At 54.8% G+C, this 57,671-nt stretch carries 53 protein-coding genes and 2 tRNA genes (2 of these 55 running past the window's edge); 36 read left to right on the forward strand and 19 right to left on the reverse strand.

Going from position 1 to position 57,671, the window contains the following annotated elements; translation table 11 throughout:
- The 3 genes from D7Z26_RS19945 to D7Z26_RS19955 all read left to right on the forward strand — a co-directional run.
- Positions 1-2,321 carry the 3' portion of an efflux RND transporter permease subunit gene (locus D7Z26_RS19945; RefSeq protein ID WP_120978769.1) on the forward strand. It extends 751 nt beyond the left edge of the window, so only the last 2,321 of its 3,072 coding nucleotides appear in the window; its start codon lies beyond the left edge, outside the window; the stop codon is at positions 2,319-2,321.
- 37 nt (positions 2,322-2,358) lie between these two features.
- Positions 2,359-3,258 (forward strand): TetR/AcrR family transcriptional regulator, encoded by a 900-nt coding sequence (locus tag D7Z26_RS19950; RefSeq protein ID WP_120978770.1) that lies wholly within the window; start codon positions 2,359-2,361, stop codon positions 3,256-3,258.
- 126 nt (positions 3,259-3,384) lie between these two features.
- On the forward strand, positions 3,385-4,014 hold the full coding sequence (locus D7Z26_RS19955; protein WP_120978771.1) for a DUF4878 domain-containing protein: 630 nt from the start codon (positions 3,385-3,387) through the stop codon (positions 4,012-4,014).
- Positions 4,015-4,654: 640 nt separating this feature from the next.
- Here the strand turns inward: D7Z26_RS19955 and D7Z26_RS19960 are convergent.
- Complete coding sequence (locus D7Z26_RS19960; RefSeq protein ID WP_120978772.1) at positions 4,655-5,008, reverse strand: hypothetical protein; 354 nt, start codon at positions 5,006-5,008, stop codon at positions 4,655-4,657.
- Between the two features lie 121 nt (positions 5,009-5,129).
- Here D7Z26_RS19960 and D7Z26_RS19965 point away from each other — a divergent pair, with 121 nt between their 5' ends.
- The gene (locus tag D7Z26_RS19965; RefSeq protein WP_120978773.1) at positions 5,130-5,738 is read left to right on the forward strand and encodes a hypothetical protein; all 609 of its coding nucleotides are present in this window, start codon (positions 5,130-5,132) and stop codon (positions 5,736-5,738) included.
- Between the two features lie 62 nt (positions 5,739-5,800).
- Here D7Z26_RS19965 and D7Z26_RS19970 read toward each other — a convergent pair whose 3' ends face one another.
- A complete protein-coding gene (locus tag D7Z26_RS19970; protein ID WP_120978774.1) occupies positions 5,801-6,796 on the reverse strand; it encodes an aldo/keto reductase in 996 nt (331 codons plus the stop codon).
- A 25-nt stretch (positions 6,797-6,821) separates the two neighbouring features.
- On the reverse strand, positions 6,822-7,697 hold the full coding sequence (locus tag D7Z26_RS19975) for an aldose epimerase family protein (protein ID WP_120978775.1): 876 nt from the start codon (positions 7,695-7,697) through the stop codon (positions 6,822-6,824).
- Positions 7,698-7,827: 130 nt separating this feature from the next.
- Here D7Z26_RS19975 and fdhD point away from each other — a divergent pair, with 130 nt between their 5' ends.
- From fdhD to D7Z26_RS19990, 3 genes are all read left to right on the forward strand, one after another.
- Entirely contained in the window at positions 7,828-8,631 is an 804-nt protein-coding gene (fdhD, locus tag D7Z26_RS19980) for a formate dehydrogenase accessory sulfurtransferase FdhD (RefSeq protein WP_120978776.1), read from the forward strand.
- Between the two features lie 5 nt (positions 8,632-8,636).
- Positions 8,637-10,979, forward strand: a complete 2,343-nt coding sequence (locus D7Z26_RS19985; protein WP_120978777.1) for an FdhF/YdeP family oxidoreductase — start codon at positions 8,637-8,639, stop codon at positions 10,977-10,979.
- Positions 10,980-11,248: 269 nt separating this feature from the next.
- Positions 11,249-12,286, forward strand: a complete 1,038-nt coding sequence (locus D7Z26_RS19990; protein ID WP_233567075.1) for a phosphodiester glycosidase family protein — start codon at positions 11,249-11,251, stop codon at positions 12,284-12,286.
- Positions 12,287-12,367: 81 nt separating this feature from the next.
- Here D7Z26_RS19990 and D7Z26_RS19995 read toward each other — a convergent pair whose 3' ends face one another.
- Positions 12,368-12,976: a DUF3298 and DUF4163 domain-containing protein gene (locus D7Z26_RS19995; RefSeq protein WP_120978778.1), complete on the reverse strand. Its 609-nt coding sequence runs from the start codon at positions 12,974-12,976 to the stop codon at positions 12,368-12,370.
- A 156-nt stretch (positions 12,977-13,132) separates the two neighbouring features.
- Here D7Z26_RS19995 and D7Z26_RS20000 point away from each other — a divergent pair, with 156 nt between their 5' ends.
- A complete protein-coding gene (locus D7Z26_RS20000) occupies positions 13,133-14,566 on the forward strand; it encodes an ATP-binding protein (RefSeq protein ID WP_158602383.1) in 1,434 nt (477 codons plus the stop codon).
- Between the two features lies 1 nt (position 14,567).
- Here D7Z26_RS20000 and D7Z26_RS20005 read toward each other — a convergent pair whose 3' ends face one another.
- Positions 14,568-15,230: a response regulator transcription factor gene (locus D7Z26_RS20005; RefSeq protein WP_120978780.1), complete on the reverse strand. Its 663-nt coding sequence runs from the start codon at positions 15,228-15,230 to the stop codon at positions 14,568-14,570.
- Between the two features lie 191 nt (positions 15,231-15,421).
- On the opposite strand from D7Z26_RS20005, the gene D7Z26_RS20010 reads away from it, so the two are divergent.
- The 4 genes from D7Z26_RS20010 (at position 15,422) to D7Z26_RS20025 (ending at position 17,698) form a co-directional block, all read left to right on the forward strand.
- Complete coding sequence (locus D7Z26_RS20010) at positions 15,422-16,588, forward strand: HD-GYP domain-containing protein (RefSeq protein ID WP_120978781.1); 1,167 nt, start codon at positions 15,422-15,424, stop codon at positions 16,586-16,588.
- Between the two features lie 85 nt (positions 16,589-16,673).
- A tRNA-Thr gene (locus D7Z26_RS20015) sits at positions 16,674-16,749 on the forward strand.
- A 158-nt stretch (positions 16,750-16,907) separates the two neighbouring features.
- Entirely contained in the window at positions 16,908-17,528 is a 621-nt protein-coding gene (locus D7Z26_RS20020) for a glycoside hydrolase family 73 protein (protein WP_158602384.1), read from the forward strand.
- 94 nt (positions 17,529-17,622) lie between these two features.
- Positions 17,623-17,698: transfer RNA gene (locus tag D7Z26_RS20025), tRNA-Thr, on the forward strand.
- Between the two features lie 111 nt (positions 17,699-17,809).
- Here the strand turns inward: D7Z26_RS20025 and sda are convergent.
- Positions 17,810-17,983, reverse strand: coding sequence for a sporulation histidine kinase inhibitor Sda (gene sda, locus D7Z26_RS20030; protein WP_120978783.1), 174 nt, complete (start codon positions 17,981-17,983; stop codon positions 17,810-17,812).
- 215 nt (positions 17,984-18,198) lie between these two features.
- Between sda and D7Z26_RS20035 the strand changes: the two genes are divergently transcribed.
- Positions 18,199-18,876 (forward strand): PsbP-related protein, encoded by a 678-nt coding sequence (locus D7Z26_RS20035; protein ID WP_120978784.1) that lies wholly within the window; start codon positions 18,199-18,201, stop codon positions 18,874-18,876.
- 188 nt (positions 18,877-19,064) lie between these two features.
- Positions 19,065-19,865: a tyrosinase family protein gene (locus D7Z26_RS20040; RefSeq protein WP_120978785.1), complete on the forward strand. Its 801-nt coding sequence runs from the start codon at positions 19,065-19,067 to the stop codon at positions 19,863-19,865.
- Here D7Z26_RS20040 and D7Z26_RS20045 read toward each other — a convergent pair.
- Positions 19,852-20,487, reverse strand: a complete 636-nt coding sequence (locus D7Z26_RS20045) for an NUDIX hydrolase (RefSeq protein WP_120978786.1) — start codon at positions 20,485-20,487, stop codon at positions 19,852-19,854. The genes D7Z26_RS20040 and D7Z26_RS20045 overlap by 14 nt on opposite strands.
- 9 nt (positions 20,488-20,496) lie before the next feature.
- Entirely contained in the window at positions 20,497-21,018 is a 522-nt protein-coding gene (gene mscL, locus D7Z26_RS20050; protein WP_120978787.1) for a large conductance mechanosensitive channel protein MscL, read from the reverse strand.
- 108 nt (positions 21,019-21,126) lie between these two features.
- Here mscL and D7Z26_RS20055 point away from each other — a divergent pair, with 108 nt between their 5' ends.
- Entirely contained in the window at positions 21,127-22,893 is a 1,767-nt protein-coding gene (locus tag D7Z26_RS20055; RefSeq protein WP_120978788.1) for an ATP-binding protein, read from the forward strand.
- Here D7Z26_RS20055 and D7Z26_RS20060 read toward each other — a convergent pair.
- Positions 22,860-23,780 (reverse strand): diacylglycerol/lipid kinase family protein, encoded by a 921-nt coding sequence (locus D7Z26_RS20060; RefSeq protein WP_233567066.1) that lies wholly within the window; start codon positions 23,778-23,780, stop codon positions 22,860-22,862. The genes D7Z26_RS20055 and D7Z26_RS20060 overlap by 34 nt on opposite strands.
- Before the next feature lie 154 nt (positions 23,781-23,934).
- Here D7Z26_RS20060 and D7Z26_RS20065 point away from each other — a divergent pair, with 154 nt between their 5' ends.
- From D7Z26_RS20065 to D7Z26_RS20075, 3 genes are all read left to right on the forward strand, one after another.
- Entirely contained in the window at positions 23,935-24,903 is a 969-nt protein-coding gene (locus D7Z26_RS20065; RefSeq protein ID WP_120978789.1) for a 2-hydroxyacid dehydrogenase, read from the forward strand.
- A gap of 185 nt (positions 24,904-25,088) precedes the next feature.
- On the forward strand, positions 25,089-26,192 hold the full coding sequence (locus tag D7Z26_RS20070; RefSeq protein WP_120978790.1) for a DNA alkylation repair protein: 1,104 nt from the start codon (positions 25,089-25,091) through the stop codon (positions 26,190-26,192).
- Positions 26,189-27,232, forward strand: a complete 1,044-nt coding sequence (locus tag D7Z26_RS20075) for an FUSC family protein (protein WP_120978791.1) — start codon at positions 26,189-26,191, stop codon at positions 27,230-27,232. The genes D7Z26_RS20070 and D7Z26_RS20075 overlap by 4 nt, the downstream gene beginning before the upstream one ends.
- 867 nt (positions 27,233-28,099) lie before the next feature.
- On the opposite strand, the gene D7Z26_RS20080 is transcribed toward D7Z26_RS20075, so the two are convergent.
- From D7Z26_RS20080 to D7Z26_RS28165, 7 genes are all read right to left on the reverse strand, one after another.
- A complete protein-coding gene (locus D7Z26_RS20080) occupies positions 28,100-28,384 on the reverse strand; it encodes a transposase (RefSeq protein ID WP_120978792.1) in 285 nt (94 codons plus the stop codon).
- Between the two features lie 13 nt (positions 28,385-28,397).
- Positions 28,398-28,541: a hypothetical protein gene (locus D7Z26_RS27540; protein WP_199731743.1), complete on the reverse strand. Its 144-nt coding sequence runs from the start codon at positions 28,539-28,541 to the stop codon at positions 28,398-28,400.
- A gap of 209 nt (positions 28,542-28,750) precedes the next feature.
- The gene (locus D7Z26_RS20085) at positions 28,751-29,380 is read right to left on the reverse strand and encodes a TVP38/TMEM64 family protein (protein ID WP_120978793.1); all 630 of its coding nucleotides are present in this window, start codon (positions 29,378-29,380) and stop codon (positions 28,751-28,753) included.
- Between the two features lie 54 nt (positions 29,381-29,434).
- Positions 29,435-30,649, reverse strand: a complete 1,215-nt coding sequence (locus D7Z26_RS20090; RefSeq protein WP_120978794.1) for an MFS transporter — start codon at positions 30,647-30,649, stop codon at positions 29,435-29,437.
- A 33-nt stretch (positions 30,650-30,682) separates the two neighbouring features.
- The gene (locus D7Z26_RS20095) at positions 30,683-31,855 is read right to left on the reverse strand and encodes an MGDG synthase family glycosyltransferase (protein ID WP_120978795.1); all 1,173 of its coding nucleotides are present in this window, start codon (positions 31,853-31,855) and stop codon (positions 30,683-30,685) included.
- Between the two features lie 106 nt (positions 31,856-31,961).
- Complete coding sequence (gene ilvA / locus D7Z26_RS20100) at positions 31,962-33,227, reverse strand: threonine ammonia-lyase IlvA (RefSeq protein ID WP_120978796.1); 1,266 nt, start codon at positions 33,225-33,227, stop codon at positions 31,962-31,964.
- 128 nt (positions 33,228-33,355) lie between these two features.
- A complete protein-coding gene (locus tag D7Z26_RS28165; protein ID WP_120978797.1) occupies positions 33,356-33,541 on the reverse strand; it encodes a hypothetical protein in 186 nt (61 codons plus the stop codon).
- Between the two features lie 85 nt (positions 33,542-33,626).
- On the opposite strand from D7Z26_RS28165, the gene D7Z26_RS20110 reads away from it, so the two are divergent.
- Together D7Z26_RS20110 and D7Z26_RS20115 are read left to right on the forward strand one after the other, a co-directional pair.
- Entirely contained in the window at positions 33,627-34,196 is a 570-nt protein-coding gene (locus D7Z26_RS20110; protein WP_120978798.1) for a hypothetical protein, read from the forward strand.
- A 171-nt stretch (positions 34,197-34,367) separates the two neighbouring features.
- Complete coding sequence (locus D7Z26_RS20115; RefSeq protein WP_120978799.1) at positions 34,368-35,570, forward strand: stalk domain-containing protein; 1,203 nt, start codon at positions 34,368-34,370, stop codon at positions 35,568-35,570.
- Positions 35,571-35,693: 123 nt separating this feature from the next.
- Here the strand turns inward: D7Z26_RS20115 and D7Z26_RS20120 are convergent, their stop codons facing one another.
- Together D7Z26_RS20120 and D7Z26_RS20125 are read right to left on the reverse strand one after the other, a co-directional pair.
- A complete protein-coding gene (locus D7Z26_RS20120; protein WP_120978854.1) occupies positions 35,694-36,707 on the reverse strand; it encodes an electron transfer flavoprotein subunit alpha/FixB family protein in 1,014 nt (337 codons plus the stop codon).
- An 88-nt stretch (positions 36,708-36,795) separates the two neighbouring features.
- Complete coding sequence (locus tag D7Z26_RS20125; RefSeq protein ID WP_120978800.1) at positions 36,796-37,584, reverse strand: electron transfer flavoprotein subunit beta/FixA family protein; 789 nt, start codon at positions 37,582-37,584, stop codon at positions 36,796-36,798.
- Here D7Z26_RS20125 and D7Z26_RS20130 point away from each other — a divergent pair.
- The 9 genes from D7Z26_RS20130 (at position 37,562) to map (ending at position 49,920) form a co-directional block, all read left to right on the forward strand.
- Positions 37,562-38,191, forward strand: a complete 630-nt coding sequence (locus tag D7Z26_RS20130; RefSeq protein WP_147423877.1) for a hypothetical protein — start codon at positions 37,562-37,564, stop codon at positions 38,189-38,191. The genes D7Z26_RS20125 and D7Z26_RS20130 overlap by 23 nt on opposite strands.
- A 173-nt stretch (positions 38,192-38,364) precedes the next feature.
- Positions 38,365-40,404, forward strand: coding sequence for a (Fe-S)-binding protein (locus D7Z26_RS20135; protein ID WP_120978802.1), 2,040 nt, complete (start codon positions 38,365-38,367; stop codon positions 40,402-40,404).
- A gap of 72 nt (positions 40,405-40,476) precedes the next feature.
- Positions 40,477-42,822 carry a 3-hydroxyacyl-CoA dehydrogenase/enoyl-CoA hydratase family protein gene (locus D7Z26_RS20140; RefSeq protein WP_407643534.1) on the forward strand — a complete coding sequence of 782 codons (2,346 nt, stop codon included), beginning with the start codon at positions 40,477-40,479 and terminating at the stop codon, positions 42,820-42,822.
- Positions 42,823-42,846: 24 nt separating this feature from the next.
- Entirely contained in the window at positions 42,847-44,034 is a 1,188-nt protein-coding gene (locus D7Z26_RS20145; RefSeq protein WP_120978804.1) for a thiolase family protein, read from the forward strand.
- A gap of 29 nt (positions 44,035-44,063) precedes the next feature.
- Positions 44,064-45,857 carry an acyl-CoA dehydrogenase family protein gene (locus D7Z26_RS20150; RefSeq protein ID WP_120978805.1) on the forward strand — a complete coding sequence of 598 codons (1,794 nt, stop codon included), beginning with the start codon at positions 44,064-44,066 and terminating at the stop codon, positions 45,855-45,857.
- Positions 45,858-45,887: 30 nt separating this feature from the next.
- Complete coding sequence (locus tag D7Z26_RS20155; protein ID WP_120978855.1) at positions 45,888-47,567, forward strand: long-chain-fatty-acid--CoA ligase; 1,680 nt, start codon at positions 45,888-45,890, stop codon at positions 47,565-47,567.
- Positions 47,568-47,803: 236 nt separating this feature from the next.
- Positions 47,804-48,628, forward strand: a complete 825-nt coding sequence (locus D7Z26_RS20160) for an FHA domain-containing protein (RefSeq protein WP_120978806.1) — start codon at positions 47,804-47,806, stop codon at positions 48,626-48,628.
- 239 nt (positions 48,629-48,867) lie between these two features.
- Positions 48,868-49,056, forward strand: a complete 189-nt coding sequence (locus D7Z26_RS20165; RefSeq protein ID WP_120978807.1) for a hypothetical protein — start codon at positions 48,868-48,870, stop codon at positions 49,054-49,056.
- 111 nt (positions 49,057-49,167) lie between these two features.
- Positions 49,168-49,920, forward strand: coding sequence for a type I methionyl aminopeptidase (map, locus tag D7Z26_RS20170; RefSeq protein ID WP_233567067.1), 753 nt, complete (start codon positions 49,168-49,170; stop codon positions 49,918-49,920).
- A 24-nt stretch (positions 49,921-49,944) separates the two neighbouring features.
- Here the strand turns inward: map and D7Z26_RS20175 are convergent, their stop codons facing one another.
- Positions 49,945-50,679, reverse strand: coding sequence for a YhcN/YlaJ family sporulation lipoprotein (locus D7Z26_RS20175; protein ID WP_120978808.1), 735 nt, complete (start codon positions 50,677-50,679; stop codon positions 49,945-49,947).
- A gap of 407 nt (positions 50,680-51,086) precedes the next feature.
- Here D7Z26_RS20175 and coxB point away from each other — a divergent pair, with 407 nt between their 5' ends.
- The 7 genes from coxB to D7Z26_RS20210 all read left to right on the forward strand — a co-directional run.
- The gene (gene coxB / locus D7Z26_RS20180) at positions 51,087-52,118 is read left to right on the forward strand and encodes a cytochrome c oxidase subunit II (RefSeq protein WP_120978809.1); all 1,032 of its coding nucleotides are present in this window, start codon (positions 51,087-51,089) and stop codon (positions 52,116-52,118) included.
- 81 nt (positions 52,119-52,199) lie between these two features.
- Positions 52,200-53,999: a cytochrome c oxidase subunit I gene (gene ctaD, locus D7Z26_RS20185; protein ID WP_120978857.1), complete on the forward strand. Its 1,800-nt coding sequence runs from the start codon at positions 52,200-52,202 to the stop codon at positions 53,997-53,999.
- Complete coding sequence (locus D7Z26_RS20190) at positions 53,996-54,616, forward strand: cytochrome (ubi)quinol oxidase subunit III (RefSeq protein WP_120978810.1); 621 nt, start codon at positions 53,996-53,998, stop codon at positions 54,614-54,616. The genes ctaD and D7Z26_RS20190 overlap by 4 nt, the downstream gene beginning before the upstream one ends.
- A 1-nt stretch (position 54,617) precedes the next feature.
- Positions 54,618-54,941 (forward strand): cytochrome C oxidase subunit IV family protein, encoded by a 324-nt coding sequence (locus tag D7Z26_RS20195; RefSeq protein WP_120978811.1) that lies wholly within the window; start codon positions 54,618-54,620, stop codon positions 54,939-54,941.
- Positions 54,942-55,059: 118 nt separating this feature from the next.
- Positions 55,060-55,977: a cytochrome c oxidase assembly factor CtaG gene (gene ctaG, locus D7Z26_RS20200; RefSeq protein WP_120978812.1), complete on the forward strand. Its 918-nt coding sequence runs from the start codon at positions 55,060-55,062 to the stop codon at positions 55,975-55,977.
- A 97-nt stretch (positions 55,978-56,074) separates the two neighbouring features.
- Entirely contained in the window at positions 56,075-56,536 is a 462-nt protein-coding gene (locus D7Z26_RS20205; protein ID WP_120978813.1) for a DUF420 domain-containing protein, read from the forward strand.
- 93 nt (positions 56,537-56,629) lie between these two features.
- Positions 56,630-57,671, forward strand: the 5' portion of a protein-coding gene (locus D7Z26_RS20210) for an MFS transporter (RefSeq protein ID WP_120978814.1). The gene runs 131 nt beyond the window's last position; only the first 1,042 of its 1,173 coding nucleotides appear in the window; its start codon is at positions 56,630-56,632; the stop codon falls past the right edge of the window.

A 57,671-nucleotide genomic window follows, 5' to 3' on the forward strand; every position in this document is an offset into this window, starting at 1 on the left:
CGGCGAATGCGGGCGGCGGATTGACGACGGTTAAGCTAAGCGAAGTCGCGGATATCCGAATGTCCGGTAAAGCTGAATCGATTTCCCGCACGAACGGCGCGGAATCGATCGGGATTCAGATCGTCAAATCCAACGACGCGAATACGGTCGACGTCGTTAACGGCGTTAAAAACGAAGTGGCCAAGCTTAAAGAAAAGTTCACGGATCTGAAGCTCGACGTCATGCTCGATCAGGGCAAGCCGATCGAGAAGTCCGTCGAGACGATGTTAAGCAAGGCATTGTTCGGAGCGTTGTTCGCGGTAATCGTCATTCTTCTTTTCTTGCGGAATATCAGAACGACGTTGATCTCGATCGTATCGATTCCATTGTCGCTCGTAATCGCGGTACTGTTCCTGAAGCAATTCAATATTACGCTGAACATCATGACGCTCGGAGCCATGACCGTCGCCATCGGACGGGTCGTGGACGATTCGATCGTCGTAATCGAGAACATCTATCGTCGAATGTCCTTGGCGAACGAGAAGCTGAAGGGCAGGGAACTCGTGCTGGAAGCGACGCGGGAAATGTTCCTTCCGATTATGTCCTCCACGATCGTAACGATCGCGGTATTCCTTCCGCTCGGTCTCGTAAGCGGTATGGTCGGGCAGATCTTCCTGCCGTTCGCGTTAACGATCGTGTTTGCTTTGTTGGCTTCCTTGGTCGTGGCCGTAACGGTCGTTCCGATGCTAGCTCATCAAATGTTCAAGCGCGGAATTAAGGCTGGCAAAGGACATGACCATGACGAGAAGCCGGGACGTCTCGCCAGAGGTTATCGCGGTCTGCTTACCTCGGCTTTGAATCACAAGATCATAACGCTTGTGATCGCATTCGCGCTTCTGATCGGCAGCTTATTCTTAGTTCCGTTGATCGGAGCGAGCTTCTTGCCGGAACAAGAGGACAAATACGCGATGGTTACTTATACGCCGGAGCCGGGAGATCGCGTAGAAGACGTCGAACAACTGGCGCTCGTCGCCGAGAAGTACATTCGCGAGCAGCCGGATGTCGAGAGCTTGCAATATTCCATCGGCGGATCGAACCCGCTTCAACCGGGACCGTCGAAATCGGGATTGTTCTATATGCAGTATAAGAGCGACACGAAAAACTTCGCGGATAAGAAGGAAGCGTTGATCGAAGGCTTGCGCAAGGCCGTTCCGACGGGACAGTGGGCGGAGATGAACCAAGGCGGAGGTTTGGGCGGAAGCAGCTTCAGTCTGAGCGTGTTCGGAGAGAGCTTGGAGGATATCACGCCGGTCGTCAATCAGATCGCAGATCTGATGAAAGCCGATTCTTCGTTCGAGAAGGTCGATACGAGCCTCTCGAAGACGTACGAGCAATACACGTTCGTCGCCGACCAAGCGAAGCTGAGCCAATACGGATTGACCGCCGGACAAATCGCGATGGCGTTGAGCCCGCAGCGGGTAAGACCGGTGCTGACGAACGTCGTCGAGAACGGCAAATCTTACGAGGTGTACGTGGACGTTCCTACGGCCCAATTCAGCAATGTCGAGGAGCTTCTGGACGTGAAACTGCAATCCCCGCTTGGGATTAGCGTGCCGATTCGCGATGTTGCCCAAGTGGAGCAAGGGACCTCGCCGAACTCGATAGCGAGGCAGAACGGCAAGATGGTCGTTAACGTTACCGCGAAAGTCACGACATCCGACGTGGCGAAGGCATCCAACGACCTGAAAGCGAAAGTCGATACGATCCAGAAGCCAGCGACGGTCGAAGTGAAATTCGGAGGGGTCACGGAGCAGATCAACGAAACGTTTACGCAGCTCGGTCTAGCCATGCTGGCCGCGATCGCGATCGTTTACTTGGTTCTCGTCTTGGCCTTCGGCGGCGGACTCGCGCCGTTCGCGATCATGTTCTCATTGCCGTTCGCGATTATCGGCGGACTCGTAGCCTTGTATGTAACGGGAGAGACGCTCAGCGTATCCGCTTTAATGGGGGCGCTCATGTTGATCGGAATCGTCGTCACGAACGCGATCGTGCTCATCGACCGCGTTATTCACAAGGAAAAAGAAGGATTGTCTACGCGGGAAGCGTTGCTCGAGGCGGGAAGCACCCGACTTCGTCCGATCCTGATGACCGCACTCGCGACGATCGGCGCCCTTCTGCCACTGGCTTTCGGCTTCGAGAGCGCGGGTATTATATCCAAAGGGCTGGGAGTAACGGTTATCGGAGGATTGATCAGCTCGACGCTTCTTACCTTACTCATCGTGCCGATCATTTACGAACTCCTGATGAAATTGAAACGGAAGTCGAAGAAGGCGGAAGCCTAGTCGGTTAAATCAATGGCATAGGGAGCGAAACCGGAGGATGCAGGACAAGCGGGAACGAATTCTAGACGCAGCGATTCATTGTTTCGCGCGTAAAGGGTTTAGCGCGACTTCCATTCAGGAAATCGTCGACGAGCTCGGGATGGCCAAAGGCTCGATTTATTTTTACTTCAAGTCCAAGGACGAGTTGATCATATCGGCCATCCAGCATTACGGGGATATTCTCTTCGACCGCAGCTCGGGGCTTCCGGAAGAAGCGGGGCTCCCTCCTCGGGAGAAGCTCGTTCTGCAACTGGGAAGGCAGTTTCGTTTTATACGGGAGCACTTAGATTTTATGCGGATGATGTTCAGCGAGCCGCTAACCGGCATGCACCCGCAAATTCGAGAGCTTATGCTGCGTCTTCGAGCGCGAGGCAAGCTGTGGAACGCGTCTCACTTATCCGCGATTTATGGATCTTCGATCGAGCATCGCCTAGGGGATGCCGTAGCTTTGTTCTCGGGAATAGTGGGCAAGTATCTCGAGGCGCTTCTGTTCGAAGAGCGAAGCTTTGATGAAGAGCGGCTTTGTCGATATCTCGTTCGGCGGTTGGATGATATGGTTGCCGGAATGGAAAGGGACGACGAAGCCGCGATCCTTCACTTGGAAGAGTTCGGGTTACTGCGCAAAGTCGCCGGTCTGGATCCGAACGAGGACAAAGAGGAAACCCGGCTGCTGCAGCGGATGATGGACGAGACGGTAAACTCTCCGGGAGAACGCGATGAACGAACCCAAGCGGATTTGCTTAGCGCGCTGGGGCTGCTTAAGGAAGAGTCGGAGCGGTCTTCATTGAGAAATCCGTTCTTGGCCAGGGCCATGCTGGCGCTGCTGAAACAGCATGCGCTGGCGGGTTGGCAGGTGCCTTTGGAACAAATCGAGCATCGTTTAGATCGTCTAGAGTAAGGCGTCGTTTTCATTTGGCATAATATGCTAAAAAGTTTCTAAAGTTTGAGCATGACGCCCCAATTCGATACCTAAGTTGTGTATAGTTATTAGGAAAAATGACACAGCTTGGGGGAAGTTTGGGAGATGTATTGTACGAATTGCGGAGAGAGGCTAATCGCTGCTGCGGTATCCTGTCCGAGTTGCGGTAGCGAGGTTAGGCAGATTCCGAAAATTAAGGAAGATGAAGTTGCCGCAACGGCCCTATCACCGAATGCTTTCGAGGCTGCGACCGCGGTGCAACAACCGCAGGCATATCGTCCTACGGTGAACCCCGGGGGCTTGTCCGATGCGACCAAAAAGTTGATCCTTGTGGTCGCGGCGGCGATCGTGGCGATATTTTTAATTATCGAGTTCTCGGGAGGCGGTGGCGGAGGAAGTCAATCGACTCCCGAGAAGACGTTCAAGGGATTCATGAGCGCCGTCAAGAAGGAAGATGCCAAGAAGATGATCTCCTACATGTCGGTATCGTCGATGGGCTTCACCGATGGAGAGAACACGGATTCCATCGTTCAGATGCTGGAGAGAGGATTCGCTGACGGGGAGATGGATCTCCGCGATTATCGGATTACGAAGGTCGAGACGATGGGAGATCAAGCTACGATCGACTACGTGCTAGATTACATGGAAAACGGCAAGAAGCAAACGGACGAAGATTCGGTCGTACTCGCCAAAGTCGACGGCAAATGGTACATTAGCGGCGGCCTCGGTTTCTAGATCCACGGCAATCGCTTAAAGCAACAGCAATGACCGCCCTGTGTTAGCCTCAATAGGCAACGGGGCGGTCTTTTGCTCGTTCGGGCGGTCTTCTCGGAGTCGGTTAGCCCATCCCCATTCCGCTATCAGCCACAGCGCAGTTGCTCGATTCGCATGAGTAGGGTTCTCCCAGATCGCTAAATGTCTCGTAGTTACTCGATTCGTAGAAGTAAGGTTCTCCCAGACCACTAATTAGTTCGCAGTTGCTCGATTCGTCATAGCAAGGTTCTCCCAGACCGCTAAATGGTTCGCAGTTGCTCGATTCGCCGAAGTAAGGTTCTCCCAGACCACTAAATGTCTCGTAGTTACTCGATTCGACGGAGTAAGGTTCCCTAAGACCACTAATTGGCTCGCAGTTGCTTGATTCGACGGAGTAAGGTTCTCCCAGACCACTAATTGGCTCGCAGTTGTTCGATTCGCCGGAGTAAGGTTCCCTAAGACCACTAATTGGCTCGCAGTTGCTCGAATCGCCGGAGTAAGTTTCTCCCAGATCACTAAATGGCTCGCAGTTGCTCGAATCGCTGGAGTAAGGTACCCCCCAGACCACTAAATGGCTCGCAGTTGCTCGAATCGCCGGAGTAAGGTCCCCTCAGACCACTAATTAGTTCGCAGTTGTTCGATTGATCATTCTCGTCACGACATTCGCCGCAATATTGCCCAATCCGCCGAAATAACGGAAGCTCGTTCCGCTATTAGTCTCCTCATCGCCCAACTCGCCGAAATAACGGAAGCTCATTCCGCTAATAGCCTCCTCATCGCCCGATTCACCGAAATAACGGAAGCTCGTTCCGCTATTAGTCTCCTCATCGCCCGATTCACCGCAATAACGGAAGCTCGTTCCGCTATTAGTCTCCTCATCGCCCGATTCACCACAATAACGGTAGCTCGTTCCGCTATTAGTCTCCTCATCGCCCGATTCACCGAAATAACGGAAGCTCGTTCCGCTATTAATCACGCCGCAGCCTACTCCCGTTGTTGATGCTGATAACGCCGAATTGCGTTCCGCCCTCTGTCCTAAAAGGAGCTCAAATGATATAGTTAGAGAAAAGATTTCATGAGTTGGGGGATATTGGCGGATGGACGAGACAGCGACGACAAAGGAATTCGAAACGCAAAAGCAAACCGCGAGCGCTTCGGAGTCGAAGTGGGATTCGCACCCGTTCCCGCATTTGCAATCGGAACCGAACTCGTTTCCGCAGCCGGAATCGGACCCTTTTGCCGGTTTGCCTAAGGCCAGAACAATAACGTTGCCGGGCTGGGCAAAGGTGCTAATCCTCCTGTTGATGGCCGTTGGCGCGATTCTCTTTTTCTTGCTTAAGAATATGGATTTCGGGGGTGCCCAATCGACGCCGGAGAAAACGGTTAAGGGTTTCTTCCAAGCGGTTAAGGATAAAGATCCCGAAAAAATGATCTTATCTATCGACATCAGACCCGAAAAACTGCCCGAAGGGGTTAATAAAGAGGTTTTGTTGAGGGAATGGAAGAAGGCGCTCGAGCAAGAGAGCTCACTCCTTATCAGTTATGAGATATTGAGCTCGACAATCGACGGGGATTCCGCGATCGTCCAGTATAGAGTCGTGTTAGGACAACGTCTGGATGACGAGCAAGCAGATCCGCCGACAGTAGAGCAGGCTTACAATCTCAATAAAGTGGATCAAAAGTGGTATATTGAACTCTATAAGTGAAGATAATCATGTTGGAAAGCCCCGATAACTACGCCTATCGTAGCTTTCGGGGCTTCTTTTTGTTATCGCTTCAAGGCGACGCGTGCGGACAATTCGCTTAGCTCGCCAAGCTCGGAATCGGTCAATCGGAAGCTCATCGCCCGGACGTTCTCCATCGCATGATGCAGTTTGGATGCGCCGGGAATGGAGAAGACAGTTTCGCCGTGCGCATGGATCGCCCAATTTAAGGCGACCTGCGTCGCGGACGCGCCGTAATTTGCGGCGATCCGCTCTAGCAAGTCGATTAACGGCTGGGTTTGCCGCAAGCCTGCTGGCTTGAAGCCCTTCATTAGACGGCGAGGCCCCGGAGATTTGCGGATTAAATCCGGATCGGCGTGGAACTTACCGCTAAGGATGCCTTGCTCCAGCGGAGAGTATGCGATGATCGCGATCCCGAGCTCCCGAGCTGTCTCCAGAACGCCGTTGCTCTCGATTCGGCGGTCGAGCATGCTGAACTTCATCTGATTGGAAGCCAGTCTCAGGCCGTGCTCGCGAAGAACTCGGTCGGCCTCCCGCATTCGCTTGGCGTTGAAGTTGCTGACGCCGACGTAGCGAATCTTGCCTTGCTCGGCGAGCTTAGCCATCTGCCTCATCTCGCTCGCCACGGAAGAGAACGAGAAGGGCTGATGGATCATATAGAGATCTATCGGATAGCCGCCCAGCCTGCGGAGCCGCTCATCGATCGTTCGCGGAAGGTTGCCCGCAGTCCGGAATGCCGGCCACCATTTGGTCGCGATATGCGCTCCCGAGGCAAGCTCCCCTGCCGCGCGCAACGATTCCCCGAGAATCTGCTCGGACTCTCCTCCGCCATAAACTTCGGCCGTGTCGAACCAGTTGATGCCGCCTTCCAGGCTCACTCTGACGATATCCTTAACGAGAGTTCCGTCCAGCTTCGGCCAGAAGCCCCCGACAAGGCCGCGGGCTTGGCTGAATTGCCAGCAACCTAGGCCGAGCGGAGATAGCTGCAGTTCCGTCGTGCCGAATTTTCGTAAAGAGGGCCTTACAAGCGTCGTCGACATTCGATGTTCCTCCAATAGGTACCGATTAACCTTCCAATCCGATGCTCATAGACAATTCGAGAGTGTCCCCGGGGGATACGAGGAGCAGCCCTTCTTTGCTGTTTAACGCTTCGTTCAGCGCCGTCCATGGCTCCACGCAGACGAACGGTTTGCCTGCGACGGACCAGAGTACGACATACCGGAACTTATCGCTGTAAGTCAGACGAACGTTACGGTCATGCGAGAGCGGGAACGCGATTTCCGGCTTCGACGCATCGAGCAAAGCTGCGGATTCGACCATGGTTTCCAGATTTAACGTGCCATCGAACGCTTTTTCCGATTTATCGTTGTAGTCCAGTATTCGCGTAGCATCCGTATCGTAAGTCAGGTTCTTGCTTTCCGTAGCGAAGTAAGGATGGAATCCCGCAACCATCGGCATGTCCGACGAAGAACGATTGACGTACTGTTGCTCGATCGAGAGCACGCCATCCCGAAGGCGATAAGTGAACCTCAATTCGAATTCAAACGGGAACGCGACTAAGGTGTCCGAGTTACTGGCCAGAGCAAGCGTCACAAATGCGGAACCGTCCGTGCCCGTATCAATGACTTCCCAGGGGAGGATGCGCGCCACGCCGTGATTTTTCATTCGATAAGTTTGGCCGTTCCATTCGTATTGTCCTTCGACGAGCTGTCCCGCGATCGGGAATAGAACGGGAATGCCTCCGCGTATGTTGGCGTCCGGATTCAAAAATGTTTCCCTATCCAAATATAAAGTTTCGACGCCATGCAAGCGGCAACCGATGACGATTCCGCCGCGTTCCGGGCATACGATAACCGTGGAGTCCGTGTCGCGATCCACTAGCTCGATTAGCGGGTAACCGTCGATCCTTTCGATAATGCCGTAATTTTCTTTTGGGCTCAAGTGGCATCCTCCTGTTGTCGTTTAGTGTCATTTTTCTGCGTTATCTCCATTATACCAATATTTGTTGAACCGCCAAACGCCAACCGATATAGTGGAAGAGTAAGCTCCGGAATCGGAAGGAGAGGGCGCGATGGAAAGTCTTTCGAAAAAGAGCAGGCTCATTACCCGGTACGAAAAAGGAGTCGTCACCACGTCCGAGGACGAAGTGGTCGTGGAGTGGCCGATCACGATCGTGCTTAACGGAGAGGAATTCGCAACACTGGTATGTTCTCCCGAGCATATCGAAGAGTTGGCTGTCGGATATTTAGCCTCGGAAGGGGTGCTAGCCGATTATGCCGACTTGAAGGATATGAGCTACGACGATCGGTCGGGAATGGTATACGCGGACATCGAGGGCGTTGACCCTTGGATTATAGAGAGCGGTTCCAAGAGGGTGTTAACCTCCTGTTGCGGCAAAAGCAGACAAAGCTTCGTATTCTACGGCGACCTAAGGACTGCTAAACCGATAGAAAGCCGCAAGCTGCGGATCAGTTACGCGAGCTGCGTTAGGATGATGGAGGCCATGCAGGCGCAATCCGGCGTGTTCAGGGCTACTGGCGGCGTGCATAATGCGGCGTTGTTCGATAGGGACGGTGCGCTTCTGCTCGCGAGGATGGATATCGGAAGGCATAACGCGATCGATAAGTTGTACGGTCATTGCCTGCGCAACCAAGTAACGATGACGGATAAAGTTCTCGCGTTCAGCGGCAGGGTGTCCTCGGAAGTGCTGATCAAAGCGGCGAAAATGGGCTGCGAGGCGCTGCTATCCAAATCCGCGGTAACGGAATTGGCAATCGAGCTAGCAGACGGGTTGGGCATTACGGTCGTCGGTTTTATCCGTCACGGATCGCTGAACGTATATACGCATCCGGAACGTCTATTCGAAGGAGAGTGACTCTGTTGGGGAAGACGAAACATCCGGGACCGCAGAAACTGACCGCGAAACCCGATCCGAAGTTATGGGTGAGCGCGGTGCCTTTCGGCCTAGGCAAGCTGAAGCCTAAACATATCCGCGATACGTTGAAAACTTTATGGCGCAATCGCGACAATCTACCTTACGCGACCAGAATCTTGACGCAAGGCGTATGCGACGGTTGCGCGCTCGGAGTGTCCGGGCTTAGAGACCAGACGCTTAGCGGTCCTCATATTTGTACGACGCGACTGAACGTCCTGCGTCTTAACACGATGCCCGCAATGAAGCCGAAGCGGCTGCATGCGGACATCGAAGAGCTGCGCAAGTTGTCTAGCGCCGAGCTTCGGGAGCTGGGGCGTATCCCGTACCCGCTCATTCGGCGTTCGGGAGAACGGAGCTTCTCTAGGCTGTCATGGGACGATGCGCTCGATTATATCGCGGCCAAGTTCCGATCCCTGCCGCCGGAGCAAACCGCCTTTTACTTGACCGCGCGAGGCATCACGAACGAGTCCTACTACGCGGCCGCCAAAATCGCGAGATTTCTCGGAACGAACCACATCGACAATGCTTCGCGCATCTGCCATTCCCCGTCGAAGACGGCCCTAAAACGGTCGCTTGGGATCGGAGCGTCCAGTTGCAGTTATCGGGATTGGATCGGCACTGACGTGCTCGTATTCTGGGGCAGCGTCGCGGCCAACAATCAACCGGTGTCTACTAAGTACATGTACGCGGCCAAGCGGAAGGGAACGAAGATTATCGTCATCAACCCGTACCGGGAGCCGGCAATGGACGGATATTGGATTCCTTCCATCGCGGAATCCGCGTTGTTCGGGACGAAGCTGGCGGACGACTTCTACCAGGTAAACATCGGCGGGGACATCGCGCTCATGCACGGGGTGATGAAAACTTGGTTCGAGATGGAGAAAGACGTTCCAGGCTCGGCGATCGATCATGCGTTCGTGCGGGATCACGCGAACGGGTTCGAGGAGCTTCGCGAGAAGGTCGAGTCGCAACTCTGGGGAGAGTTAGAGATTTCGTCGGGTTTGTCCCGTGTACGAATAGGCGAACTCGCGAAGCTCCTTGCGGCTTCGAAGAGCGCCGTATTCGTCTGGTCGATGGGGTTGACGCAGCATCGTCATGCGACGGACAATATATCGCAGGTCGCGAATCTTGCGCTGCTTCGCGGGTTTATCGGACGCGAGCACTGCGGAGTCATGCCGATACGCGGACATTCCGGAGTTCAAAGCGCGGGGGAGATGGGGGCGGAGCCGTTTTCGTTGCCTGGCGGCGACTTTGACGAGCTTAATTTGTCCCGCTTGGAGCAGTTGTGGGGATTCCCGATACCGAGATCGCAAGGGGATATCGTAGGCGTATCGCTGGAGAAAGCGAGATTACCCGTTAACCATCCGAGCAAGCTCAATCTGTATTACTTATCCGGAGGCAATTTCCTGGAGACGATGCCGGATCCGGCATTCATCCGGGAAGCGTTGGAGTCGCTCGAGGTTCGCGTGCATCAGGATATTATTTTCAACACCTCTACGTTGCTCGATGCCAAGGAGGCGGTCGTCGTGCTTCCCGCGATGACGCGTTACGAGCAGCCCGGAGGCGGGACTTCGACTTCAACGGAGCGGATGGTGTATTTCAGCCCGGAGATCGAAGGTCCGCGTATCGAGGAAGCAAGGGCGGAGTGGAGCATCTATGCTGACTTAGCCGCGCGCGTCAAGCCGCAGCTTCAGCACTTAATAGGTTTGAACGATGCGCGAGCCATCCGGGAAGAGATTGCGAGAGCGGCGCCGGAATACGATGGCATTCAGCGTTTGAAGAGCAAAGGCGAAGTGTTTCAGCGCGGTGGAGCATGGTTGTGCGAAGACGGCGTCTGCCCGACTCCGGATGGCAGAGGAAGGCTCATTCCCGTAGATCTTCCGAGGCGCGGCCTCAACGCTCAGGGTAATTTTAACGTTACGACCCGGCGAGGAAAACAGTTCAATTCCATGATCTACGGCGGAAAGGATGCCTATAACGGGGGAATTCGGACAGCGGTGTTGCTTAATCCGAAAGATGCCAAAGTTCTAGCCGTATCGGATGGTGACCCGGTCGTATTGCATAACGCGCATGGAATTCTGCATGGTCAAGCTCACTATGCGGATATCGCATCCGGCAATCTGGCCGTCAATTTTCCCGAAGGAAACGTCTTGTTTCCTATGGGTGTGTACGAATCTCCGGCAGGAATTCCGGAGTATAACGTAGCGGCTACGCTTGAGAAAACGGAGCATTATGTCGGGCGGCTGGATAAGAGGTATAGCAAGAAAAGGAATGTGGAGGAGGCTTGACGAACAAGAAAAAAGCGATGAGCCGAAACTGGAATTCCGTCATTTCCTGGGAAATGTTGTCGACAAGAAAGATATACGCAACAACATGCTCATTCGTGTCGTATATAGGAGGTACGAATTCGAATTTGAAGTAAAGGAGCGTGGACGCCATCCCGCCATTGCCACCAAGAGCAGCTACTTCGGCGTCGACGTCATCTGCCGTAGGACGTACATCGCTTCCTTCGCGCAAAGGACGGAAAGCACGTCCGAGACGTCCCGTGTTCTGGGTTTTGTTCAAGATCGTGTTTTTTACGGGATTTATCTTTACGTTATTATTTGCCGGATGGTTCTATTTGACTCCTTCCGGATATCAGTACCGATATATGCTTGCCGATTCCATCATCACGACTCAACACCGGGAATGGGCGAAATATATAATCGGGGAGAAAGCTTTGCGCGAGCGCGTCGCCCTCTACGTTAAACAGTTCAATGATATGGGAGAAGAGCGGGACGAGCATACGATTAAGCCAACTACCGACGGTTCGGGGGAAGTTACCCCGGAGAAGCTCACTTCCGTAGAAGAAGTGAGCGGCGAAGGCTATCACGGCTATTTGTTGACGGTGCGGGATCCGAAGAAGATCCGGCTAGTCGTTCCGAATAAGCGCGGGCGCGGAGAGAAGATTACCAGCATGGTGAAGCGCACCGGGGCGATCGCGGGCGTGAATGCCGGCGGGTTCGCGGATCCGAATTGGAAGGGTAACGGCTTCAAACCGATCGGTCTTGTGATTAGCCAAGGCAAAATTTATTACAATGGGCTCGGCGGCAAGAAAAGCGTTCAGATCGTCGGCATCGACAAGAACGGCAAGATGCTCGCGGGCAATTATTCGATCAGCGAGCTCATGGATCTCGGTATATCCGAAGCGGTGAGTTTCTCGCCTCGGATCATCGTCAACGGCAAGGGCTTGATCAAGAACCGCGCGCAAGGCTGGGGCGTCGCTCCGCGTACCGTTATGGCGCAGAAAGAGGACGGGACGATCCTCTTCCTGCTGATCGACGGGCGTCAGCCTGGTTACAGCATTGGCGCGACGTTGTACGACGCGCAACAAATCTTGTTGGAGCACGGTGCCGTCATCGCGGCGAATCTGGACGGAGGATCGTCGACCGTACTCGTTGACGAGCAAGGACAAATCGTGAATAAGCCTTCCTCCAGCGCGGGGGAAAGATATTTACCCACGGGCTTCCTCGTATTCGATAATCCCGAATCCGTGGACGTACCGAATATATGGGCAGGTATGAAGCCATCCGAGATCGACGCGGGGAAATGGTAATAGAACTGGAACAAGAGGCGGGCCATGAGGAAGAATTCTTTCCTTGTCGCTCGCCTTTGCGTTTTATACCCGACATATCGCTTAGTACATCATAAAGCCGAGAGGTCCATCCTCGTCGATAATGTCTTGGATATCGAACACCGAAATCGGAAAATACGGGAATCCCCACGCGTAGGGGACTATGGCATACAGAGGAAAATAAATCACCAAGGATTTGTCCGCGATATAGAAATCCTGGTCGGGGGTAATGCCCGGGTAATCGACTAGGAGCGGCAGCTGTCTCGCTTTGATCTGCGCTTGAATAATCGCGTTTAACCGAGCTTCGTAACCGCTATCCTTCTTGAACAACTCGCCTAACTTATAGCTGCGCCCGGTATTGGCATCGAAGGTTAACGACTTCTGCAGCGTATTGCCGTGAGCGCCGCCAGTGAAGGTATAGTTCAAGAGAGACAAGCTGAGGACGCCTCTTTCGTTCGTCTTGCTCTCGAACGTGCCGTCCATTTGCTGAATGTCTTTGCTCGGGAAACCTTGCTCCTTCAGCAGAGCTTGGTTAGCGGAAGCGATTTTTTTATTCATAGCCATCTGCGCCGCCTTTGTCGTGCCTCCGTTGACGTAAGGAACGTTAATCTTGACGTTCTTGGCGGTCATCGTCCGTACTCGGATCGGGAGCATCATTGTCTGGCCGTTCATTCGCATTCCCCCTTTGTTCATGGGCTGGGCTATCGTCACCCCAGTCTATGCAAGCGAAAGGGAACCGGTTCAATTTCGGTTTGTGCTACAATGTAAGGGATTGCAATAACGTCGGCTTGTTCGATGGAAGATAACTTCCGCGGAGGGAGGCGCAGGATGGAAATATTCAAAGTTTACCTCGTTAACATAAGCATACTGACTACTTTCGCATACCTCTTTAACCTCGCATACAATTTAATTTTCTCGAAATTGTCCAGAGCGTCGAAATACGGACTTTCCGTCCTTATTTTCATTCTTGCGGGTTGGCTAACTATGTACTTCGGCTTCGATGTCGGTAACGGGGCCAAATTCGATCTGCGCGTCGTACCGCTCATTTTCGGGTTGGTCGTGTATTCCAATCCCGTCACCTTATTCTTAATCGGCCTATGCATCGGATTGCTGAGGCTGACCTTCGGATTGGATTACGCCGCGTGGGCCGGAACGTTGAATCTCACCCTCCTTGGCATCGTTGCGGCTTTATTGTGCGCTTGGTTCCGGCGGCGAAAGACGTTCTCGTATTTGCGAAAGTCGGTTTTCGCTGTTCTCGTCATCAACATTGTCAATACGATAGATATTTCCCTATTCGGTAAAATCCCGCCTCATCACTACTTGAACGAAATCGCTCCGATTACTTTCCCTACCGGAGTCATACTCAGTTTCTTCTTCTTGATCATGATCCGAGACTTCCAGAAGAATCAATCCCGAATGGAACAACTGAGCCGGACGAACCGGCTTCTTCACGTGCGGACTCGCGATCTGAATCAAGCCAAAAATGAACTGGAGCAGAAAGCGACGCAGCTCGAGACGGCGTCCCGTTACAAATCGGAGTTCCTTGCGAATATGTCGCACGAGATCAAGACCCCGCTAAACAGCATCATGATCCTATCGGAAATGCAGGCGGAATCGGACACTTCGGACGAAGACCGGCATCGGTATGCCCACCTCATCCTTCAATCGGGTCGGGAACTGCTGACTCTCGTCAACGATATTCTTGATCTGTCCAAGGTGGAGGCGGGCAAGCTCGATATCGTACTCCAACCGATCGATACGAACGAAGTGTTGCGTTACATGGAAGAACAATTCATGCCGATCGCGGAGAGCAAGGGCCTTACTTTCGTAGTCAGTCCGAGCGCCGAACAGACGGCAGAGACAGCAGCGCAACTGAAGCTAGAGAGCGATCCGATGAGATTAAATCAAATTCTGCGGAACCTGCTCAGCAACGCATTCAAGTTCACGGAGAAAGGCGGGATCGAATTATCGGCATCGGCCGTAAAGGGCGATGACGGGCGAGAAGAAATCCTGTTCGAGGTGCGCGATACGGGAGTAGGCATCGAAGCGGACAAGCTGGAGGCGATTTTCGAAGTATTCCGTCAGGAAGACGGCTCGATCAACCGCAAGTATGGCGGGGCAGGCTTAGGACTTGCGATTAGCCGGCAATTGGCGGAATTGCTCCGCGGGCATCTGGAGCTTAGCAGCGAGAAAGGCGCGGGCAGTTGCTTCACGCTGAGGTTACCCGCACAAGCCGCATGCACGGAACGCGGGAATTCGTAAGTTAGACAACGTTCATGTCCTTTAGCCAAATCACGGCTTGGGTGCGGTCGTTCGTGCCGATTTTATCGTAGATGGAACTGATATAATTTTTGACGGTACCTTCGCTCATGAACAAATGCTTGGCTATGTCGCGATTGTTGCGGCCTTCGACCATCAAAGCTATGATGCTCATCTCCCGATTCGTGAACTTCAGGTCCGAGGCCCGTCCACGCGCGCGAAGAGGCGAAGGAGAACGTTCGGTAGCGGGAGCGGATAACCGGGCGGCGAGTTTGATCGCGATGGCCGAGGGGAGCATGATCTCTCCTTTAGCAGCATCGCGTACCGCTTGGATGAGCTTCTCGGAAGGGATGTCCTTCAGCAAGAATCCGACGGCGCCGCCGGCCAGGGCCTCGACGATGTAGTCATCTTCGTCGAAGGTCGTAAGGACGAGCGTTTTCGTTCGCGGAGAGTCGATTCGCAGCTTTTTGACCGCTTCGATCCCGTTCATGACGGGCATGCGGATATCCATCAGCACCAAATCCGGATCGTGCGCGGCGACTAGCCTGCACGCTTCTTCCCCGTTCTCAGCGGTTGCGACCACTTCGATATCGTCCTCTAATTGAAGAATCGTTTGCAAACCGTCCCTCATTAACGTTTGGTCGTCCGCGATCACTATTTTCAGCATTCGTCTCCCTCTCCTTTCTTTTCCATTATAGTGCAACATTCGATTTTGAACAGATCCGTCATGCAATCGAAGTCCCGATTTCATGACGGGAAGCGTGACACGGGTCACTGGTCACATGACGGAGCATTGTCCTACGATAAGAGCAACAGTCAGGGACTGCATATACCCGGCTAAACGAAGGAGTTGGGAACATGATCATTATCCATACGAGCCAATGCCGACCGGGCATGAAGCTCGGTAGATCGATCTATACGGAGCAAGGGCATGTGCTTGCGGGACGCGGATTCGTGCTGACGGAGCACGCGATAGGCAAGCTGCAACAACTGGGATTGCCTTATCTTCATATCGAAGAACAAGGTACGGAGGACATCGCCCCGGATCAGGCGATTCGGGACGAGACGATTATCGTGCTGCATGGAGCGCTCACGCACGTCATGGACGAGCTATCCCAAGGCGACAAAGATAAGCTGTCGGCCGGACTCGTACGATTCTGTCATGACGCTTCCAAGCTGCTTGTCGAGGATCTGAAGTCGCGGCGCAATCATCTGTGTTTGCCAGTCCATCTAACGACGACGCTGACGGACGGCGATAAGCAGCATTTCGTGGAGCATGCAATGAACGTCGGCGTATGCGCGACGCGGTTCGGGCTGGATGAGGGCTTGGCCGGCGAGGAACTGCAGTCGCTTGCGCTGGGCGCGATGCTTCACGATGTCGGTCGACTCGTATTGCCGGCAGGGCTGCAAGCTTGCATCGATCGTGACGGCAAGATGTACATGGCGCATGCCGAGCTCGGGTTTAAGCTGCTGCGAGACAGCGGATTCCCGCTGATGACGGCGCATTGCGCGTTGTTCCATCACGAGAGAATGGACGGAAGCGGCTATCCTTTCGGATTGGAAGGGCGGAAAATTCACCCGCACCATCAATGGATCAGCATCTTCGATATGTTCGATACGCTCGTTAACGGACGCGCTAACGGTATCACGATGCTACCGCACGAGGCGTTAGAAGTATTATACGGAGGTGCCGGCACGCTGTACGATGTGGATAAAGTTTGTCGCTTGCGAGACAACATGGCGTTATTCCCGCGGGGGACGACCGTACGCTTGAGCACGGGGGAGCTGGGCGTCGTCTCCGCGTTGCATGAGGACTCGAAGCAGCGGCCGATCGTGCGCGTCATACGGGCTTCGGACGGTAAACTGTTACCTCAACCGTACGAAGTCGATCTCAAGCGGCAGCTTGATCTGATGATCAGCGGATTAGGCACCGACAAGGCGGGGACGGAAGGAGCGTTGCCTGGAGCCGGAACTTTATCCGAGGCGGCGGAGCGCCGTTCGAATAAGGTGTTCCATATGGCCTAATACGCCGAACGGGCCGTAACCAAAAAAAACCAGCCGAGAAAACCTTGACTTTTTTCTCGGAAATGACTATCCTAATAAAGGATTTGCTGATGTAGCTCAGCTGGTAGAGCAACGCATTCGTAATGCGTAGGTCGGGGGTTCGAATCCCTTCATCAGCACCATGAACATTTCTTTAATGCGCGTCTTCCGAGGTTCTCGGGGGCGCGTTTTTTGCTTTCCGAAACGGATCCGCTCGATGGGGTCAGATTAGCCGCTACGATCGCGCTTGTTGACGAATAGAATGGGACGAGACGGTATAAGGAAAGGGGAGTTGGAGTTCATGGATCGTCAATCGTTCATCGCGTTGCTTGCGCCGCAAGCCATTCAAGCTAGGCTAGACGGATCGTCGTTGCTGCCCTCGGTGAGGCTTGCGCAGAATATTCTGGAGACGGGAAGCAATCTGAATAAGTACAACAATCTGGGGGGCTTTAAGGTCGGGGACGGCAAACCGAACGCGTGGTGGCACGGCGAGACTTACACGACGCCGACGTGGGAGGTTTATGGAGGAAAACGCGTGCAGACGGTCGCGACTTGGCGCGCGTACGACAGCGTGTACGACTTCTACAGAGATCAGGACCGGCTGTTCCAGAACTCGCGATATGCTCCCTTGCGGGCCGCTCTGACTCCGGAAGACCAAGCCAAAGCGCTTCAAGCATGCGGATACGCGACCGATCCGGAATATGCGGCCAAGCTGATGCAGATCGTAACTGCCGAAGGACTCATTCAGTACGATGGGGAGGTTATGCCTAAAATGGACAAAAAAGATGCCGATAAAATTATCGATACGTATCTTAAGCCGCAGTATGCGGATGCGATCAAGAGAGGAGACCGCGCGGAAGCCGCGGAAGCGAACCGGCTTGCAAACGAGCTCCGCAAAGCATCAGGGCAGCCTACGCAGTAACAAGGCTGTGATTCGACAAAATGTAAAAAAATCTTGCAATCTGTCGACTGGCATGGTATAGTCTTTTCTTGTAGGCAATAAAAATACATCACGCGCCGACTTAGCTCAACTGGTAGAGCAACTGACTTGTAATCAGTAGGTTGGGGGTTCAAGTCCTCTAGTCGGCACCAGCTTTTACTATGAATTCCCTTCGTGCCATATCGGCCGGACGGGGATTTTTTTGTGCGACAAAACAACCCGATTATCCCTTCCGCGGGCGTGTTGGGTTGTTTGTCGTGCGCTTAATGGAGCTCCGGTTGAAGGAGAACCTCTTCGATCGTCAGTTGCCGGTCCAAGATTTCCTCGAGCAGGATCTGAATGTACTCGTCGTCAGGAGACTGAACGTAAGCCGAATGGAATTGGTCGATCAGCAAGTCGTTGTCGAGCGTATGAATCGCATTTCTAATATCTCGCATATTCGCCACCGCCTTAACTTATTTTACCGTATCCTGTATTTTCCATTACCCTCTAGCATTCGAAATGAAAACATTGCGGCAATAGGAATGGAAACCTAAATCTGCGAATATTTTGGCGAAAATATTTACTAAATGGTGGAATTCTTGTATATTTGTCGAGGAGCGGCAAGCGTTGGAAAAAAATACTATAGTCGCTTACTAGGGGGATAAGAGAAATGAAAAAGAAACCATCGAATCAATTGTTGAGAACATCGATCGCGTTAGCGGTGCTGGCGCTTGCGCTGAGCGCGTGCGGCGGATCGAAAGACGGCAAGAACGAGGCGTCTCCGTCAGCGTCCTCGGCTAGCCCGTCGGCTTCCGCAAGTCCTTCGGAATCGCCGTCTGAATCGCCATCTCCGTCCGCGGAAGCAAGCGCTCCGGCATCCGACGTCCTCGCGGGTTTTAAGCTGTTCGAAGATAAATCAAACGGAACAAGCATTCAATACCCGGAAGATTGGAAGCTTGTCGAGAATGCCGGAGGAGCTATTGCCGCATTCTTGGCTCCAGCCGAAGGGGATAACGATAAATTCCAAGAGAACGTGAATATTATCGTTCAAGATTTGCAGGGACAGGACATCACGTTGGAGCAGTACGCGCAGATTTCCAAGGATCAAATCAACCAATTAATAACGGATGCGAAGATCGTTTCCGGCGAAACCTTCAAAGCGGATGACGGAACGGAATTCTATAGCTTGATCTACAACGGGAAACAAGGCGAGTACACGCTAACCTGGCAACAAGTATTCGCGATTGCGAACGGTAAAGCTTACATTATGACTTATACTGCCGAACCGGATAGCTTCGATAAATACGTCGATACCGTTGGTCAAATGGCGGATACATGGATATTCTAAGGCTAATTCGCATAAGAGGGATGTAAATTGAACGCGGTCCTTTACAGGACCGCGTTTTTCATATGGAAGGATTCTATGCGGCGTCGGGGATTTATCAATGCAAGGTTTCCCATCTTTAGGCTGCTGCATATTCTAGTGGCAACCGCACTGCCGGCTTCGGCCGGCAGGTCAGAGGGGGAGAACCCGCAATGTCATTCATTCCGAATTTTCCGCCGGACTTGCTCGAAGAGCACAAAAGATGGCACCATGCCCGCCATAACGTAGATATTAACAATCCTCCAATCGGTTACGGGCAGGAGTTTCTTCGCTTTCACCGCGATTACATCTCCAGAGCGTTGGCTTGGTACAACCAGAGCGGAAACGATCCCCGCCTAGTGGAGCCTTGGGCGTCCGTCCCTGAGGCAATCCGCAGAGCCCCTTGTTACAATCAAGCGGCGGAAGCGCGTGTCATATCCCAACCCGAATCCTTCGCCACTTCGGATGAGCTAGGAAGATTCATCGAATCCTCGAACCTTCATGCCTGCATCCACCAAACGTCGGCTCAGTTGTACGCGGACCCGGACATTAACGACTTCGACGTCGCTCCCCACGATACGGTGTTCTATAACATTCATGGTCTGATAGATCGTTGGTATCGAAACTGGGAGGGGCTAGGCCGGTTTAGCGAAGGGCGTTCCTACTGGTGTGGGACGTTCGAGGTGGAAGACGATGAGGTACTAACTTACAGCCCGATAGATCGGAAATGGCAGTTGGGACGTCAGAACGGCATACAAAACTGGAGAGTCGTCGGGGACAGCGGGACTTACGGTGCGATGGACGACGGTCGCTTGTTCCGAATATGGGATTCGGACGCGGACGGCAAGCTCGAGGTTCTATTCCTCCAACCCGATACGGGGATTTGGTATGAAGGAAAAATAAAAGACGGACAGCTGCGCTGGCAGCCTATCCGCCTTCAACCGCTTATGGAAGACAAATTCAATCTTCCCTAACCAAGCCCATCAAAAAACCGAACACGGAAACGTAATAACCATAGTCCCTCTCGACGAACGAGTTGCGCTCTACGACCTTTTCCGCGGGTTGGAGAGTACCTTGACGCAACTCGATTCCGGTCGCGTTCAGTTTGTCCAACCGTTCCTCCATGAGCGCGATCAGTTCCTCCGCGTCCGCTTCGTACAAGCCGGCCACTTCCTCTTCTTGCAAACGGAAGTCCGTCCAGCCCAACTCCGTGACGAGGCCGTACACATGGCTGACTTCGGCATCGATAAAGTCGACCCCTCCGACGACTCCCGCTAAGTATTCCTTAACGAGACCGTACTCCGCTAATTGCTCGAAGCCGACCCGGACGCCGAGCTCCTCTTCCAGCTCGCGCAGAACGGCGTTCGGAGTTTCTCCGGCTTCCAGATGGCCGGCCGCCGTAATATCGAAGCAGCTCGGATTCGTATCCTTTCCTTCGGAACGCTGCTGGAAGAGAACCTTCGCGCGGCCGTCTACCTTACGGACAAGCCAGCAATGAACGGTATGGTGCCACAAGCCCTTCGCATGAACCTCGCTCCGCTCCGCGATTCCCGTCCAATTTCCCTTTTCGTCATAGACGTCGAACATTTCGGCCATTCGTTTCGATCAACCTTTCGCGTTGGAGGCTTGTCCGATGGGTTCTACTTCGGAAGTGCAGTGGGAGCAACGGGAAGCGGCCAACGGTATCGAAGACAAGCAATAAGGGCATTCCCGGGTCGTCGGTGCCGCCGGTGCCGGAGTTTCTTCCGCTTTTTTGCGGCTGAGCCGATTAAGCACCTTAACCAACATGAATACGCAGAATGCCACCAGCAAGAAGTCGATCAGAATGCTGATAAACTGTCCGTATGCAATGACCGCGGCTCCAGCCGATCTTGCCGCTTCCAAAGATTCCGGCTTCACCATGATGCCATCCGTGCCTTTAACCAGTTTCCCCGGATCCAAGTTCCAATACAAGTCTTTGAAATCTACGTTGCCCAGCAGCTTGCCGATCGGCGGCATGACGATATCGTTCACGATCGAGGTGACGATCTTGCCGAAAGCTCCTCCGATGATGACCCCGACGGCCAGATCCACGACGTTGCCGCGCATGGCAAAAGTTTTGAATTCTTGAAGAGTAGATCTAAACATGCATATAACCTCCATTTATTGGATGTAAGTTAGAAAAGGAATTTGCTGGTATTCGTCGAATCTAATACCAATAAGAAATAAGATGTCAGTTTCTGCGAGGGATAAATTATGAACGGTAACATGGTAGCCACCTGGCATAACTTCTTCTTGCTGCTGGCACTATTAATCAGCATACTCGCATCATATACCATGTTCAACTTCATCGGCAATCTTAAGAGGACGAACGGGACCTTTCGACAGTTCTGGCTGACGGGCGGAGCGTTCGTGTTCGGAGTCGGTTTGTGGGCGAAACACTTCGTTATGATGCTAGCTAATAACATTCCCCTTAACTTTACCTGGATCATGCCGGTTGCGCTTATGTTCATCATTTTTTTCTCGCTGATGGCCTTCGTTATGTTGAGCTTGCACGGGATATTCAAGTATAGACTGTTGTTTGGCAGCTCGATCTTGGCTTTCGGCATAGCGATCATGAACTTCTTCAGCATTCTAGGTCCGAAAATGGACATTCTCAGTATCAACATGGGTCTCTTGATCGTATCTTTGGTCGTGTTGTTCGTCGGGACATTCTTTTCTTTCATCTTATCGGAGAGCGGGTACGAGCACAGAAAACTCGTATCGAGCATGTTGCTAGGATCAACTACGGTCGCGATGCAATTAATCGGCCGGCGCGCGCTGCATATCGAATATTCGGACACGACGTTCGTCACTTGGGACAGTCTCAGCCACGATATTAACGTGCTCGGACTTATCATCGCGATCGGGGCTTTGCTCATCCTGATGTCTACGCTTGTGACCTGGTATATCGATAAACATTTGAATCAGATGGATGAACGCTACCGGCTTCTCGTGGAAAATTCCCTCGATACGATCGCGATTCTGAAGGGCGACCGTTGGGGATTCGTAAACGCTGCAGGACTGCGGATGTTCGAGGCGGAGACGGCGAGCGAATTAATCGGCAAGTCGATCTATAACATCATGCCCGACAAGGATCGCGGCGCGGTCAAGGAAAGGCTTCACAATCTCGTGTTCGCGGGTAGCGGCAAGCCGATCGAGCAAGAATGGTCCACGTTAAAAGGAAAGATCCTGTACACGGAAATCGTAGAAACGATGACGACCCTGGACAACGAACCGGCGGTACAAGTTATTATTCGCGATATTTCGGAGCGCAAGAAAAACGAAGAGCTGCTGATCAATTCGGAAAAATTGTACGTGGCGGGGCAATTGGCCGCGGGAATCGCGCACGAAATCCGTAATCCGCTGACGTCCCTGAAGGGCTTCTTGCAACTGATCGCCTCGGGACGGAAAAATAATAACAGCTACTACGATATCATGAACGCGGAGCTCGATCGAATCGAAGACATCGTGAGCGAATTGTTGATGCTGTCCAAGCCGCAAGTCTACGAGCTTACGTATCAGGATATGCGGGTCATGATGAGAGATACGGTTACGCTCCTGGAGACGCAGGCTATTCTGCACAATATCGCGATCGAAGCGGAGTACGGCACGGATCCTCTATGGATATACGGCGTGGAAAATCAAGTCAAGCAAGTGTTCATCAACGTGATCAAGAACGCGATCGAAGCGATGACCGACGGAGGGGCGATCAGCATCAAGTTGTCTCGCGAGAGCGACGGGGTATTCGTGCGAATTCGCGACGAGGGACCCGGCATCGACGAAGAACAGCTGGCCAAGATCGGCCAGCCGTTCTATACGACGAAGGAGAAGGGCACCGGCCTCGGGCTCATGGTCAGCTACAAAATCGTCGACAACCATCAAGGGAAAATCGTGGTCATGAGCGAGCTCGGCAAAGGAACTTCATTCGAGATTATGCTGCCGTTCCGTTATCCGGAGGCGGCGATCAGGAAGTCTAGCTGACGAGGGCGAATAACGGCCGATATAGGGGTTTCCCCGGACGGCTCCCCGTCCCCGTATGCCAACATAGACATCGATGCTCCGATTGACACGGAAGTTCCCGTCAATATCGTGACGTATCGATGTTTTTTTACGTGGGATCCCGTGAGTAAAGTCGGAAAAATCATCAATATCCGAGCAACGCCGCAGCTGTGCACGACGCAAACGTGAAGCTTTCCGTCATCCGGAAGCGCTTGCGGGCATATTCGCAAGCCGCCGCCGTAACTCGCCGAGTTGGAGATGACCGACAGCCAACCTTGCGCGAATTCGTGTTTCGTCCCATCTATCGTAACGCTAAGAGAACGCGGCTTGTACCGGGCAAGAGCTCGAAACAAGCCGATGACGTAAGCAAGCGAGCCGACTCCGAGCCTATTGCACCATTTCTTATAACGAGAGGCGTTTACGTCGGCGGCTACCGCTCCGTCCAGTCCGACGGCTACCGCGGTCAGCGTATGCTGCTTGACGCCTTTTTCCGTTACGGATTCAAGCAGGTCGCTTTTGCGGGTATGGCCGGCAAGTATAACCGCTAAAGCTTCGAGCGGATCGACCGGGATATTGAACGCTCTCGAAGTGTCGTTGCCGGAGCCGGAGGGGATGATTCCATAAGGTATTCCGGACGAGGCGATCAACGGGAGCAAACCGTGCAAGGTGCCGTCGCCGCCAATAACCGCAACCGCTTTCAATTTTCCGCGTGCCATCCGTTCCCCGACCTGAGAAAGAGCCTCCGATTCCGAAGTCGTAACGATTTTATCGTACTCCGTTCCCAGACTGCGAAGCCGTGTTTCCACCTTTGCCCAAATCCTTTTGCCGCGGCCGTTGCCGGAATTCTCGTTGACGACGAACAGAATCAAGCCTTCCAGGCCTCCTTGAAGTGATGTGCGTGTGATTCTCATTATACGGGGAGGGGTAGGATTCGGGAAGAGCCGGCTTAAGCCGACCAAGTCTCAGACTGGGACAAAGAAGCCATTAGCGGGTAATTCATGGTGTCGAAAAGGAGGGATAGCGATGTCTGTTAATGCTAGCAAAGTCGTCGTGATCACGGCTCAGGGAAGAAGTACGTTCAGCGAAGAACAAGCATCGAGCTTGGAAGCCCATGTAGACGTCAGCTTCGGCGCGGCAATGGGACGGTTATCGGAGGACGAGATCGTTGCAAGATTAGGCGACGCCGATTATGCGGGATTGACTCCCCGTTCCGTCCCGGTCATTAAGGAAAGCTGGGTAGGGAGACTGCCGCGGCTAAAAGGAATCGCGGTATTCGCGACCGGAGCGGATTCCGTCGATACGGAATATTTGCGTAAACGGGGGATCAAGCTTAGCCGTCTTCCCGTTTATTCGACGGATTCGGTTGCAGAGCATACGATAGGTTTACTACTCGCGATGTCGAGAAAAATTCACCTTAGCCAGGACCGCGTTCGCGGAAGGGTTCCTTCCGAGAAGTCCGTGCTCGGATGGGAACTTCGCGGACGGACGATCGGGATTATCGGATTAGGGAGGATCGGCAGTAGGGTCGCGGAGCTTGCCAGTGCTTTCGGCATGCGCGTGCTGGGCTACGATCCTTATAGGCAATCGGAGAGAGCAGCACTTGTCAGCTTGGATGAGCTGCTGTTTTCCTCTGACGTCGTCAGCTTGCATTATCCGGCGCAATGGCGCGGCGTGGCTGCTTTCGGCCGGGAGGAGCTTGCCCGGATGAAACCGGGCGCGACGTTGCTGAACGTCTCCCGTTGCGCGCTCGTAGACCCATTGTCGGTCGTGGATGCGATCGATGCGGGGACGTTGAAGGGATATGCGTTGGACGATATTTTCCCGATCGGCAACGCGGATGAACGTGCGCTTCGCCAGATCGCGGAGGGACAAATTCTGCAGACCGGTCATACAGCTTGGTACTCCGAAGAAGTCATCGAACGCGGCTACGATTGTTGGATCGACAATCTGATCGGAATGGCAACCGGTAATTTTCGAAATCCTTCCCCCTAAGGGAAGGAACGTATCGAATGCTTAACGGCCGCGGCGTTGGGGCAGCATGGAAGGGCGAACTTGTCGGCTTATTTGTGCGTATGGATGGGAAGAATCCGTTCTCTAATGGTATAATGGATGGACTTTGAAGGTTGCGCGGGGACGAAGATAAGCTTCGTTCGTTATCGCAATAGGAGGAATTCAACATGGCGGAGCCGCTCAAGGCGATGTATAACGAGCCATTCTTAAGAGCGTTCGCGACGATAGTCAGGAAAGCCTATCCGGCGTTCGACGGAGAGGCTTTCGTTCGGTTCGCGCTCGGGCCGGGATGGGACGAGTTGGAGCTCAAGGGCAGGATGCGTAGAATCACGGAAAGCTTGCGGGCTGCGCTGCCTGCCGAATACGAGAGCGCATTAGACATATTAGAGGCCGTAGCGGACGAATGCCGGGGGTTTCCTTACTTGTTTTTCCCGGATTTCGTCGAGGTTTACGGCAAATCTCAATGGGAGCGTTCGATCGGGGCCCTGGAGAAGTTTACGAAGTTATCTTCGGCGGAATTCGCCGTTCGTCCGTTCATTAAGCAAGATCAGGCCCGTATGATGGCGCAGATGGAGAATTGGGCTGTCCACCCGGACGAGCACGTGCGCAGATTGGCGAGCGAAGGCTGTCGGCCGCGACTGCCGTGGGCGGACGCACTACCGGCGTTGAAGCGGGATCCCGGTCCGATCTGGCCGATTCTGGAGCAATTGAAGGACGACCCGTCGGAGTATGTGCGTCGCAGCGTCGCGAACAATCTAAACGACATTTCCAAAGATCATCCCGATCTCGTGCTTTCGGTATCGCGGGATTGGTTCGGCGTTAGCGATCGGACGGACTGGATCGTTCGCCATGGCTGCAGGGGGTTGCTTCGCGCGGCTCAGCCGGAGGCGATGAGACTATTCGGAATCGTGCCGCAGCCCGCGATCGACGTTATTGAATGGTCCGTTACGCCGGACGAGCTCGCGATCGGAGAGTCGGTCGGGTTCAAATACGCGCTTCGATTACCCGAAGGGGAGCCGGTAAAGCTGCGGATCGAGATGGCGGTTACTTTCCCGCGGTCGACCGGCAAGGTTTATCGCAAGCTTTTCAAGCTAAGCGAGAAGGTCGTATCCGGAGGCACTCGATTGCAAGGCGGTCGAGACTTTTCCTTCGCGGACCTGTCCACGCGCCGTCATTATCCGGGCAGTCACTCCCTGGCCCTTGTCGTGAACGGAAAAGAGGTCGCTTCCGTTGACGTGAACCTGTTGGGCGGAAGGGGAAGTGAAGCATGACGATCGGAGCAAGGGTGCTGAAGACGGGACTCGCCGTGGCGATCGCTTTGTGGGTCGGCCAGCTCGTCGGCTTGGGTTCGCCGTTAATCGCGGCGATCGCGGCGATCTTCACGATTCAGCCTTCGATCTATCGCTCTTGGATGCAAATTCTGGAGCAAGTGCAGAGCAACGTGCTCGGCGCGATTATCGCGATCGGCGCCGTCTGGCTCATGGGTAATACGCCGATTCTCGTCGGTCTCGTCTGCATTGGCATTATTTTATTATGCATCCGTTTGAAAGCCGAGGATACGATCGCTTTGACCCTAGTTACCGCCGTCGTTATCATGGAGGCGCAAGGCCAAGGTTGGTCGCTCGCGCTCGACAGGCTGGCGGCGATCCTGACCGGAATGGTATCGGCGTTCGCCGTAAACGTAATCATCGCTCCGCCGCGGCACCGCAATCGTTTCTTGAAGCATGTGGAGGAAACCCAAACGCTGTTATCCCGTCTGCTCAGAACCGTCGTATCCAACGAGCTAAAGGAAAACGTCTATCGCGAAGAGCAAATTCGGCTTAGGAGCATGCTTCGCAAGCTGGACGAGTTTTACGACTTGTTCGCGGAGGAGCGGGTATGGAGAAAGCGGTCGAGGCTCAAGAGGAAGCGGCTGCTTATCGTCTACAAAGGAATGCTGTCCGCGTTGGAACGAGGGTATTCTTTGATCGAAGCCGTGGAGGAGCATTATTGGGCCGTATCGACGCCGAAGGCGTGGAACCAATTGATCGATCGTCAGATCGAAGTGCTTTGCGGTTATCACGAGCAGCTCCTGTGGAAATGGGAAGGTAAAATGAAGCCTGGCGCCTCATCTGCCGTGCCTCCCCCCGAAGCTTCCATTCTCCTGTCCGAAATGATCGAGGACCGACTGGGCGAAGATCCAACCTCCCGATCCCGGATTCTCGTCATTATGTCCTCCGTATTCTCCTACGAGGACCGGCTGAGACGATTGGATAAGCTGGTAGAGCATTGGATGTCGCGAGGCGGGGCGGAAGACGACGAAGACGAGTAAGTCGAGTAAGAGCAGGAAGGCCCGGTCGGCTATGATGCCGATTGGGCTTTTTTGGTTTAAGGGGAAGTTCTTGACTGCGTGCGTCGCGGTGGGCAGCAAGGCGAGTGTAGTTGGGTAAAGCCTGACTGCGTGCGTCGTGGTGGGTAGCAAGGCGAGCGTAGTTGGGTAAAACCTGACTGCGAGCGTCGCGGTGGGCAGCAAGGCGAGTGTAGTTGGGTAAAACCTGACTGCGAGCGTCGCGGTGGGCAGCAAGGCGAGTGTAGTTGGGTAAAGCCTGACTGCGTGCGTCGTGGTGGGTAGTAAGGCGAGTGTAGTTGGGTAAAACCTGACTGTGAGCGTCGCGGTGGGAAGAAAGGCGAATGTAGTTGGGTAAAGCCTGACTGCGAGCGTCGCGGTGGGCAGCAAGGCGAGCGTAGTTGGGTAAAACCTGACTGCGTGCGTCGCGGTGGGCAGAAAGGCGAGTGTAGTTAGGTGAAACCTGATTGCGTGCGTCACGGTGGGCAAAAAGGTGAGTGTAGTTGGGTAAAACCTGACTGCGTGTGCCATGGCAGACAGCAAGGCGAGTGTAGTTGGGTAAAACCTGACTGCGTGTGCCAGGGCAGGCAGCAAGGCGGGTGTAGTTGGGTAAAACCTGACTGCGTGCGTCGTGGTGGGCAGCAAGGAAAGTGTAGTTGGGTAAAACCTGACTGCGAGCGTTGCGGTGGGCAGAAAGGCGAGTGTAGTTGGGTAAAACCTGACTGCGTTCGTCGCGGTGGGCAGCAAGGTGACTGAAGTTGGGAAAATCTGACTGCGTTCGTCGAGGAAGGACCCCTTACAAAGAAATAAGCCGTCAGAGAGACTCTGACGGCCAACCTGCAATGAAGAATGTTATTTTTTCCCGCGGGCCATTTGGCGGCGAGGGTGGACAATCTTTCCCTGTTTGTCCGTATCGTTTTCCTTCGGGACGAGACGCGGATCGGTGCGACCCTCATGATGGTTGTCGAAGCTGAACTCCGAGAGCGTCCATTCCGTCTCTCCCAGCATCGGGTCGGCGGGAAAGGTTTCTCCGCGGTTTAGCTCCTCTTCGCGACCCCATTCGTTCGTATATACGCCGTCTACCTCGACTTTTTCGCCGGAAACCGGCTCCATCCGATCGTTGTTAGATTGGCTCATTGGGCACTCTCCCTCACAGTCCGTGTTTCGGTACGGCTGCCCTGTCGGCATCCGACTGAAGGTTGCTGGCGCGTTCTTTGCCTTCACCCGAGCGGTCTGCTTCGGATTGCGCCTTGCTGGCCTTCCTTTGGTTGTCGGAATGCGAATTCCGGGTCATGGCCATTCCTCCTTTGCGTTCGATTGCCCGCTTAGGGTGCCACGAGAGAGGAGGCGTTATGCTCCCGCGAATCGTCGTAACTCATTATCGCGTACTCACCACGAATCTTCCTAACTCGTTATCGCGTACTCACCACGAATCTTCCTAACTCGTTATCGCGTACGCACCACGAATCATCCTTGCTCATTATCGCTACTGTATCCGCGTTTCTAACTGTAGCGCGCCTCCAGCTTACGTCCGCCCATCCAGAGCAAGAACAAGAGGAATAGCGCCAATACGATTCTCCAAGGATGATCGATCATGGCTTGCAGGTCGTTCCCCAGGAAAGCCAGCGCGAAAATCATGACCGCCTTCCCCAGTATCATTGCCGTAAAATACGTATGAGTCGGGATCTTAGACAGTCCGGCGGTAACGTTGATCAGGATGGAGGGAGTAAACGGGAAACAAGACAACAGGAAAATAGGCGTGAACCCTTTCCGCTCGATATAACCGAATAGCTTCTCGATCTTCGGATATTTTTTGCGTAGCTGTTGTCCTCTGCGTGAAGCCAACTGACGGGCGATTAAGAAAACGACCATGGAACCTGCGCTGGCGCCGATCCAAGAATACAGGAAGCCCAACCACATTCCGTAAGCCAACGTATTTGCGACAACGAATACGACCAAGGGGAGAAACGGGAAGAGAGATTCAAGAAAAGGAAGAATAATGCCGGGAAGCGGGCCCAACTCGGAATATCGTTGGAGCAGCTCCTTAATTTGCTCGAGATTCAAGGTTTTGACGTACGCCAACCATTCCTTGAAGCTCCAAGCGGCGATACCAAGCAGATGAGCGTTTAACATTTGAACTGACTCCAATCGACCCTACCGGCGAGTAATGTGCGGCTTCATTCCATTTTACTTGGGCGTCGCATCGCCCTTGAAGAGCCGGAATGGGAAGAAAACGTAAAAGAAGCTGATAATAACGAACATAATGCCGGCAAGTCCGACTACGGAAGATTCGCTGAATCGCGTCGCGAGCAATCCTCCGATAATCGGGCCGATCATGCCGCCGATCCCTTCGACCGTCGAGAGCACGCCCCAACCCAAGCCCTGCTGGCCTGGCGGTACGAACGTAGCGAGCAACGCATTCCAAGCGGGCAACACGGCGGCATAGGAAATGCCGAGCAGGAATGCCCAGAAAAATGCGAGTCCGAGAGGCGGCTTTTGCGTGAGGGCGAACAACACGGCACCGAACGACAGGAAACCGGCAATAAGGAACCATTTTTTCCCAAACGAGTCGGAAAGCTTGCCCATCGGGATGAGCCCGGCGACCGTAAAGCCGCCGCCGATTAAGAGCAACATGGAGTAGTGAGTGGCGGTCATTCCAAGCCCGTTTACGGCGAAGCTGGGAAGAATCGGCAATAGCATGCCGGCTCCGAGCGTCTGCAGCACCATCCCCGGCAAGAGGAGGCGCATGTCCCGCAAGCGGCTGCCGAGAATTGCAAGCTGTTTGCGGAAAGGAACGACGTCGATATGGACGCTTCGAGCGCCGGAGATCAACAGGGATAGCAACCAAGCGGCGAGCGCGACGGCGGCCATGGTCCAATAAGTAAGCTCCAGGTTGATGTCGAGAAGGAGATTCGTAACGACCGGACCGCTACCGAGACCGACAAGCCATACCGTGTACAGAAAGCCCATCTGGGTGGCCCGCTTATCTTCCTTTATTCGCGTCAAGCATACGATCCAGATCGGCGAAATGCCGATTCCGTATATCGCCGCGGCCGTGATGAATATCCATGGTATATCCGCGAAATGAAGCGCGACGATTCCGATCAGCGAGAAAAGCAAGCCGACGCTTACGACGGTTCTGATCGACAGCCTGTCCAGCAAATATCCGATGGCCAACTTAAGAGCCGTGTCCGTCAAATAATGAGCCGTAATGGCCGCCCCGATCACGTCGAGATTGAGTCCGAGCGCCTTATCCCCGTAGATCGGCAGAAAGCTGATCAAGGCGGCGCCCCGTACGAATTCAACCAAATAAAGTATCGTTAAGTACAATAGCATGTCGGATTGGAAAAAAGATTTCGCGGTAGCCTTGCTCACAAGCAGCTCTCCTTTGACGATCTGCATCGAGAATCGATCCTCCGGAGGAGGGGCGATTACTCAGGTCGGGACTAGAACCGAATCCGATGGGGAGGCCGTTGCTACTGAAGCCTCTTCCATTATATGCAATTGGCGCTCAATATCCAAGGCGATGTTATCCGAGGCATTTTTCTTGGACAAAAATTTAAGCGCGTTTCGCATGGCTATTCTCCGTGAGGGAACTTGCAACAACTCCGCAACGGAGCGCGATAAGTGTTCGACACTTCGACAAATGACGGCAGCGCCTTTGCTTTCCAAGTAACGGGCGTTGCCGAGCTCCTGGCCCGGAACGGGACGATACAGGAGGATCGGCAATTGCGCGGCGATCGCTTCGGATAACGTTAACCCTCCGGGTTTCGTTACGATGCAAGAGGAGACGGCCATGAGTTCGTCGATACGCTCGACGAAACCAAGCGTTAGGACGGAAGGCTCGAACGAGAATATTTCCGATAGCTCGTCGTATAACGCGCGGTTGCGCCCGCAGACCACGATTACTTGTGCGCGGCATTTACCGGATAACGATCGGCACATTTCCGCGGTTTCGGAACACGGGACGTTCGGAGCGGCCATGATCAGCGCGATCGGGCGTTCCGGCGACAATCCGTACCGGGCGAAAATCGACTTCGCGTTCATTCCGTTCAAGAAAGTCGGACGTATCGGAATTCCGGTAGCGGCGATCCGGTCGGAATGAACTCCTAGCTTGCTCAATTGTACGCTTATATCTTCCGTCGCGACATAATATTTATCCACCTCGGGGTGCACCCATCGGCGGTGCAGGTCGAAATCCGTCACGACGTTGTACATAGGAATTGTATACCCGGATTTTCGGGCGATGAAAGGGAGGACGAGGGTGGGAAAAGTGTGGATGATGGCGTCGGGGCGTTCTTGTTCCATGAGCTTGCGCAGGGTAAGCGCGCCGAAGGAATGAAGCCAGTTCGCGAATAACGAGTCCGACTTCATCCCTTTCGTCGCGTCGTACACCCAGCCGTAGACTTGAGGAAGAAGGTTGTAGCTTTTGTTGTATACGAATCTGCTGACCTCGTTAAGGACGGGGTGGGATTCGGCTAACAGATCGATGAGTTTGACCTCCGTACGACCCAGACATTCGAAGCTTTGCCGAAGCGCCGTCGCCGCTTGCCAATGACCATCGCCGAAACGGGCATACAAGATGAATATTTTTTTCTTTTTCGCCATGCGCGCGCCCTCCCTATCCGTAAAAGGTTTCCGAAGAAACCTTGCTCCTTCACTGTAACTCCGCAGTGTAAAATAGGGATAAACGAAAGCTCGGCCGGCGTCAAAATCAGATCAACAGGTTAAACAATATCGGATCTTTGTTCAGCTCGATGAATTGGAACCCCTTCGCATTCATTCTTGCGACGAGGCTGCCGTAATCCTCGGGGCTCTTCAACTCGATACCGACAAGAGCCGGACCGTTTTCCTTGTTATGTTTTTTCGTATATTCGAATTGCACGATATCGTCGTTCGGACCGAGCACGTCATCCAGGAACTCGCGAAGAGCGCCGGCCCGTTGAGGAAAGTTGATCATAAAATAGTGCTTGAGTCCTTCGTAGATGAGCGAACGTTCCTTGATCTCCTGCATCCGGTCGATATCGTTGTTGCCCCCGCTAATGATGCATACGACATTCTTGCCGCGCAACGTCTCCGGATCGAAGGAGGACAGCGCCGCGACGGTTAACGCTCCGGCCGGCTCCGCGACGATCGCATGTTCGTTGTACAATTCGAGGATCGACGTGCAGACGCGGCCTTCCGGCACGGAAATGACGTCGTCCAGATGTCTGCGGCATAGCTCGTAGGTCAAGTCCCCGACCCGTTTTACAGCCGCGCCGTCGACGAATTTGTCGATCTCGGGAAGCGTTAGGACATAGCCGGCATCTAGAGCTTGGCGCATGGAAGTCGCGCCTTCCGGCTCTACTCCGATGATCCGGGTGTCGGGGCTTATCGCTTTAATATACGCGGAGACGCCCGCCGCCAAACCTCCGCCGCCGATCGTAACGAGCAGAAGGTCGATGGAAGGCGCGCCGCCCTCGATGATTTCTTTGCCGACGGTGGCGTTGCCGGCAACGATTCGCGCATCGTCGAACGGATGGACGAACGACAAGCCTTCTGCCGCGCTCGCCCGGACGGCTTCCGCATAAGCGTCGTCGAACGTATCCCCAATCAGGCGGATCTCGATCTTGTCGCCGCCGAAGAGCTTCACTTGATTGATTTTCTGCCTAGGCGTCGTTGCCGGCATATAGATGACTCCGCGAATGCTTAGCTTATTGCAGGAGTAAGCGACGCCTTGGGCATGGTTCCCCGCGCTGGCGCAGATGACGCCGTTCCGACGTTCGTCTTCGGGCAACGAAGAGATCAAATAATAAGCTCCGCGTATTTTGAACGAACGGACGAGTTGCAGATCCTCCCGTTTCAAATAGACGTTGCAGTCGAATTTTGCGGACAAAGCGCCGTTAAGCTGCAATGGAGTCGTCGTGACGACATCTTGAAGCACGCGATGGGCATTCAGAATATCGGCGAGGGAAACTAGCGGTTGTTGGGAATCTGACATGGGAAATCATCCTTTCCGGAATCGATGAAATGGGTATAAAAAAACCGCCCCTCAGAAGGGACGGATTGTGCTCCGCGGTACCACCCTCGTTCCCAATGCGCATTCGCGATCTAGCATCGAACGCAACGTTAGGCTCTCGTGCGCCGTATAATGGATACGGCGATCCCGTAACGGGGGAATCCGTCCGCGCCTACGGACAAGAAACTTTCGGCGCCGCTTCTCGGGGAGGATATCGTCTGGACTTCGGCCGTCGGCTCGCAGCGGATCGCCGACTCTCTGGTGACCGAAGGAACCGGGCAACGCGTTCCCGTCATGGAATGTAATACTTGTTATACGCTTCCCGCACGCCGAAGTCAATGGTTATCGTACTTAATCCCAATCTTCATGAAGGAGCTTGTAATGAAAAAATTATTGATCGGCTTGTTCGTCCTTATATTCGCGATTGCATTCGCATGCGTAGGATTTCTATACTATATCAAACCGGATCAACCTTTGGACTTGGCCTACAAAAAGGTTCCGCTTAAAGAACGCGCGCTAAGCATGGCGAAACGCGTCTCTACGGAAATGAAACTGACGGAAGAAGACGTGGCAAACCTGGCGATTAAATCTTTAGCCGACAACCCACAGGTAGAGAAGGATATCCGAGTAACCGGCGCTCGTTTCTCTTTGGAAGGCGACCTGCTGATCGCGGACTTGAACGTGGATTGGAAAGACCGTTTCGCCGCAGGGCTGCATCTCGTCTACCGGCTTCGCTGGGAAGATCCGAACGTGGTCGCTTCCATCGAGAGTGCGCATCTCAAAGGGATCAAGCTGCCCGTTTCCATGTTCTCGGACCGAATCATTCCGATCGGCGGCGAATTGCCGGATGTGCTCCGCATTTCCGGCATGAAATGGGAAGACGGCGGCGTTAATGTGCAGTTTAAGAAACCGTCGCCGAGCGATCTGCTGAAGTTGATAACGGGCGGTTAATGGTTATAGGGCGATAGAGTGCTGACGGCGTTTCGAAGTTGTTCTGGCGAGAAGTCGGGACTTATAGCTTAAATTAGATTAAAGCCTCCGAAGCATCTTGATTGTTGCGCCGAAAATGACTAGATTAATAGAACAGGCAAGTTACATATTATGGGAAGATGGTGCGTGTGAATGAAACGGGCATTAATTATTCTGTTTTCTTTCGTACTGGCTTTCTCTCTGGCAGGAACCGCTTCGGCGGCCTCGACCGCTGGCAAGTCAACCGGTCCCGCGGTTGTGGTCAAGCTGATTTTGAACGGCAAAGCTACCGATTTGGGTTCCACGGGGTTGTACGTCAGCAAAGGCAAAGCCTACGCGGAATACGGGGCGCTGTTTAAGTTGCTTGGATACGAGACGGAGTTCGACAATACGATGAAGGCGATCCACGCCGTCGCGGAGAGCGTCGAGATCTACGCGTCGGTCGATGGGGACGTTGCGTTCATGAACGACAAGACGGTCCCGAGCAAGGGCGAAGTCGTGCAATCGAACGGACATACGTATATCGGCATTCGTTTCGCAGGCGCTTTGACGAACCACAAGGTCGCTTGGAACGGTAAGACGAAGACGATCTCGCTCAGCTATCAAGGTCCTACGGACGAGCAGAAAGCGGCCGTGTACGAAGTGTTCAATAAAATGCTGCTAGTCGAAGCGGCAGGTGACATCGACGGCTTGCTCGGCTTGTTCTCCGATGACACGGAGCTGGATAAAGACGGGATTGTCGAGAACTGGAAGACTACGAAGACGAAGACGATCGTGGAAAACAAGGCTATCGAATCGTATTCCGATACGGAAGCAGTTGCCATAGTCGTCGAGAATACGAAGAAAGTTAGCGGAGCGTTTTTCCCGGACAATAAATCCCAAACCCGCTATACGCTGCATAAGGCGAAGGACGGATCGTGGAAAATATTCGATATTGAAGTGCTAGACTTGCAATATACGAACATTCCCGGACTGTTCGAGCAAGCAGCTTCGATCCCGGATGCCGAGAAGACGGCGATCGGGACCGTGTTCGCGGATCAGCTCAAAGCCGCAAATGCGAAAGACGTGGAAGCCTACATCGCCACGATGACCGATATCCCGGACAAGGATACGCTTAAGACGACATTGGCGCAGTTTTTCAAAAGCGCGTCGATGAAGGTAAGCGCCGACAAGTGGACGATCGTCGATTACAATGGCTCGGACAAAGCGACTTTGCTCGCTTCGACGATCAGCGAAGTAACCATCAACGGTCAAACGGCGAAGGTTCACAGCGTGGTGTTGAACGATGCCGTTAAGGCGGACGGTAAGTGGCTACTTAAAGCCGATGCGGCGATCCTGCTTAGCGAACAGCTGTAAAACAACGAAAAGAAAAGAGACGCTTTCTCGCCTGTTTGGGCGAAAAGGCGTCTCTTTTATCGTGGTATGCGAGTTGGGATGGGGGGATGGATTTACGGATCAGGAAAAACACCGGGAAAGGGCTTAATACTCGCCCGATAACTCCGCGATGAAAGCGGGTACGACCTCGAAGAGATCGCCGACGATTCCGTAGTCGGCGACGCCGAAGATCGGAGCTTCGGGGTCCTTGTTGATGGCGACGATAACCCTTGAGCGGCTCATGCCTGCCAGATGTTGCACGGCGCCGCTGATGCCGCAGGCGATGTAGAGGTCGGGGGTGACGGTTTTGCCGGTTTGCCCGATCTGGAGGGCATAGTCGCAATAACCCGCATCGCAGGCTCCGCGAGACGCGCCGACCGCACCGCCGAGCAGCGCCGCGAGCTCGGCGAGCGGGGCGAAGCCGGCGGCGCTCTTCACGCCGCGCCCGCCGGCGACGATGATCCGCGCCTCCGCCAAGTCGACCGTGCCGGAAGCCCGCCGGACGACGTCGCGAACGAAGATACGCGACGGAGGCGGGTCGAACGGCACGCGGCGGATCGGCGCGGCTGCCCCGGCAATAGGTTCCGCCGGGGCGAAGTTGTTCGGGCGCACGGTGACGATAGCCGTGTCGCCCGGCAAGAAAGCGCGCCGCTCGAGCGCTTTGCCCGCGTGCAGCGCGCGCGCCAGCTCGATGCGACCGTCGCCGCCCCGGGCGGCTGCGAGCGCATCGGACACTTGCCCCGCGCCCAGGCGAGCCGCCAGTCGCGGGGCAAGGTCGCGCCCAATCGCGGTGTGGCCAAGCCACCACCACCGCGCCTCGGGCGCCAACGCTTTCGCCGCCGCGAGCACGGCGGCGAGGTGCGTATCCGGCGCGTAGCGCCCGAGGACGGGGTGATCGATGGCGATCACCTCGTCCGGGGCGCGCCGCGCCAGCTGCTCCGCGGCGGCGGAAGCTTCCGCGCCGTCGCCGCAGAGCAACAGGACGGCGAGCTTGTCGCCGTCCGCCATGCAGCCCCGGGCAGCGGCGATCGCCTCCAGCGACACTTGCCGCAGCAGTCCATCGCGGCACTCCGCGACCACGACGTGTTGCTCCTGCCGCCGATTCGAACTTCCGTTCATTTCGCTATGTGGCATTTCCCTCGTCCCCGAACTCCCGCGCATCCCGTCAGGCTGACTTTCTTTCGCTAAGTAGTTGTCGCCCATCCTCTTAGCCCCTTCCCTTGAGCGCCTGCGCTTCGCCCCGAAGCAAGCCAAGCAGTTCCGCCGCTTGTTCTTTCGCCGTACCTGCCAGCTTTCGCCCCGCAGGTCTTGCCGGCGGCGTTTCGCAGCCGAGCCGCTCGGTCCGAGGAGAGGCTTCTTCGCCCGCGAGATCCACGCCGAGCAACTCCGGCGTCAGCTCGGTCAATGGCTTGCGCTTCGCCTTCATGATACCCGCGAGCGCGGGATATCTCGGTTCGTTCAGCCCCTGCTGGGCGGTGAGCATCGCCGGCAACGTCAGTTCCCAATCCTCGCTGTCGCCCTCCGCGTCGCGCGTGACAAGAAGCTTTCCGTCGTCCGTTAGCTCGCAAGCCACGACCGCTCCGGCATGAGGCCATCCAAGCAGCTCCGCCACGCGGATGGCTACTTGACCGGCTCCGTTGTCGACCGACATATGACCCGCCCAGGCGACCTCGAATCTCCTCTGCGAGATCGCCGAAGCGATTAGTTTGGCTGTTGCGTGCTCATCGACGGATCTCTCGTCGACGCGAATCAGCAGCGCCTCGTCGGCACCCATCGCGAGCGCCGTCCGAAGTGCCTCCGCCGCTCTGTCGGCGCCCGCGCCGATTACGGTTACCGTGCCTCCGAAAGACTCCTTCCACCTTAAAGCTTCCTCCAAGCCGTATTCATCGTAGGGATTGATCACTCTTTTCGCTTCCGTATCCTCAATCTCGCCGCCGCTCACGGTAACGGATTCGTCCGTGGCGACGACGGATTTGATCAGAACGGCGATATTCATGGCGGGTTCCTCCTTTGTAATCGCTCGGAAGCCACTAAATTACCTCGTGTTAGCCCATTTCGACGAAACAGGGTTCTGCGAAACCACTAATTACCTCGTGCTAGCCCGTTTCGACGAAACAAGGTTCTGCCAGACCACTAATTACCTCGTACTAGCCCAGTTCGACGATATAAGGTTCTGCGAAACCACTAATTGCCTCATACTAGCCCATTTCGACGAAACAGGGTTCTGCCAGACCACTAATTGCCTCATACTAGCCCATTTCGACGAAACAGGGTTCTGCAAGACCACTAATTACCTCGTACTAGCCCAGTTCGACGATATAAGGTTCTGCGAAACCACTAATTGCCTCATACTAGCCCATTTCGACGAAACAGGGTTCTGCCAGACCACTAATTACCTCGTACTAGCCCAGTTCGAAGATATAAGGTTCTGCGAGACCACTAATTCCCTCATACTAGCCCATTTCGACGAAACAGGGTTCTGCGAAACCACTAATTGCCTCGTACTAGCCCATTTCGACGAAATAAGGTTCTGCAAGACCACTAATTACCTCGTGCTAGCCCATTTCGACGATTCCGGGGATCAAAGGACGCCGCATTTTTGACGCGATCTTTTTTGCGGATGTGGGCATATGAAGGGTTGGCCGGCGAATAAATTTACGAGTATCAAGCCGATTTCAGTTTCTTATTCTCATCGTATGAGCCTGGCGCGCGGTTCAGAAGAACGCGGTTCGTTCCCATGAACGGGGAGCACCGGAACGGAAACGGGGGGAGGTCGATGAACGGGTGGATTGCCGCGGCCGTCATGCTGTGCGGAATCGGCGCTTTCGCTTGGATCGTCGCGGGCAAAGCGAAGCTTATCCTGCAGGGCGCGCCGGATAAGGAAATGAAATGGGAATGGCGTCGTCTCCGGGTCGCGGCCGGTCAGGCTTTCGGGCACCGTCGGCTGTTCCAGGATAAGCGAAGCGGGTTGATGCACCTTGTTTTGTTCTACGGATTTATCATGCTGCAGCTCGGCGCGCTCGAGATCGTATGGAAAGGGATGAGCGGTAAGCCGCTATCCTGGGCGGACAACGGGGCGTTCTCGTTGTTGCAGGAAGCGACGGTAGCGCTCGTGCTGCTGGCCGTCGTCTACGGGGCGCATAGAAGATATCTGGAAAAGCTTCCGCGATTGCCGAAAGGCTGGAAACCTCTGATCGTATTGCTATGGATTGCGGCGTTAATGGTTTCGGTCGTCTGTACGCTGGCGTTCGACAGAGTGAGGGAAGGGTTGCCTTCATCAGCCGCGGCGCCGCTTTCTTCCTTGCTGGCGCTTGTCTTTCCGGACGCATGGGCTAAGACCGGCTACGCCGTTTCGTGGTGGGCGCATCTGCTGTTACTGTTGGGCTTTCTCGTCTATGTTCCTCTCTCGAAGCATTTTCATATTTTTACGGCGCCGATCAATTGGCTCTTGCGTCCTATAGGCCCTCCGAGAATGTACCCGCTTGATCTGGAAAACGAGACGGCGGAGAAGTTCGGCATGAACGCGACAGAAGACTTGAACCGTAAAACGAGGCTGGACTTGTTCGCCTGCGTGGAGTGCGGGCGCTGCACGGACGTTTGTCCGGCGGCCAATACGGATAAAGGGCTGTCTCCGATGCATCTGATGACGAAGCTTCGGGATGCGCTGCAGAACACGGGCAAGTCGTTCGCTCCCGCGTCGCAAGCTCCTTTTCCCGTTTCCGCGGGAGGCATGGGCATCGAGGCTACGATGGCTTGGCAGAAAAACGGTTGGTCGAACTCTCGCAGCACGGAGCCGCCGGCTTTGATCGGAGAGGTCATTACCGAGCAGGAGCTATGGTCCTGCACGACTTGCCGCGCTTGCGAGGAACGCTGCCCCGTCGGCAATTTGCACCTGACGCCTTTGCTGGAGATGCGGCGTTATCTCGTGCTGACGGAAGGGAAGATGCCTTCGGAAGCGAAGCGCGCCCTTCAGAACATCGAAAGGCAGGGCAATCCGTGGGGGTTCCCCCGCAAAGACCGAACGGCGTGGATGGAACAATTCGCGGCCGAGACGGGCTGGCATATTCCCACTTTGCGAGATAACCCGCAGCCGGAGTGGCTCTGGTGGGTCGGGAGCATGGGTTCTTACGATACGAGGGCGAGGCAAGTCACTTTCGCTCTGGCGCGTTTGTTGCATGAAGCGGGCGTTTCGTTCGCGGTGCTCGGAACGGAGGAACGCAATTCCGGGGATGCGCCCCGCAGGCTCGGGGACGAGTTTCAGTTTCAAGAGCTGTGCCGGTCGAATATCGATACCTTTCGGAAACACGGCATTCGCAAAATCGTAACGGCCTGTCCGCACACTTATCATCTTTTTCGCAACGAGTACAAGGATTTCGGTTTCGAGGCCGACGTCCGGCATCATACGGAGCTGTTGGCGGAATTGCTGGCGGATCGCCGACTGGCTCCCGTGCACCCCGTTTCTCGCACGCTGACGTTCCACGATTCCTGTTACCTCGCGCGATATAACGGGGTGACCGATGCTCCGCGCGCCATTCTGTCGGCGATTCCGGGATTGGAGACGCGGGAGATGGAGCGTTCTGGCAAGCAAGGAATGTGCTGCGGAGCGGGCGGAGGGCGGATGTGGATGGAAGAACCGGGCAAAAGGGTGAACGAGGTGCGCACCGCCCAGGCTCTGGCGACCGGTGCCCAGTTGATCGGATCGGCGTGCCCGTACTGTTTGACGATGATGGAGGAGGGCTTGCGCAAGCACGGAGCGGAAGATTGGGCGGCGGCGAAGGACGTGGCGGAGCTGCTGGCGATGTCGGTATTTGGTTGAGCCCCTGGAAGATAACGGATATGTCGATTAAATATTCCGCGGTAGAAAATGAGTCGAAGGGAGCGAGGCCACTTGTGGAACGTACGGAAGGCGGCGGTAATCGGGGCGGGGGTGATGGGGTCGGCAATTGCCGCCCATCTGGCGAATGCCGGCATTCCGTGCCTGCTGCTCGACTTAGAGGGGCTAGCGGCCAGAGGCGTGGCGAGGCTGAAGGAAACGAAGCCGTCGCCGCTGTACGATCCGGCTTTCGTCGCCCGTATTCGGACGGGTGACCTGGAACGGGACCTCGCGCAGCTAGCGGAGTGCGACTGGGTTATCGAAGCAGTGTCCGAGCGGCTGGATATCAAGCATAGCGTCTGGAAGCTGATCGATTCCGTCTGGAAGCCGGGCATGATCGTCAGCAGCAACACTTCGGGGTTGTCGATCAACGAGGTCACCTCGGTGTGCGGCGAAGCCTGCCGACGAATGGCGATGGTTACGCATTTCTTCAATCCGCCGCGGTACATGAAGCTGCTGGAAATCGTTCCTTGCCGCGATACGGATCCGCAAGCGGTCAAGGAGGTCGCCCGCTTCTGCCAAGAGCGGCTGGGAAAAGGCGTCGTCATGGCCAAAGACACGCCCAATTTCATCGCCAACCGGATCGGGACTTACGCGATGCTGGCGACGCTGCGGGCGATGGAGAAGCACGGGTTGACGGTCGACGAGGTCGATGCAGTGACCGGACCGTTGTTGGGGAGACCGAAGAGCGCGACGTTTAGGACTCTGGATTTGGTCGGTCTAGATACGTTCCTGCACGTCTGCCGCAACGTGCGCGAGAACGTGTCCGATCCGGTAGAGGCGGAGGCTTTCGCCGCGCCGGAGATCGTGGAGGAGCTCGTGAGAAGGGGATGGCTCGGAGAAAAAAGCGGGGGAGGCTTCTATCGCAAAAACCGCGCGGCGACTGCCGGCGGAGACAAGATCGAAGTGCTCGATCCCGCGACGATGACGTATGGACCGCGCGCGAAAGCTTCTTCGCCCGCGCTCGAGGCGGCCAAGACGGCTCGAGGCGTTGCGAGCAAGCTCCAAGCATTGCTGGAAGCGGCGGATCGCGATCGGTTAGCCGCGTTCGCTCGGGATGTGCTGGAGGCGACGATCTGTTATTCGGCGGAGAAAATAGGCGAGATCGCCGACACCGTCATCGAGATCGACGAAGCGATGAGATGGGGCTTCAACTGGGAGGAGGGTCCGTTCGAGACTTGGGATTCGCTTGGCGTAACGGAGACGGCGGCCCGTCTCGAGGAGCGGGGGATTGCGGTGCCGGCCCCCGTGGCGGCGATGCTGGCCAAGGGCTCGAGCGCCTTTTATATCCGCAAAGCCGGAAGCGTATTCCATTACTCGCAAGGACATTACAAGTTCGTGGACGAACGGCCGGAAGAAATCTCGTTGCGCGCTTTGCGAGAGAAAGGCAGAACCGTATTCGCAGGCGACGGGGCTAGATTGATCGACTTAGGCGACGACGTGGCTTGCTTGGAGTTTCATTCCCCGCACAACGCGATCGGCCCGGGAGTGCTGTCCGCCATTCGCCAGGCGTCCGAGGAGGTAGACCGCAACTGGCGCGGGCTCGTGCTTGCCAACGAAGGGCGCAATTTCTGCGTCGGGGCCAATCTGATGCTGTTGCTCATGGAAGCGGAGAACGGGGAATGGGAAGAGATCGACCTCATTATTCGCGATTTCCAGATGAGCATGCGGGCGCTTCGCGTCATGCCTCGCCCGGTCGTGGCGGCGCCTCACCGCATGACGCTGGGAGGCGGAGTGGAAGCTTGTTTGCCGGCGGATCGAATCTTGTTCTCGGCGGAGACATACTTCGGACTCGTGGAGACGGGAGTGGGGCTGATTCCCGCGGGAGGCGGTTGCCTGGCGGCTGCGGCGCTAGCCCAAGAACGGGCGGAGGCGGCCGGACTCGATGACGTTACGGCGCCGCTGTCCCGTCTGTTCGAGACGATCGCGATGGCGAAAGTGTCGGATAGCGGACATGACGCGAAGCGGCTGGGGTTCTGGCGAGCGGGGGACGGCGTCGTCATCCGCGAGGAAGTTCGCATCGCCGAGGCAAAGCGCGCGGTGCTAGGACTCGATCGCCTCGGATACGAAGTGCCCGACGCGGAGAGGCGAGTGGCGGTCGGAGGCCGGGAGGCGGCGACCGTGATGAAGCTGGGCGTGTCTTCCATGAGACGCGGCGGCTATATTACGGACCACGACGTCCGTATCGCCGGGAAGCTGGCGGACGTGCTAACGGGAGGGGACGTTCCGGCCGGAACGATCGTACCGGAGTCGCGTTTACTCGATCTAGAGCGCGAGGCATTCCTAAGTCTTTGCGGGGAACCGCTCACGCAAGCCCGCATGCGGCAGATGCTTGCCACCGGCAAGCCTCTGCGCAACTAGGAACAGGTGAAGGAGATGAGTGCCATGCCGGGTAGAGAAGCCGTCATCGTCTCCGCGGTGCGCACGGCGGTCGGCCGGGGAAAGAAGGGCGGTTTCGCGCAAACCCGACCGGAAGACCTAGGGGCAACGGTTCTGCGTGAAGCGGTCGGGCGCGTGCCCGGGCTCCATCCTTCCGCGGTGGACGATATCGTCTTCGGTTGCGCGATGCCGGAGGGAGAACAGGGACTGAACGTCGCCAGGTTGCTGGCCTTGCATGCGGGCTTTCCGGTACAAGTATCCGCAGTCACCGTAAACCGTTTCTGCGCTTCGGGATTACAGGCCATCGCGCAAGCGGCCTCCGCGATTCAGAGCGGCTACGCCGACACGATCGTCGCCGGGGGCGTCGAGAGCATGAGCCGCGTTCCGATGTCCGGGTTTAAGCCGTCGCCGCATCCGGGGCTCTGGGATGCGATGCCTGCCGCGTATATGGGCATGGGCCATACCGCCGAGCTCGTCGCCAAGCGATGCGGCGTCACGCGAGAGATGCAAGACCGCTTCGCTGCGGATAGTCATCGCAAAGCCGCTCAGGCGATCGTATCGGGACGATTCGAAGATGAGCTTGTTCCGGTCCTCGCGTCGGCGACTGAAGTCGATCCGGTCTCGGGCGACATCCGTACAAGGCAGTTGACCGTCGGCAAGGACGAGTGCGTAAGGCCGGACACGACCGCCGAGAAGCTGGCGGCGCTCAAGCCGTCTTTCGCGATTAAGGGGACCGTCACCGCAGGTAACTCCTCTCCCTACAGCGACGGAGCCGCGGCGGTCGTCGTCATGAGCCGGGAGAAAGCGGAGAGCTTGGGCGTCCAGCCGATGGCCGTATTCCGCGGCTATTCGACCGCCGGTCTTCAACCCGAGGTGATGGGCCTGGGTCCGGTAGAAGCCGTGCCCAAATTGCTTCGGCAAGCGAAGCTCGAGACGGAGCAAATCTCTCTTTGGGAGATCAACGAAGCGTTCGCGGCGCAGTGCATTCCGGTCATAGACCGGCTGGAAATCGATTCGGAGCTCGTGAACGTAAGCGGAGGCGGTATCGCGCTCGGCCATCCGCTGGGCTGCACGGGAGCAAAGTTAACCGTAACCCTGCTGCATGAGCTGAGGAGGTTGGGCGGAGGATACGGCGTCGTGACGATGTGCGTCGGAGGCGGCATGGGAGCCGCGGGACTGTTCGAAGTGTTGTAAGGACTCTCCAATAAAGGAGGTGGCGCGCGATGGCTAATCCCGTATGGGGAGGCGGCAGATTTATCGTGGACGATGCCCTGCCGGAGCAGGTCGTGACGCCGGAAGATTTCACCGAAGAGCAGCTTATGCTGGCCGACACGGTGCGCGCGTTCGTCGAACGGGAGATTAAGCCGCGGGACGCCGATATCGAGAAGCTGGATTACGAGCTGACCGTAAGGTTCATGCGCAAAGCCGGGGAAATCGGTCTGCTCGGGGCGGACGTTCCGGAAGCGTACGGAGGACTGGGCTTGGACAAAACCACGACGACGTTGCTCGCGGAGACGCTAGCTCCCGCTTCCTCCTTCGCATTGTCCGTAGGCGCGCATACGGGCATCGGCACGTTGCCGATCGTTTTCTTCGGAACGCCGGAACATAAGGCGCGCTGGCTGCCGAAGCTGGCAACGGGCGAACTCATCGCCGCCTATTGCTTAACGGAGCCCGGTTCGGGCTCGGATGCGCTCGGCGCGCGGACGAATGCCGTCTTGTCGGAAGACGGTCGGCACTATATTCTTAACGGCTCCAAGCTATATATCACCAACGCCGGCTTCGCCGACCTGTTCATCGTGTACGCGAAGGTCGACGGAACCCATTTCAGCGCCTTTATCGTCGAGCGCGATACGCCCGGCTTCACGATCGGACCGGAGGAGCATAAGATGGGCATCAAAGGCTCGTCCACCCGTCCGCTCTTCTTCGAGGATGCCCGAATTCCCTCGGACCAGTTGCTCGGAGAAGTAGGCAAAGGACATCTCATCGCCTTCAATATTTTGAATATAGGAAGATTTAAGCTTGCGGCGGGCTGCCTCGGCGGCATGAAAGAAGCGATACAGCTTTCCGCTTCCTACGCTAATCAGCGCAAGCAGTTCGGCAAAACGATCGCTTCCTTCCCGCTGATCGCCGCCAAGCTCGCGAATATGAATACGCTCGCATACGTGACCGAGAGCATGGTTTATCGGACGGCCGGATTAATCGACCACTCGCTAGGCCAAGTCGATTCCGGGCAACCGGAGGAAGGGTTGAACGCGGCCAAGGCGATCGCGGAATACGCGCTGGAATGCTCGATCAATAAAGTGTTCGCCTCGGAAGCGATGGATTCGGTCGTCGACGAAGGCGTGCAAATCCATGGGGGTTGCGGCTACATTCAGGAATACAAGATCGAACGGTTATACCGGGATTCGCGGATTAACCGGATTTTCGAAGGGACGAACGAGATAAACCGGTTACTCATTCCCGCAACGTTGCTGAAGCGCGCGCTGAAGGGAGAGCTTCCGCTGATCGAGAGAGCGCAAGCGCTGCAACGGGAGCTGTTGAAGCCTCCGCAGCTGAGTTCCCCGTCCGGGGCGCGCCAAGACCCGACGGAGAGCTTAACTTCGATTCTCTCCGCGCTTAAGAAGGTGTTCCTGATGGTCGGAGGCCTTGCGGTGCAGAAGCACGGGCTAAGGCTGGAGCGGGAGCAAGAGATCGTTGCCGCGCTCGCGGACGGCATGATCGATCTATACGCGCTGGAGAGCGCTTTGCTGAGAACGCGCAAGCTGGCGCAATCCGCGCCGGAATCGCCTCATCTGCAGCACGCGGTAGACATGACGGCCTTATTCGCCGAGGATGCGGCGGAGCGGGCGGGACGGCGGTCCAGAACCGTGCTTGCGTCGCTCGAGAAAGGAGAGAGTCTACGCCTTCAGTTGTCCGTGCTGAAGAGGCTGCTTAGATTCGATCCTGCGGATGCGTCCTTGATCCGCAGGCGCGTCTCAGCGTGCGTCATCTCCGCAGAGAGCTACGTCGGAATTTAAGGAGGCAAGAGCGTGAGCGACGATCCCGGCATGTGGTCGCAATCGGACGAACGTCCTTGGCTGCGGCATTATCCGTTTCAGGTTTCTTCCTCCTACGAATATCCCAAGATGAACGTGGCCAGGTTATTGCTTGATTCCGCCCGCGACTATCCGAACCGCGAGGCGCTCGATTTCCTAGGCAGAAGTTATTCCTATAAGGAACTGCTTCGGTTATGCACCAAGCTTGCGAACGCTTTGAAGTCGCAGATCGGAATCTCGAAGGGAGAACGTCTCGCGATCATGCTTCCCAACTGCCCGCAGGCGGTTATCGCCTATTACGCGGGATTGATGGCCGGGGCCGTGATCGTGATGACGAATCCGATCTATACCGAACGAGAGCTGCGTTACCAGCTTGCGGACAGCGGAGCGACGACGCTTATCGCGTTGGATTTGCTGGTTCCCAGGGCGTTGAAAGCCCGGGAGGGCACATCGATCAAGCGCATCATCGTTACCTCCCTGTCCGATGGGCTTCCTTTTCCGCAAAATAAGCTCTATCCCCTTAAGAGACGCAGGGAGCATCCCGGTCTCAAGATCAAATACAAAGCTTCGGAAGGCATTCTCCGTTGGTCGGCCGTCATGAGGCAAGGGAAGGCGGAGCCGATCTGCGAGGAAATCGAGTCGGATCGGGATCTGGCGATGCTCCAATACACGGGCGGTACGACGGGCCAGCCCAAAGGGGTCATGCTGACGCATGCGAACTTGCTCGCGAATACGAAACAGATCTCAGCATGGTTTCACCGTTTGGAGCAGGCGAAGGAAAAGTTTTTGGCGGCGTTGCCGCTCTTTCATGTTTTCGGGTTGACGGTGCTGTTGAATCTGGCGATCTTTAAAGCGGGGTCGATGCTCCTCGTTCCCCGCTTTGATCCGCGCATGGTGCTCCAGACGATCAGGCGACGCAAGCCAACCGTATTCCCTGGCGCGCCGACGATGTATATCGCGTTGTTGAACAGTCCGCTCGCGCGCGAAGGGGATTTCGGTTCCGTGCGCGTATGCGTAAGCGGGGCGGCTCCCCTTCCGCGGGAAGTGCAGGAAAGATTCGAGCAGCAATCCGGAGGACGGTTAATCGAAGGGTACGGAATGACCGAGGCGTCGCCCGTCACGCACTGCAACCCGGTATGGGGCTTCCGGAAGTCCGGAACGATCGGTATTCCTTTGCCAGACACGGAAGCGAGAATCGTCGGACCGGATAGTCTGGATCCGTTGCCGCTCGGAGAAATCGGGGAGCTGGCGGTTCGCGGTCCGCAGGTCATGGCCGGGTATTGGAACCGTCCGGAAGAAACGGATGCCGTTCTGCGCGATGGATGGCTTAGGACGGGGGATCTCGGGTCGATGGACGACGACGGATTTTTCTCGATCATGGACAGGAAGAAGGACATTATTCTCGCCGGAGGTTATAACGTATATCCGCGCGAAGTGGAGGAAGCTTTGTTCGAGCATCCCGCCGTGAAGGAAGCTTCCGTGATCGGAGTGCCGGACGATTATCGGGGGGAGACCGTCAAAGCCTATATCGTTCTGAAGGAAGGCTGGCAAGTATCGGAAATGCAATTGGATCGGTGGTGCAGGGACAGGTTGGCGGCTTTTAAGGTTCCCAAGCGCTATGAATTCAGGGACAGCTTGCCGCTAACGATCATCGGTAAAGTGCTGAAGAGGAAGCTCAAAGAGGACGCATGAGGAGGGACGGGTAATTCGCAGCCCGGCCTTCTTCGCGCCCGCGTTTCGCGGCTATTCCTAGCGCTCCTGCATAGAATCTTAAATTCCGCTAAATTCTACGGCTTGTTCGTTGATGGGAGCTCGCATATTAGATATACTATAGGCATATGAACCAATGAGAAGATTTCTGTTGCGAATAAATAAGAAAGCGTTTACAAAATAGAGATGCAGTCATTGGCAGAGACGAGGTGAAGGCATTGTCCGAACGGACCGAAGTTAAACGGGAGCGGAGGGAACGTCATGGAGCTCGGAGGTCGATCGGCTTCCGCAAAGCTCGCAAGCTTATTGTTTCGGTTAGCGCGTATATCGGTTTGGCGGCTTTGCCGTTGCCCGTGTCCGCCTCCGCAAGACCCATCCAGTCTGCGTCCTCTAGGATGGAGGCCGGAGCGTTGCCGCTATTCGCGGCGCTAGGAATCGGTATATTCGTAGCCGTGGTTGCAGTCATCGCTTTCCTTCAGATGACGGGCAAGGACAAGGAATTAAGGGGACCGTACACTATCAAGGATACGGAACCCGAGTCGGAAGCGGATTCGTACGGCGCCGGAGCTCATGTCGAGGCAGAGGAACATGCGCTTTCGGAAGAGTGGAACGACGGGGAGTCGGTGCCGGACGACGCGTACGAGGAGCATGCGCTGACGGATTACACGATTCCCGTGACGCGGATTTTATCGTACCCCGGGCACGCGGAACCGGCCGTGGATCATGAGCCGCGCCTGCGCGGCTTGGAGGGCGAGCATGCGGGGAACAGCTACCGGATCGCCAATCATCGACTAACGTTCGGACGCGATCCCGCGCATTGCTCGGTTCTGTTCCCCTACGAAGCCGGGGAGATCAGCAGGGTGCATTGCACGTTGAAATACGATGAGGAGAGCGGGTTGTTCATTCTCGAAGACAACGGTTCGTCCAATGGAACATTCTTAGGCAACGGAGAGCGGCTTCAGCCCGGCGTGCGGCGCGAGCTTCGAGCGGGAGAGCGATTCTCGCTATCCGGCAAAGAGCAGCTGTTCGAGGTGTTGGACTAAGATGTACGCGGCATCATAGGCAAACTCCCGCGATAACAGATGCCTGTCGTTTTTTACTTTATCCCCCAGTAGAATAATGGTATAATGAGTAAATGCAGGAACGTTATCCTTTACGGCAAGTAGCGGTGGAACATCGAAGCTGAATGCAGAACCTGAACTCGGTTCTCCAGGTGGCGAAATACCGCCTCCGTTCCGGGATTTGCGCCGGGCCGGAATCCATTCCACTGGGAGGGAATTGCATGGCCAAACGCAGCCACAACGAGGTTCAAGAAAGTTTGCGAGAACTGACTAGAATTTTCCGTCCCAAGGATCCGCGCAAGTTCGTTCGTGATTACATTCGCAAGTACAGAATTACAGGTGGTTATGAAGATGAATTGACGACGCTCGTTGAACGCGAGTTGACTAAATTAAATTCGCCCGCCTCATGATGAGACAGGTTCGAACCGACTAAGCTAGGGGAACTCCCCGGACGCTTGTCGGTTTTTTTTGTTCCGATTCCCGCCATGCGGAATAAAGATGTATCAGGAGGAGGTGGGGGCGTGGCAACGGAAATTCCGATCCGCACGCTCGAGGAGATCGCTAGGATTGCCGAAGCGGGCAAGCTCGCGGGGCAACTGAGGCGAGAACTCGGAAGAAAGGTCAAGCCGGGAGTAACGACGATGCAACTCAATCAATTCGCGCATCAATATATGAAGGAAAAGGGAGCGAGTCCGGCGCAGCTAGGTTATTACGGATATCCTCATGCGATCTGCGCCGCGGTCAACGATTGCGTGTGTCATGGGATGCCCGACGATCGGCCGTTAAGGCAAGGCGAGCTCGTAACGCTCGATTTCGTCGTGGAATTGAACGGGTGGATGGCCGATACGGCTTGGACGTTCGCGGTCGGCGCCGTTTCGGACGAAGCGAAGCGGCTGCGCAAAGCCGCCTACGAGGCGATGATGCAAGGCATAGCTCAGACGAAGGCGGGTAGAACGATCGGAGATATCGCCGCGGCAGTGGGAAGAGTGGCGGAGAAGGAGCCACATGGCATCGTGAGTATGTTCGGAGGGCATGGGATCGGAAGGGTGATGCACGAACCGCCCGAAGTTTCATATGTAGGCAAAGCAAGAACGGGCCGAAGATTAAAAGAGGGCATGGTAATCACGATTGAACCGATGCTGACGATCGGCTCTCCCGATGTCTATATCGGTGAAGACGGCTGGTCCGTCTTCACGTTGGAGGGCGGCTGGGCCGCCCAATTCGAACACACGGTGGCAATTACGTCGGAAGGGCCGGTTATTTTAACGAAATAACGATCCGTACGAGCCGCGAGCCGTTCAAGGTTTGCGGCTCGGCTCCGGGCTGGGCGTCGCTTTGAGATATAACGGCAAAGGAACTTTCTCGCTCTTGCCGAATGTATATTGTACTAACGTATTGAAGTCGTCGGTGAGCGGTGCTAGCGGCTTCTTGAGCCAAGCGGCCTTGGCGAATTCGATGGCTTGGTTCAGAAACTCCCGGTTCGCGGATATGTGCACCTCTTGCGCGCGCGGGGTAGCGCCGCGGACCGTATCGCCGATAACTTGCCGGAGCTCGGACGAGAGGTCGGTGTAGTCTTTATGGGTAAAGAAAGAATTATAAGGCGTCGCGACTTGGCGGTTGTCCCATTTGGAACTGCCGTTGCTCACGTTGTAGACGCCTTCCGTCGTTCCCGAGTTATCTTGCTCGTGCGTGCGGACTCCGCCTCTTGCCTCCGTTCCCGTCGCCGTCCAATCCGTCATAATGCCGACATAGGCATTTTTGTCGGTCAAGAACACAAGCGCGCTGTTGATGCCAGGTAAGCTGGCCACCTTGTTGGAAAGCTTGGAGCTGTATTCGAAATAACGGTTCTCATGCTGCTTCGGATCGGCGCTCGTGAACCCGTAGGAGCGGATATGCGTCATTTTCGGATCGTTCGCGCTGCGGCTCGCGTAATCGTTATGGCTTTTTTGGAAATAGGACTTGTAATTGCAGGCAGACAGAAGAACAAGCATAAAGCTAACCCCGATGAGAGCGCATGAACGTCGGGCGAACATGGGACAACCCCTCCTAATCTTCAGCATTGAGCATAGGATGGGCAATCGGCCGAAAAGTATACGCGGGGCGGCGCACATAAAACTCGGGCTAATTGGCAAAAAGAAGGGGGGGCGATAAAAAGCGAATACTGTCGGACAAGCGCCTTGGATGTTAACTTCGCCCTTTCGGGGAAGGGCCGTCCAAGAACGGTCGTAAGCCATGAAAACCTTAGAACGACGGTGTTTTTGACAGTTTTGAGAACAATTTGTGAACTGCTCTGTGAACATTGACAAACCGACAGACCAATCTTTATATTTATGAGAGTGCTTAAAGAGCGTTTGTTGCCTGGTCCAACATCCGTGTACATATAGAAACCGCAAGCCGAACAGGTTGCCGGTTTCTATGAAAACGTCAAATTGGGGTTGATATGATGAATCGGTGGCCTGTAATGAAGCGGCTGATTCCGCTGCTGACAGGTTTAGTGCTTTTACTGTCAGGGTGCGGAAGAGAAGACCTCTCAACTCTGAATCCGCAAGGACCGGTAGCTGAGAAACAATTAGATTTAATGAAGTTGTCCATCGGAATTATGGCTTTGGTCGTCGTTGTGGTATTCGCGATCTGCATCTACGTGTTGATCCGTTTCCGTCGTCGCAAGGGCGATAAATCCATTCCTAAGCAAGTAGAAGGCAATCACACGCTTGAAATCATCTGGACGGTTATTCCGCTTGTATTGCTTCTTATTCTTGGCGTACCTACGATCAAAGACGTATTCGGTCTTGCCAAGGATTACAGCAAGGACAAGGACGCCGTACAAGTCAAAGTCACGGCTCACCAATATTGGTGGGAGTTCGAATATACCGATTACGGTATTACGACCGCTCAAGAATTGATCGTACCTACGGATAAGAAAATTTCTTTCGAACTCGTCGGCGCGGACGTGAAGCATAGCTTCTGGATCCCATCGATCGGCGGTAAGATGGATACGAACCCTGGCGTAACGAACAGGATGTATCTGGAATTTCCTAAGGAAGGCGTGTTCCGGGGCAAGTGCGCGGAACTATGCGGACCTTCCCATGCTCTAATGGATTTTAAAGCAAAAGCGGTCAGCGAAGCCTCCTTCCAGCGCTGGGTAACGGCGATGAAGGCTCCTGCGGTCATGCCTGCGGATAAAGATCTCGCGGAGAAATTTACTTCGCAATGCTTGAGCTGCCACGCAGTCGGTGAGAACGGCTCCAATAGCGCACCTAACTTGACCGGCGTCGGCGGTCGTCAAACGATCGGCGGCATTCTGTATAACGATGCAGAGGGCGGCGCGGAGAAAAATATCCACGACTGGGTAACCGATCCTCAGAAATACAAATCCGGAGCGATGATGCCTTCGGCGGAAGACAACAGTCTTACGGATGCGGATGTCTCGGCAATCGCGAAGTACTTGGCCGGATACAAGCTTGACTATTAATCAGTTGGAATTTTAAGGGGGTACGTGGCCTTGGCAGCACATGCGGCACATGCACACACAGTCAAGCGATATAAAGGCTTGATGGATTGGCTAACGACCGTCGACCATAAGAAGATCGGTATTCTGTATATGATTGCAGGTCTGTTCTTCTTCCTGATCGGCGGCTTGGAAGCGATCATGATTCGGATTCAGCTGATGAAGCCGATGAACGACTTCGTTTCCGGTGATACGTTCAACGAACTGATCACGATGCACGGCACGACCATGATTTTCTTGGCGGCGATGCCATTGCTGTTCGCGCTCATGAATGCGGTTATTCCGCTTCAGATCGGAGCTCGCGACGTAGCGTTCCCGTTCTTGAACTCGTTAGGGTTCTGGACATTTTTCTTCGGAGGCGTGCTGTTGAACCTGAGCTGGTTCGCGGGTACGGTTCCGGACGCCGGATGGACGTCCTACGTTCCGCTGGCGGGGCCGAATTATAACTCGAACCATGGCGTCGATTATTACGTCATTGGCTTGCAGATCGCCGGTATCGGTACATTGCTCGGCGGTATTAACTTCATGGCGACGATTATCAACATGCGGGCGCCTGGTCTTAGCTTCATGAGACTGCCGATGTTCACATGGGCGATCTTCATCACTTCCGCTCTGATCGTGTTCGCGTTCCCTGTCCTTACGGTAGGTCTGGTCGCGCTCATGTTCGATAGGCTATTCCATGCGAATTTCTTCGAGATAGGCAACGGAGGCAGCGAGGTACTCTGGGAGCACATCTTCTGGGTGTTCGGTCACCCCGAGGTATACATTCTGATCGTACCGGCGTTCGGGGTTATCTCCGAGGTCGTCAGTACGTTCTCCCGTAAGCGTCTGTTCGGTTACAGCTCCATGGTGTTCGCTACCGTATTGATCGCCTTCCTAGGCTTCATGGTATGGGCTCACCACATGTTCACGACGGGTCTTGGACCTGTAGCGAACGGGTTGTTCTCCATCGCGACGATGTTGATCGCGGTGCCGACGGGGGTTAAAATCTTTAACTGGCTATTTACCCTCTGGGGAGGATCGATTCGATTCACGACGGCAAACCTGTTCGCGATCGGATTTATCCCGACATTCGTAATGGGCGGCGTTACCGGCGTTATGCTGGCTTCCGCACCCGCGGACTTCCAGTATCACGATAGTTACTTCGTAGTCGCTCACTTCCACTACGTCATCGTAGGCGGATTGATCTTCGGTATTTTCGCCGGATTGCACTACTGGTGGCCGAAAATGTTCGGTCGTATGTTGAACGAGACAATCGGGAAAATTACGTTCTGGACGTTCTTCATCGGTTTCCACATGACGTTCTTGATCCAGCATTTCCTTGGTTTGCTGGGCATGCCGCGCCGGGTCTATACTTATCTGGACGGCCAAGGCTTCAATAACATGAACTTGATCAGTACGGTCGGCGCCTTCTTGATGGGTATCGGTACGATCGCGTTCTTGCTTAACATCTTCATCACATGGTCCAAACCACGTAACGCTGCAGCAGACGCTTGGGAAGACGGCCGTTCATTGGAGTGGTCGATTCCATCGCCGCCACCGGAATACAACTTCCAACAGTTGCCTCTCGTACGCGGTTACGATGCATGGTGGAAGGAAAAGATGGAAGGAAAGACGGCTATGACGCCTGCGGAACCGATCGGTTCGATCCACATGCCGTCCCCGTCGATTCTGCCATTGATCATGAGTATCGGATTGTTCATCGCAGGTTTTGGTTTCATGTACGATCACCTTATCGTCGGCGGCGTCGGTCTCTTGATTACGTTCGGCTGCATGATCGTCCGTTCTGTGTTTGACGATCACGGTTTCCATATCGAACCGGAAGATCAGGAGGTACATGCATGAGCGCACACGAACACGTAGATGGACAATTACCGCACGAGCCCGAGAAAGCTACCCTTGAAGCCCGCAATAAGATTCTCGGCTTCTGGATCTTCCTTGGCGCCGAGACCGTATTGTTCGGAACTTTATTCTCCGCATTCCTGGCTCTTCGCCACAATATCGGAGACGGTCCTAAAGCCAGCGAGCTCTTCGAGCTTCCGATGGTATTCGCCGCGACGATGATCTTGCTTACTTCAAGCTTAACGAGCGTATTCGCGGTTCAATCCTTGCACCAACACAAGAAAAACGCGATGATCGGTTGGTTAGTCGTAACCATCGTATTGGGCCTCGCGTTCCTCGGTCTCGAGATTTACGAGTTCAGTCACTACTTGGACGAAGGTCATGGGTTCACGACAAGCGCATTCAGTTCTTCGTTCTATACGCTCGTCGGTTTCCACGGAGCCCACGTCGCGTTCGGGGTGTTGTGGATCTCGCTCGTTATCGGTCAGATTTTCAAAAAAGGCCTGACCGTAGTAACGGCGCCGAAAATCTATATCTCCGCCATTTACTGGCACTTTATCGACGTTGTATGGGTATTCATCTTCACCGTTGTTTACTTGATGGGAAAGGTGGCTGGTTAACTTGTCGAGCAACCATGACCATACGGTTTCCGGAGAGGCGCCGAAACGGCATAAAGTCGAAGGACCGCAGAAGCACATCGTTGGTTTTATTTTATCGTTAGCGTTAACGATCATCGCGTTTGCGGCCGTATCCGCGGGCGATATTAACCCGACCTTTACGTACATTATTCTCGTGGGCATGGCGGTCGTTCAAGTGTTCATTCAGATGGCATTCTGGATGCACATGAAAGATCGCGGACATCTGTTCCCGATCATCGGGATTCTTGCGGGAGTGTTCGTCGTATTCACCATGGTGATCATGGCGTTGTACTGGGTTTGGTGGTAAGTCATACTTGATTGAACTGCAGAGAGGCGGGCCACAATCCGACCTCTCTTTTTTTAGTAACGGGGAAGATTAAGTTACGGAACCAATTAAGCAAGCAAGGAAAGGGGGTTGGCGTACAATGTGGGGTTTGGAGTATTTTTCGTTTCGCGACTTGTGGAGCCCGATGTTCCTCGTCTTTATGATGGCGATCGTCGTTCTATATACATTCGTGATCGGACCGTGGAGACATCGGTTCGCGGGCAACGAACCCGTCTCGGTATCGCGTCAATTGGCATTCGTATTCTCGATTGCCGTATTGTATTTAACGCAAGGCGGTCCGCTTAACCTGCTCGGGCATCTGATGTTTACGTTCCATATGACGAATATGGCGTTGTCTTATATTCTCGTGCCGCCGCTATTGATCTATGGAATTCCGGACTGGTTATGGCGCAAAGCGTTCAGCGCGAATTTCTGGAGATTAGGCGTATTCCGGCTTATTATGAACCCGATTATCAGCTTGGGAGCGTTCACGCTGCTGTTCTCGTTCTACCACATGCCGGATAACCACGATTGGATCATGACGCATTTAGCGATGCACAGATTTTATTACATTTTGCTGTTCGTATCGGCGATGATGATGTGGTGGCATGTGTATTGTCCGATTCCCGAGTGGAAGCGCATGTCGAATCTACTGACTCTCGGTTACGTATTCATGAGCGGCCTTCTGCTTACGCCCGCCTGCGCCATGATCATATTCGCGTCGGAGCCGTTGTTCGCCGTGTATAATGATCCCCAAGTATGGGTAAAGGCGATGGGTTATTGCGTGAGCGGAGATCCTGCTGCCTTGCTAAGCAAGTTCCATGGACCGTCTTTCTTTAATCTGATGAGCGGCAAAGACGATCAGCAATTGGGCGGAATCGTTATGAAGCTGCTGCAGGAATTCGTGAATGCCGCGGCTCTGTATGCGGTGTTCATGCAATGGTACCGCAGAGAGCGCGCGAAGGAAGACGACAACGTGACCGATCCGATAGCCGCTCGCAGATTGAACAATCTGTGACGGTAAGCCGAAACGTTTGAACAAAACGAATCGGACAGTTACAATGGAATAAAAGCAGTCTACTAGCAGTTATGACGATAGAACGGGTGAAATGGACATGTCGTGGTATGATATTTTTCCGTTAATCAGCACGAGCTTTATTCTCATTAGCGGAATTCTGGTCGCGATCGGATGGTCGCTCATTATTAAGAAGAAACGGGAAGCGCATGAGAAGGTCATGGTAGCAGCCGCGATTGCCGCTTCGCTATTTTTCATTATCTACGTTTCTCGCACGATCTTCATTGGCAATACGATGTTTAACGGACCGGAAAGCTTAAAGATACTCTATCTGATCTTCCTTCTGTTCCATATTGTCCTCGCGACGGTCGCGGCGGTATTCGGGATCACGACGTTAACGCTTGCGTACCGCAAGAAGTTCGCCAAGCACCGAAAATGGGGCAAAACGACGGCGCTCATCTGGTTCGCAACCGTCATTACCGGCGTAACGGTGTACGTACTGCTCTATCTGTGCTATCCGGGCGGACATACGAAACCGGTCATCCATGCGATATTCGGTTAATTCGATTAAGATTAGACCCCCGGGGAGCTTGCGTTCCCTGGGGTTTTCGTTGTTTCATGGGCAAGCGACAGACTACTAGGAACGGATGATTGAATGATTTCGGATCGGGTACCGGCGGGGTTATCGAGTTATCGATTAATTTCCTTGCTTCTTGTCGTCGTGGTTGCCGGTATGAGCCAAGGGCTTTTACTGCCCTTGCTGTCTATCTTGTTAGAACGCTCCGGCATTTCGTCGGACATGAACGGCATGAACTCTGCTGCGCTTTATATCGGCGTATTCTGTACGATGTTCTTCGTGGAGAAGCCGGTGTTGCGGTTCGGATACAAGAGGGTCATTATGGCCGGCATATTGCTGGTTACCCTCGCGAATCTTCTGTTTCCGATCGGCCATTCGCTGGTCCTATGGTTTGTATTGCGTTTAATCGTGGGCGTCGGAGATAGTTCGCTTCATTACGCGACCCAGCTATGGATCGTCAGTTCGAGTCCGGCGGATCGCAGGGGAAGGTATCTTTCCTTATACGGCATGGCTTATGGCGCGGGTTTCAGCATAGGACCGCTAGGGATGAACCTGCTGCCGCTGGGCGAATGGGTTCCATTCGTAGCGACTAGCCTCTTTTTCGCAATCGTAATGTTGCTTGTCCTGAAAATGCCGAACGAATATCCGGAGCGCGCCCGCAAGAGGGAGTCCGGAGAAAATCGATTCGTGAGAACGTATCGTCTCGCATGGTTCGTCTTGATTCCAGGCTTGCTGTACGGATTGATGGAATCATCGATGAATAGCAGCTTTCCTCTTTACGGCGTTCGGATGGGATTCGGCACGGAATGGATATCCCTCTTGCTTTTGGCTTTCGGGATTGGGAGTCTCGTCTTACAGCTGCCCTTGGGCATATGGAGCGACAGGATTGGCCGGAAGCCGATTCTGATGGGGTGCGGGTTCGTGGGTTCGCTGCTGTTCGTAGCGATTCCTTTCGCGGGGGATCGGCTATTTACCTTGCTTATTTTGTTCGCGCTGACCGGAGGGTTGGTGGGGTCCTTTTACTCCTTGGGCTTGGCCTATGCGGCGGACATTCTACCCAAGGCGATCCTTCCGGCGGCGAGCGTGATCGCTTCTATTCACTTTAGCATCGGAAGCATTA

The organism is Cohnella endophytica (assembly GCF_003628305.1).
Lineage (GTDB): Bacteria > Bacillota > Bacilli > Paenibacillales > Paenibacillaceae > Cohnella > Cohnella endophytica.

Coding starts and splice junctions, on each gene's coding strand:
- D7Z26_RS20075 (WP_120978791.1), top strand. CDS start 26,189: ATGACGATCGGAGCAAGGGTGCTGAAGACGGGACTCGCCGTGGCGATC.
- D7Z26_RS20175 (WP_120978808.1), bottom strand. CDS start 50,679: ATGTTCGCCCGACGTTCATGCGCTCTCATCGGGGTTAGCTTTATGCTT.
- D7Z26_RS20065 (WP_120978789.1), top strand. CDS start 23,935: ATGTCTGTTAATGCTAGCAAAGTCGTCGTGATCACGGCTCAGGGAAGA.
- D7Z26_RS20045 (WP_120978786.1), bottom strand. CDS start 20,487: ATGGCCGAAATGTTCGACGTCTATGACGAAAAGGGAAATTGGACGGGA.
- D7Z26_RS20055 (WP_120978788.1), top strand. CDS start 21,127: ATGAACGGTAACATGGTAGCCACCTGGCATAACTTCTTCTTGCTGCTG.
- sda (WP_120978783.1), bottom strand. CDS start 17,983: ATGCGAGATATTAGAAATGCGATTCATACGCTCGACAACGACTTGCTG.
- D7Z26_RS20205 (WP_120978813.1), top strand. CDS start 56,075: ATGTCGTGGTATGATATTTTTCCGTTAATCAGCACGAGCTTTATTCTC.
- D7Z26_RS20000 (WP_158602383.1), top strand. CDS start 13,133: ATGGAAATATTCAAAGTTTACCTCGTTAACATAAGCATACTGACTACT.
- D7Z26_RS20035 (WP_120978784.1), top strand. CDS start 18,199: ATGAAAAAGAAACCATCGAATCAATTGTTGAGAACATCGATCGCGTTA.
- D7Z26_RS20090 (WP_120978794.1), bottom strand. CDS start 30,649: ATGCAGATCGTCAAAGGAGAGCTGCTTGTGAGCAAGGCTACCGCGAAA.
- D7Z26_RS20020 (WP_158602384.1), top strand. CDS start 16,908: ATGGATCGTCAATCGTTCATCGCGTTGCTTGCGCCGCAAGCCATTCAA.
- D7Z26_RS19970 (WP_120978774.1), bottom strand. CDS start 6,796: ATGTCGACGACGCTTGTAAGGCCCTCTTTACGAAAATTCGGCACGACG.
- D7Z26_RS20135 (WP_120978802.1), top strand. CDS start 38,365: ATGAACGGGTGGATTGCCGCGGCCGTCATGCTGTGCGGAATCGGCGCT.
- D7Z26_RS27540 (WP_199731743.1), bottom strand. CDS start 28,541: ATGACCCGGAATTCGCATTCCGACAACCAAAGGAAGGCCAGCAAGGCG.
- D7Z26_RS20115 (WP_120978799.1), top strand. CDS start 34,368: ATGAAACGGGCATTAATTATTCTGTTTTCTTTCGTACTGGCTTTCTCT.
- D7Z26_RS19965 (WP_120978773.1), top strand. CDS start 5,130: ATGGACGAGACAGCGACGACAAAGGAATTCGAAACGCAAAAGCAAACC.
- D7Z26_RS20125 (WP_120978800.1), bottom strand. CDS start 37,584: ATGAATATCGCCGTTCTGATCAAATCCGTCGTCGCCACGGACGAATCC.
- D7Z26_RS20120 (WP_120978854.1), bottom strand. CDS start 36,707: ATGAACGGAAGTTCGAATCGGCGGCAGGAGCAACACGTCGTGGTCGCG.
- D7Z26_RS28165 (WP_120978797.1), bottom strand. CDS start 33,541: ATGACGGGAACGCGTTGCCCGGTTCCTTCGGTCACCAGAGAGTCGGCG.
- D7Z26_RS20150 (WP_120978805.1), top strand. CDS start 44,064: ATGGCTAATCCCGTATGGGGAGGCGGCAGATTTATCGTGGACGATGCC.
- D7Z26_RS20085 (WP_120978793.1), bottom strand. CDS start 29,380: ATGTTAAACGCTCATCTGCTTGGTATCGCCGCTTGGAGCTTCAAGGAA.
- D7Z26_RS20190 (WP_120978810.1), top strand. CDS start 53,996: ATGAGCGCACACGAACACGTAGATGGACAATTACCGCACGAGCCCGAG.
- D7Z26_RS19955 (WP_120978771.1), top strand. CDS start 3,385: ATGTATTGTACGAATTGCGGAGAGAGGCTAATCGCTGCTGCGGTATCC.
- D7Z26_RS20005 (WP_120978780.1), bottom strand. CDS start 15,230: ATGCTGAAAATAGTGATCGCGGACGACCAAACGTTAATGAGGGACGGT.
- D7Z26_RS20165 (WP_120978807.1), top strand. CDS start 48,868: ATGGCCAAACGCAGCCACAACGAGGTTCAAGAAAGTTTGCGAGAACTG.
- D7Z26_RS20010 (WP_120978781.1), top strand. CDS start 15,422: ATGATCATTATCCATACGAGCCAATGCCGACCGGGCATGAAGCTCGGT.
- ctaG (WP_120978812.1), top strand. CDS start 55,060: ATGTGGGGTTTGGAGTATTTTTCGTTTCGCGACTTGTGGAGCCCGATG.
- coxB (WP_120978809.1), top strand. CDS start 51,087: ATGATGAATCGGTGGCCTGTAATGAAGCGGCTGATTCCGCTGCTGACA.
- ctaD (WP_120978857.1), top strand. CDS start 52,200: ATGGATTGGCTAACGACCGTCGACCATAAGAAGATCGGTATTCTGTAT.
- D7Z26_RS19995 (WP_120978778.1), bottom strand. CDS start 12,976: ATGAACGGCCAGACAATGATGCTCCCGATCCGAGTACGGACGATGACC.
- D7Z26_RS20040 (WP_120978785.1), top strand. CDS start 19,065: ATGTCATTCATTCCGAATTTTCCGCCGGACTTGCTCGAAGAGCACAAA.
- D7Z26_RS19950 (WP_120978770.1), top strand. CDS start 2,359: ATGCAGGACAAGCGGGAACGAATTCTAGACGCAGCGATTCATTGTTTC.
- D7Z26_RS20110 (WP_120978798.1), top strand. CDS start 33,627: ATGAAAAAATTATTGATCGGCTTGTTCGTCCTTATATTCGCGATTGCA.
- D7Z26_RS20145 (WP_120978804.1), top strand. CDS start 42,847: ATGCCGGGTAGAGAAGCCGTCATCGTCTCCGCGGTGCGCACGGCGGTC.
- D7Z26_RS20155 (WP_120978855.1), top strand. CDS start 45,888: ATGTGGTCGCAATCGGACGAACGTCCTTGGCTGCGGCATTATCCGTTT.
- ilvA (WP_120978796.1), bottom strand. CDS start 33,227: ATGTCAGATTCCCAACAACCGCTAGTTTCCCTCGCCGATATTCTGAAT.
- D7Z26_RS20080 (WP_120978792.1), bottom strand. CDS start 28,384: ATGAGCCAATCTAACAACGATCGGATGGAGCCGGTTTCCGGCGAAAAA.
- D7Z26_RS20095 (WP_120978795.1), bottom strand. CDS start 31,855: ATGGCGAAAAAGAAAAAAATATTCATCTTGTATGCCCGTTTCGGCGAT.
- mscL (WP_120978787.1), bottom strand. CDS start 21,018: ATGTTTAGATCTACTCTTCAAGAATTCAAAACTTTTGCCATGCGCGGC.
- D7Z26_RS20070 (WP_120978790.1), top strand. CDS start 25,089: ATGGCGGAGCCGCTCAAGGCGATGTATAACGAGCCATTCTTAAGAGCG.
- fdhD (WP_120978776.1), top strand. CDS start 7,828: ATGGAAAGTCTTTCGAAAAAGAGCAGGCTCATTACCCGGTACGAAAAA.